General features: G+C 60.0%; 49 protein-coding genes and 1 pseudogene (1 of these 50 only partly in view). 17 read left to right on the top strand and 33 right to left on the bottom strand.

Features of this window, described 5'->3' with window-relative positions; all coding sequences use genetic code 11:
• From ACNA0J_RS13345 to ACNA0J_RS13290, 12 genes are all read left to right on the top strand, one after another.
• A protein-coding gene (locus tag ACNA0J_RS13345) for a PDR/VanB family oxidoreductase (RefSeq protein WP_415819339.1) crosses the window boundary here: on the top strand, positions 1–383 show its end. 607 nt of this gene lie to the left of the window's left edge; the window shows 383 of its 990 coding nt (coding positions 608–990); the start codon falls outside the window, past its left edge; the stop codon is at positions 381–383.
• Positions 384–413: 30 nt separating this feature from the next.
• The gene (locus ACNA0J_RS13340) at positions 414–1,739 is read left to right on the top strand and encodes an aromatic ring-hydroxylating dioxygenase subunit alpha (protein WP_415819338.1); all 1,326 of its coding nucleotides are present in this window, start codon (positions 414–416) and stop codon (positions 1,737–1,739) included.
• Positions 1,736–2,242 carry an aromatic-ring-hydroxylating dioxygenase subunit beta gene (locus ACNA0J_RS13335; RefSeq protein WP_415819337.1) on the top strand — a complete coding sequence of 169 codons (507 nt, stop codon included), beginning with the start codon at positions 1,736–1,738 and terminating at the stop codon, positions 2,240–2,242. The genes ACNA0J_RS13340 and ACNA0J_RS13335 overlap by 4 nt, the downstream gene beginning before the upstream one ends.
• A 9-nt stretch (positions 2,243–2,251) precedes the next feature.
• Positions 2,252–3,886, top strand: a complete 1,635-nt coding sequence (locus tag ACNA0J_RS13330) for an AMP-binding protein (RefSeq protein WP_415819336.1) — start codon at positions 2,252–2,254, stop codon at positions 3,884–3,886.
• Positions 3,883–5,058 carry a thiolase family protein gene (locus ACNA0J_RS13325; RefSeq protein ID WP_415819335.1) on the top strand — a complete coding sequence of 392 codons (1,176 nt, stop codon included), beginning with the start codon at positions 3,883–3,885 and terminating at the stop codon, positions 5,056–5,058. The genes ACNA0J_RS13330 and ACNA0J_RS13325 overlap by 4 nt, the downstream gene beginning before the upstream one ends.
• Positions 5,055–6,296 carry an SDR family NAD(P)-dependent oxidoreductase gene (locus ACNA0J_RS13320; RefSeq protein WP_415819334.1) on the top strand — a complete coding sequence of 414 codons (1,242 nt, stop codon included), beginning with the start codon at positions 5,055–5,057 and terminating at the stop codon, positions 6,294–6,296. Before ACNA0J_RS13325 ends, ACNA0J_RS13320 begins: the two co-directional genes overlap by 4 nt.
• A 57-nt stretch (positions 6,297–6,353) precedes the next feature.
• Positions 6,354–7,169 (top strand): cyclase family protein, encoded by an 816-nt coding sequence (locus ACNA0J_RS13315; RefSeq protein WP_415819333.1) that lies wholly within the window; start codon positions 6,354–6,356, stop codon positions 7,167–7,169.
• A gap of 46 nt (positions 7,170–7,215) precedes the next feature.
• Complete coding sequence (locus ACNA0J_RS13310) at positions 7,216–7,947, top strand: SDR family NAD(P)-dependent oxidoreductase (protein ID WP_415819426.1); 732 nt, start codon at positions 7,216–7,218, stop codon at positions 7,945–7,947.
• Positions 7,948–8,038: 91 nt separating this feature from the next.
• Positions 8,039–9,190 carry an ABC transporter substrate-binding protein gene (locus ACNA0J_RS13305; RefSeq protein WP_415819332.1) on the top strand — a complete coding sequence of 384 codons (1,152 nt, stop codon included), beginning with the start codon at positions 8,039–8,041 and terminating at the stop codon, positions 9,188–9,190.
• A 37-nt stretch (positions 9,191–9,227) separates the two neighbouring features.
• Positions 9,228–10,271: a branched-chain amino acid ABC transporter permease gene (locus ACNA0J_RS13300; RefSeq protein WP_415819331.1), complete on the top strand. Its 1,044-nt coding sequence runs from the start codon at positions 9,228–9,230 to the stop codon at positions 10,269–10,271.
• A complete protein-coding gene (locus tag ACNA0J_RS13295; RefSeq protein ID WP_415819330.1) occupies positions 10,268–12,064 on the top strand; it encodes a branched-chain amino acid ABC transporter ATP-binding protein/permease in 1,797 nt (598 codons plus the stop codon). Before ACNA0J_RS13300 ends, ACNA0J_RS13295 begins: the two co-directional genes overlap by 4 nt.
• Positions 12,065–12,096: 32 nt before the next feature.
• Positions 12,097–12,864 carry an ABC transporter ATP-binding protein gene (locus ACNA0J_RS13290; protein WP_415819329.1) on the top strand — a complete coding sequence of 256 codons (768 nt, stop codon included), beginning with the start codon at positions 12,097–12,099 and terminating at the stop codon, positions 12,862–12,864.
• Between the two features lie 52 nt (positions 12,865–12,916).
• Here ACNA0J_RS13290 and ACNA0J_RS13285 read toward each other — a convergent pair whose 3' ends face one another.
• The 12 genes from ACNA0J_RS13285 to ACNA0J_RS13230 form a co-directional block, all read right to left on the bottom strand.
• Complete coding sequence (locus ACNA0J_RS13285; protein WP_415819328.1) at positions 12,917–13,201, bottom strand: BrnA antitoxin family protein; 285 nt, start codon at positions 13,199–13,201, stop codon at positions 12,917–12,919.
• Positions 13,182–13,460 (bottom strand): BrnT family toxin, encoded by a 279-nt coding sequence (locus ACNA0J_RS13280; RefSeq protein ID WP_415819327.1) that lies wholly within the window; start codon positions 13,458–13,460, stop codon positions 13,182–13,184. Before ACNA0J_RS13280 ends, ACNA0J_RS13285 begins: the two co-directional genes overlap by 20 nt.
• Positions 13,461–13,693: 233 nt before the next feature.
• A complete protein-coding gene (locus tag ACNA0J_RS13275; RefSeq protein WP_415819326.1) occupies positions 13,694–16,534 on the bottom strand; it encodes an autotransporter domain-containing protein in 2,841 nt (946 codons plus the stop codon).
• A gap of 126 nt (positions 16,535–16,660) precedes the next feature.
• Positions 16,661–19,600: an autotransporter domain-containing protein gene (locus ACNA0J_RS13270; protein WP_415819325.1), complete on the bottom strand. Its 2,940-nt coding sequence runs from the start codon at positions 19,598–19,600 to the stop codon at positions 16,661–16,663.
• A 130-nt stretch (positions 19,601–19,730) separates the two neighbouring features.
• The gene (locus tag ACNA0J_RS13265; protein ID WP_415819324.1) at positions 19,731–20,348 is read right to left on the bottom strand and encodes an autotransporter outer membrane beta-barrel domain-containing protein; all 618 of its coding nucleotides are present in this window, start codon (positions 20,346–20,348) and stop codon (positions 19,731–19,733) included.
• Positions 20,263–22,419: a S8 family peptidase gene (locus ACNA0J_RS13260; protein WP_415819323.1), complete on the bottom strand. Its 2,157-nt coding sequence runs from the start codon at positions 22,417–22,419 to the stop codon at positions 20,263–20,265. The genes ACNA0J_RS13265 and ACNA0J_RS13260 overlap by 86 nt, the downstream gene beginning before the upstream one ends.
• 224 nt (positions 22,420–22,643) lie before the next feature.
• Positions 22,644–23,915, bottom strand: a complete 1,272-nt coding sequence (locus tag ACNA0J_RS13255; protein WP_415819322.1) for an amidohydrolase family protein — start codon at positions 23,913–23,915, stop codon at positions 22,644–22,646.
• 34 nt (positions 23,916–23,949) lie between these two features.
• Positions 23,950–24,900 carry an ABC transporter permease gene (locus ACNA0J_RS13250; protein WP_415819321.1) on the bottom strand — a complete coding sequence of 317 codons (951 nt, stop codon included), beginning with the start codon at positions 24,898–24,900 and terminating at the stop codon, positions 23,950–23,952.
• A gap of 10 nt (positions 24,901–24,910) precedes the next feature.
• Complete coding sequence (locus ACNA0J_RS13245) at positions 24,911–25,984, bottom strand: ABC transporter permease (RefSeq protein ID WP_415819320.1); 1,074 nt, start codon at positions 25,982–25,984, stop codon at positions 24,911–24,913.
• An 18-nt stretch (positions 25,985–26,002) separates the two neighbouring features.
• Positions 26,003–27,532, bottom strand: a complete 1,530-nt coding sequence (locus ACNA0J_RS13240; protein ID WP_415819319.1) for an ABC transporter ATP-binding protein — start codon at positions 27,530–27,532, stop codon at positions 26,003–26,005.
• Positions 27,529–28,560 (bottom strand): BMP family protein, encoded by a 1,032-nt coding sequence (locus ACNA0J_RS13235; protein ID WP_415819318.1) that lies wholly within the window; start codon positions 28,558–28,560, stop codon positions 27,529–27,531. The genes ACNA0J_RS13240 and ACNA0J_RS13235 overlap by 4 nt, the downstream gene beginning before the upstream one ends.
• A 415-nt stretch (positions 28,561–28,975) precedes the next feature.
• Positions 28,976–30,217 (bottom strand): MFS transporter, encoded by a 1,242-nt coding sequence (locus ACNA0J_RS13230; RefSeq protein ID WP_415819317.1) that lies wholly within the window; start codon positions 30,215–30,217, stop codon positions 28,976–28,978.
• Positions 30,218–30,331: 114 nt separating this feature from the next.
• Here ACNA0J_RS13230 and ACNA0J_RS13225 point away from each other — a divergent pair, with 114 nt between their 5' ends.
• Complete coding sequence (locus tag ACNA0J_RS13225; RefSeq protein WP_415819316.1) at positions 30,332–31,261, top strand: LysR family transcriptional regulator; 930 nt, start codon at positions 30,332–30,334, stop codon at positions 31,259–31,261.
• A gap of 147 nt (positions 31,262–31,408) precedes the next feature.
• Here ACNA0J_RS13225 and ACNA0J_RS13220 read toward each other — a convergent pair whose 3' ends face one another.
• Positions 31,409–31,795 carry a DoxX family protein gene (locus tag ACNA0J_RS13220; RefSeq protein ID WP_415819315.1) on the bottom strand — a complete coding sequence of 129 codons (387 nt, stop codon included), beginning with the start codon at positions 31,793–31,795 and terminating at the stop codon, positions 31,409–31,411.
• A gap of 114 nt (positions 31,796–31,909) precedes the next feature.
• Here ACNA0J_RS13220 and ACNA0J_RS13215 point away from each other — a divergent pair, with 114 nt between their 5' ends.
• Complete coding sequence (locus tag ACNA0J_RS13215; RefSeq protein WP_415819314.1) at positions 31,910–32,806, top strand: LysR family transcriptional regulator; 897 nt, start codon at positions 31,910–31,912, stop codon at positions 32,804–32,806.
• Between the two features lie 6 nt (positions 32,807–32,812).
• On the opposite strand, the gene ACNA0J_RS13210 is transcribed toward ACNA0J_RS13215, so the two are convergent.
• From ACNA0J_RS13210 to ACNA0J_RS13145, 14 genes and pseudogenes are all read right to left on the bottom strand, one after another.
• Entirely contained in the window at positions 32,813–33,670 is an 858-nt protein-coding gene (locus tag ACNA0J_RS13210; RefSeq protein ID WP_415819313.1) for an isocitrate lyase/PEP mutase family protein, read from the bottom strand.
• Positions 33,671–33,763: 93 nt separating this feature from the next.
• The gene (locus ACNA0J_RS13205; protein ID WP_415819312.1) at positions 33,764–35,236 is read right to left on the bottom strand and encodes an FAD-dependent oxidoreductase; all 1,473 of its coding nucleotides are present in this window, start codon (positions 35,234–35,236) and stop codon (positions 33,764–33,766) included.
• Positions 35,233–35,829 carry a cysteine hydrolase family protein gene (locus tag ACNA0J_RS13200; RefSeq protein ID WP_415819311.1) on the bottom strand — a complete coding sequence of 199 codons (597 nt, stop codon included), beginning with the start codon at positions 35,827–35,829 and terminating at the stop codon, positions 35,233–35,235. The genes ACNA0J_RS13205 and ACNA0J_RS13200 overlap by 4 nt, the downstream gene beginning before the upstream one ends.
• Before the next feature lie 11 nt (positions 35,830–35,840).
• Positions 35,841–37,889, bottom strand: a complete 2,049-nt coding sequence (locus ACNA0J_RS13195) for a hydantoinase/oxoprolinase family protein (RefSeq protein WP_415819310.1) — start codon at positions 37,887–37,889, stop codon at positions 35,841–35,843.
• A pseudogene (locus tag ACNA0J_RS13190) lies at positions 37,886–39,328 on the bottom strand (hydantoinase B/oxoprolinase family protein); the annotation flags it as partial. The pseudogene ACNA0J_RS13190 and the gene ACNA0J_RS13195, both read right to left, overlap by 4 nt.
• A 1-nt stretch (position 39,329) precedes the next feature.
• Positions 39,330–39,556, bottom strand: a 227-nt coding sequence (locus ACNA0J_RS13185; protein ID WP_415819309.1) for a hydantoinase B/oxoprolinase family protein, incomplete at its 3' end; no start/stop codon positions are given.
• 23 nt (positions 39,557–39,579) lie between these two features.
• The gene (locus tag ACNA0J_RS13180; RefSeq protein ID WP_415819308.1) at positions 39,580–40,062 is read right to left on the bottom strand and encodes a LeuD/DmdB family oxidoreductase small subunit; all 483 of its coding nucleotides are present in this window, start codon (positions 40,060–40,062) and stop codon (positions 39,580–39,582) included.
• A gap of 67 nt (positions 40,063–40,129) precedes the next feature.
• Complete coding sequence (locus ACNA0J_RS13175) at positions 40,130–41,395, bottom strand: 3-isopropylmalate dehydratase large subunit (protein WP_415819307.1); 1,266 nt, start codon at positions 41,393–41,395, stop codon at positions 40,130–40,132.
• On the bottom strand, positions 41,395–42,105 hold the full coding sequence (locus ACNA0J_RS13170) for an ABC transporter ATP-binding protein (protein WP_415819306.1): 711 nt from the start codon (positions 42,103–42,105) through the stop codon (positions 41,395–41,397). Before ACNA0J_RS13170 ends, ACNA0J_RS13175 begins: the two co-directional genes overlap by 1 nt.
• Positions 42,102–42,857, bottom strand: a complete 756-nt coding sequence (locus ACNA0J_RS13165) for an ABC transporter ATP-binding protein (protein ID WP_415819305.1) — start codon at positions 42,855–42,857, stop codon at positions 42,102–42,104. Before ACNA0J_RS13165 ends, ACNA0J_RS13170 begins: the two co-directional genes overlap by 4 nt.
• On the bottom strand, positions 42,850–43,818 hold the full coding sequence (locus ACNA0J_RS13160) for a branched-chain amino acid ABC transporter permease (RefSeq protein ID WP_415819304.1): 969 nt from the start codon (positions 43,816–43,818) through the stop codon (positions 42,850–42,852). The genes ACNA0J_RS13165 and ACNA0J_RS13160 overlap by 8 nt, the downstream gene beginning before the upstream one ends.
• A 2-nt stretch (positions 43,819–43,820) precedes the next feature.
• Positions 43,821–44,696, bottom strand: a complete 876-nt coding sequence (locus ACNA0J_RS13155) for a branched-chain amino acid ABC transporter permease (protein WP_415806143.1) — start codon at positions 44,694–44,696, stop codon at positions 43,821–43,823.
• A gap of 3 nt (positions 44,697–44,699) precedes the next feature.
• The gene (locus ACNA0J_RS13150) at positions 44,700–45,905 is read right to left on the bottom strand and encodes an ABC transporter substrate-binding protein (protein WP_415819303.1); all 1,206 of its coding nucleotides are present in this window, start codon (positions 45,903–45,905) and stop codon (positions 44,700–44,702) included.
• A 21-nt stretch (positions 45,906–45,926) separates the two neighbouring features.
• Entirely contained in the window at positions 45,927–46,736 is an 810-nt protein-coding gene (locus tag ACNA0J_RS13145) for a GntR family transcriptional regulator (RefSeq protein ID WP_415819302.1), read from the bottom strand.
• Between the two features lie 247 nt (positions 46,737–46,983).
• On the opposite strand from ACNA0J_RS13145, the gene ACNA0J_RS13140 reads away from it, so the two are divergent.
• From ACNA0J_RS13140 to ACNA0J_RS13130, 3 genes are all read left to right on the top strand, one after another.
• Positions 46,984–47,088 (top strand): entericidin A/B family lipoprotein, encoded by a 105-nt coding sequence (locus ACNA0J_RS13140; RefSeq protein WP_415819425.1) that lies wholly within the window; start codon positions 46,984–46,986, stop codon positions 47,086–47,088.
• 138 nt (positions 47,089–47,226) lie between these two features.
• A complete protein-coding gene (locus ACNA0J_RS13135) occupies positions 47,227–48,114 on the top strand; it encodes a hypothetical protein (protein WP_415819301.1) in 888 nt (295 codons plus the stop codon).
• 89 nt (positions 48,115–48,203) lie between these two features.
• Positions 48,204–48,665, top strand: coding sequence for a hemerythrin domain-containing protein (locus ACNA0J_RS13130; RefSeq protein WP_415819300.1), 462 nt, complete (start codon positions 48,204–48,206; stop codon positions 48,663–48,665).
• Positions 48,666–48,730: 65 nt separating this feature from the next.
• On the opposite strand, the gene pdeM is transcribed toward ACNA0J_RS13130, so the two are convergent.
• The 6 genes from pdeM to ACNA0J_RS13100 form a co-directional block, all read right to left on the bottom strand.
• Entirely contained in the window at positions 48,731–49,384 is a 654-nt protein-coding gene (pdeM, locus tag ACNA0J_RS13125) for a ligase-associated DNA damage response endonuclease PdeM (RefSeq protein ID WP_415819299.1), read from the bottom strand.
• The gene (locus ACNA0J_RS13120) at positions 49,368–51,830 is read right to left on the bottom strand and encodes a ligase-associated DNA damage response DEXH box helicase (RefSeq protein ID WP_415819298.1); all 2,463 of its coding nucleotides are present in this window, start codon (positions 51,828–51,830) and stop codon (positions 49,368–49,370) included. The genes pdeM and ACNA0J_RS13120 overlap by 17 nt, the downstream gene beginning before the upstream one ends.
• Positions 51,827–53,431 carry an ATP-dependent DNA ligase gene (locus ACNA0J_RS13115; RefSeq protein WP_415819297.1) on the bottom strand — a complete coding sequence of 535 codons (1,605 nt, stop codon included), beginning with the start codon at positions 53,429–53,431 and terminating at the stop codon, positions 51,827–51,829. Before ACNA0J_RS13115 ends, ACNA0J_RS13120 begins: the two co-directional genes overlap by 4 nt.
• A gap of 60 nt (positions 53,432–53,491) precedes the next feature.
• Positions 53,492–54,496 (bottom strand): ligase-associated DNA damage response exonuclease, encoded by a 1,005-nt coding sequence (locus ACNA0J_RS13110; RefSeq protein ID WP_415819296.1) that lies wholly within the window; start codon positions 54,494–54,496, stop codon positions 53,492–53,494.
• A gap of 25 nt (positions 54,497–54,521) precedes the next feature.
• Positions 54,522–55,070 (bottom strand): YdeI/OmpD-associated family protein, encoded by a 549-nt coding sequence (locus ACNA0J_RS13105; protein ID WP_415819295.1) that lies wholly within the window; start codon positions 55,068–55,070, stop codon positions 54,522–54,524.
• A 105-nt stretch (positions 55,071–55,175) separates the two neighbouring features.
• Positions 55,176–56,051 carry an autotransporter outer membrane beta-barrel domain-containing protein gene (locus ACNA0J_RS13100; RefSeq protein WP_415819424.1) on the bottom strand — a complete coding sequence of 292 codons (876 nt, stop codon included), beginning with the start codon at positions 56,049–56,051 and terminating at the stop codon, positions 55,176–55,178.
• Positions 56,052–57,671: the final 1,620 nt, after the last annotated feature.

Genomic DNA, 57,671 nt, shown 5'->3' with positions numbered 1-57,671 from the left:
TCTGCGGACCACAGGGCATGATCGACGCGGTCATTGCGGGAGCGCGTCAACGACAATGGCCCGACACACACATACATTTCGAGCTGTTCACAACGGCTGCACCGTTGGCTGGCGATCAGCCCTTTGAGGTCGAACTCAAGCAAAGCGGCCTGGTGCTGACCATTCCCGCTGACAAAACCATCGTCGAAATCATGGAAGCCGCAGGCTGCGATCCCATGTATGACTGCAAGCGCGGTGAATGCGGCGTCTGCCAGGCTACCGTCCTCGAGGGCACGCCCGATCACCGCGACTACTACCTGTCGGACGCAGAAAAAGCCGAAGGCAAACTGATCCAGATCTGCATCTCGCGCGCAAAATCCGCGCGCCTGGTGCTGGATCTGTGACGCAAGAGACATAAAAAAAGGGGAAACATCATGGGCCATTATCGCAACAACCCCGACGCCATCCGTGCCCTGGTGCGCGACACCGAGGTGCACAAAGACCTGTTCGTCGATCAGGAACTGTTCGAACTGGAAATGGAACAGCTGTATGCCCGCACCTGGGTCTATGTGGGCCATGACAGCCAGGTTCCGAACCCCGGTGATTTCATCACCACGACCGTGGGCGACGAACCGGTCGTCATGGTGCGCCATACCGATCGCAGGGTCCGCGTGTTGATCAATCGCTGTCCGCACAAAGGCACCATGGTCGCGGGCGACGCGTGCGGCAATACAGGTAAGTTTTTTCGCTGCCCCTATCACGCCTGGACGTTCAAAACCGATGGCAGCCCGTTGTCCATTCCGCTCAAAAAGGGCTACGAGAACACGGGGCTGGAACACTGCGAAGCCAGCAAGGGCATGGCCGCGGTCGCCAATGTCCGCAATCACCGGGGATTTGTATTCTGCCGCCTGAGCGACGAAGGCGAGGACTTCGAGACCTTTTTTGGCGAGGCCCTGTCTACGCTGGACAATATGGTGGATCGATCGCCCGAGGGCCGGCTCGAGGTCGCTGGCGGCGTATTTCGCTATATGCATCGCTGCAACTGGAAAATGCTGGTCGACAACCAGACCGACACCTGCCACCCCATGGTGGCGCATGAGTCCTCGGCCGGCACGGCCGTACGTGTCTGGGCACAGGCCCCCGAGGGCACGCCCAAGCCCATGGCGGTCGAACTCTATGCGCCGTTTATCTCACCGTACGAATTTTTCGAGGGCATGGGCATCCGTGTCTGGGAAAACGGACACGGGCACACCGGCGTCTCTGACTCGATTCACGCCTCGTATTCGGCGATTCCCGGCTATTGGGATGCGATGGTGGCCGCCTACGGCGAGGATCGCGCCAAGGCCATCCTGGGCGATGTGCGTCATAACACGGTGTATTTCCCCAACATCATGGTAAAGGGTCCCATTCAAACACTGCGTATTTTCAAGCCGCTGGCTGCGGATCGTACGCTGGTCGAGTCATGGACCTTCCGTCTGGTCGGAGCGCCCGATCTGTTGCTGGAGCGCACGCTGATGTATAACCGGCTGATCAATGCCCCTACCTCGGTCGTGGGCCACGACGACCTGGAAATGTACGAACGCGCCCAGGATGGCCTGCGTACACGTGCGCGCAGCTGGGTCAACGTAGGCCGCCTCTATGACCCTGCCGAGCACGGTCAAAAGAATGTCGTCACCAACGGCACCAACGAATGGCAGATGCGTAATCAGTATCGAGCCTGGGCACGCTATATGACCCAGGGCATGGAGGACGCGGCATGAACCCGCTAACGACCGCCGTGAGCGAACAGGATCTGCTCGACTTTGTCTATGCCGAGGCGAGGCTGTTGGATGAGCTGAAGTTCGAGCAATGGTTGGCGCTCTATGCCGACGATGCGTACTACTGGATGCCGCTTGCACATGATCAACAGGATCCTCGCCTGCATGCCTCATTGATGTACGAGGACAAACTGCTGCTGCAAGTGCGCGTCGAGCGTCTGACTGGGCAACGCACGTTCTCACAGCAACCTAAAAGCCGTTGTCACCATTTGCTGCAACAGCCCACGATCGAGCGCGATCATCCTGAGCACGCGCCCGACCAAGGACGCTATGTCGTGCGCGTGGCATTTCACTATGTCGAGACACGGCAGGATGCGCAGCAACTCTATGCGGGCTGGTCCACGCTGCACTTGGTCGAACACGAGGGTGCATTGCGCATCCGGCTGAAACGGGTGGACCTGGTCAATTGTGACGCCGCCTTTGGCAACATCCAGCTATTCATGTAAGGGGGCCACGTGAGCGCCACGGTTTACCAAGCGTTTGTAGACACAACACAGAAATGGCCATCCAACGCAATGCTGTGTGTGCTGGAGGAAACGGCCGGGATTTATGGCATCCCCGCCGGCGAAATCAGCTATCAGGATGCGGCAAACCGTATTGGGGCGCTGCGCGAGGCCTATCAACGGGCGGGTTATGGGCACGGCCACCGTGCGGGGCTGTTGTTGGAGAATCGGCCGGACTTCTTTCTGCACTGGTATGCGTTGAACGGCTTGGGGGTTTCTGTCGTTCCTATCAACGGGGATCTGCGCGCAGCGGAATTGGAATACCTCATCGGCCATAGCGAGATCGCCATCGCCATCGCGCTGCCCTCACGTCACCAAGAACTGCGCGCCGCGGCAGAGCGCGCAAATCATCCGTTGCAAGTCATCGCTGCTGATACCACGCCACCGCCTGCGCCATTCCGCGCCCCTGCGGCCGGGACGGCCCCCGGCATCATGACCGAGTGCGCCCTGCTCTACACGTCCGGCACCACCGGACGTCCCAAAGGCTGCATTCTGCCTAACCGCTATTTCCTGCATGCAGGCAACTGGTACGCCAACATCGGCGGGCTCGCGACGCTGCATGAAGGACGGGATCGCATGCTGACCCCACTGCCTCTGGTGCACATGAACGCCATGGCTTACTCGGCGATGGCGATGTTGTTGACGGGGGGATGCCTGATTACGCTGGACCGTTTTCATCCGCAGACCTGGTGGGAGAACGTTCGCGATTCGGGCGCAACGGTGTTGCATTATCTGGGCGTGATGCCCGCTATCTTGATGAAAGCGGCGCCAGCGCCGCAAGATCGCGATCACCAGATTCGTTTTGGTTTCGGCGCGGGTGTTGACCGGGCATTGCACGATCCTTTTGAAGCGCGCTTTGGTTTTCCATTGCTGGAGGCCTGGGCGATGACGGAGACCGGCGCGGGCGCCGTCATCATTGCGAATCACGAGCCGCGTCACACGGGTACAAATTGTTTTGGGGCAGCGGAGGACGACGTGCGGGTTCGCATTGTCGATGACGCGGGCCTGGACGTAGCCGACGGCAGCCCTGGCGAGTTGCTCGTGTGTCATACCGGCGAGGATCCGCGCTACGGTTTCTTTGCCGGCTATCTCAAGGACGAGGCCGCCACGGCGGCGGCATGGCAGGACGGTTGGTTCCATACCGGCGACCTGGTACGTCGCGAGCCCGATGGCAATATGCATTTCGTCGACCGCAAGAAAAACGTGATCCGCCGCAGTGGCGAGAACATCTCCGCGGTCGAAGTCGAAAGCGTGCTGGCACAACATCCCCTGATTAAAAGCGTCGCCGTGGCTGCTGTCCCGGACGCGGTGCGAGGCGACGAGGTCCTAGCCTGCGTCGTGCCGGTCACCATGCCTGCCGATGCCGGCGCGATGCGGGATGCAGCCAATGACATCGTCCGCTGGTGCCTGACGCAACTGGCCTATTACAAGGCGCCGGGGTTCGTGGCTTTTGTCGAGGCCTTGCCTCTGACCACCACCAACAAGATCCAACGCGGAGAGATGAAGGCCCTCGCGCCGACGCTGCCGGGCACCGCACGCTGCGTCGATACCTGCGCCATGAAAAAGCGCCAAGAGGTGCCCGCATGACCGCCCTGCGCCGCGGATACGAAGGTGTGGTCGCGGTTTGCCCCGTCACGATCCCGTATGCACGCTACAGCACGCATAGCGCTCATTGGTGGCTGGGTCGCGCATTGTATGAGCTGCTGCACGCATCGGGCCTGCAAAAATCCGATGTCGATGGCATGTGCGTCTCGAGCTTTACGCTGGCGCCGGATACTGCCGTCGGCCTGACTCAACATCTAGGCATGGCTCCGCGCTGGCTGGACCATATCCCCATGGGTGGGGCAAGCGGTGTCGTGGCCCTGCGCCGGGCGGCACGTGCCGTGCAAGCCGGCGATGCCGAGGTCGTCGCCTGCCTCGCGGGCGACACCAATCATGTGGACTCGTTTCGCAATACCGTCAGCCAGTTTTCACGCTTTGCCCAAGACGCGGTGTACCCCTATGGCGCCGGCGGGCCCAATGCCAGCTTTGCGCTGTTGACGGCACACTACATGGCGCAAACCGGCGCCACACGTGAGGATTTTGGCAAGCTGTGTGTCGCGCAGCGCGACAATGCACTGCGCTATCCCCATGCGCTGATGAAAAAGCCGCTGAGTCTGCAACAGTACATGGATGCACGTCTGATCACCGACCCAATCCATTTGTTTGATTGCGTCATGCCCTGCGCGGGGGCAGATGCGTTTCTGGTAATGAGTACCGATCGAGCAAAGGCGTTGGGCCTGACCGGTGTAAGGATTCTGTCTACCATCGAGCGCCACAACGCCTGGAGCGAGGACCCTATTCAGCAACGCGGCGGATGGACCATCGATGTGGACGAACTCTACGCACTGGCGGGTCGTGGGCCGCAGGATATGGACTTTATGCAAGCCTACGACGACTATCCCGTCATCAACCTGATGCAGATCGAAGATCTGGGATTTTGTGCCAAAGGCGATGCGCCGCAATTTGTGCGCGACAACACGTTCACGATAGACGGGACCTTTCCCTTTAATACCAACGGCGGCCAGCTCTCCGTCGGCCAGGCTGGCGCGGCAGGCGGTTATCTGGGATTGGTCGAAGCGCTGCGGCAACTGACGGGCACCGCAGGTGGCACGCAGGTCGCGCAGGTACAAACGGGACTGGTAAGTGGTTTCGGCATGATCAACTATGACCGCGGCCTATGCACGGCCGCCGCGGTCCTGGCCAGGAGCGAAGCATGACGCAGCCTCTGAACCCTCCGGCCAAGAAAAACCCTATCGCCAGAACTCGGCAGCCTACGCTGCCGCCGGGCCCCCGCAGCCGTTGCGCGCTCGGACTGACGCGTGCCGCCGCGTTGGGTCGATTCGAACTGCAAGTGTGTTCCGCCTGCGAGACCGTGCAGTATCCCCCTCGTGAAGTCTGCGGGGCATGCTTGTCGCATGAGTTAGCCTGGAAATCCGTCAATCCCGAAGGCGTATTGCTCGCGAGCACCACTTTGCACCACAGCAACGACCTGTATTTCCGCGAGCGCCTGCCGTGGAGAGTCGGCACCGTACGCATGGATGCAGGCCCTTCCGTAGTAGCACATGTGCATCAAGACTGCGCCGATGGCACACGCGTACGCCTGACGTTGCGCCTGGATCGCTCCGGCCAGGCCGTCATGATCGCTTTACCCGAAAAGGACACGCCGCATATGGCTGACGATCCCGTTCTGCGCGAGACCTCGTGCGACCCCAAGTTCCGGCGCGTGTTGATCACCGACGGTAAGTCGGCTGCTGGCCAGGCCCTGGCCACCGCCTTGCTGGATGCGGGAGCATCGACAATATTCCTCGGCGATCCGCAGCCCTGGCGTCCTGTCGACGCCTACACCGACCTGCTGAAGGACGACCGCATCCAGGCCGTCACGCTGGACATCACCGATACCGACTCGGTACAGCGTGCCGCCGCGTCACTGGGAGGCAAGGTCGAGATTCTGATCAATACCGCCGACATGGAGCGCGAAGGCGGTGTCATGACGACCCGCGACGTCAACGTCGCGCGGGATGCGCTGGATATCAATGTGCTGGGCCTGATGCGCTTGGCACAACATTTCGGGCCGGCACTATGCGGGCGCGCTGCCGACGGGACGCGCAATGCCGTGGCCTGGGTCAATATCCTGTCTATTTACGCCCAGATGAATCTGCCCGCACGCGGCATGTGGTCGGCATCCAAAGCTGCGGCATTGTCATTGTCGCAATGCTTGCGCGCCGAGATGCGGCCGTCCGGCATTCGCGTCATCAATGTATTCCCCGGGCCGCTGGATCATGAATGGGAACAACGCACACCGCCGCCTCGCGTCACGCCGCAGGCACTGGCGCAAGCGGTCGTCCGCAGTTTGAGACAAGGAACCGAGGACGTGTACGTGGGGGACGTCGCGCAGGAATTCTGCGAACGCCTGACGGAAAACCCCAAAGCCCTCGAGCGCGAGCTGGGCGCCTGAGGCTGTCATTACGGCACACGCGCTGCATTCCCCTATCGATTGATTGGAGCCTTGGTAATGGATACCCATGTATTGACCCAGTTCATGAGCGAATTGATGAGTGGCCGCATTCGCATCGTGGACCTGACCGAAACCCTGACGCCGGAATTCCCGACCATCGTGCTGCCGCCGGAATTCGGCCAGGCCTGGCCGTTCCGTCTGGAGGAAATCTCCCGCTATGACGAACGAGGTCCGGCTTGGTACTGGAATAATTTTTCCTGCTCCGAGCATACCGGCACGCACTTCGATGCGCCCGCGCATTGGGTGTCCGGCAAGGATCAACCCGATAATACCGTCGACACCATTCCGATCGAGGCGTTCATCGCCTCGGCGTGCGTCATCGATTGCTCGGAGCCTGCTCGCGACAATCCCGATTTTCTGCTGACGATAGATTATGTGCGCGAATGGGAGGCCACTCATGGTCGCATTCCCGCGCGCAGTTGGGTGCTGATGCGCACCGACTGGTCCAAGCGCGCCAAGCCCGTGGACTATCTGAATATGCGTGATGACGGTGCACACTCGCCCGGGCCCGACGCGGAAGTCGTGCCGTGGCTGATACGCGAACGCGACGTGCATGGCTTTGGCACGGAATCCGTTGGCACCGATGCAGGGCAGGCCCAGCATCTGGATCCGCCCTATCCCTGCCATTACTACATGCATGGAAACAACCGCTATGGCCTACAGTGCCTGACGAACCTGGATCAGTTGCCAGCCACCGGCGCAGTCATTTTTTCGGCGCCGCTGAAAATCCGCAAAGGCTCGGGTAGCCCATTGCGGGTATTGGCCCTTACCCCATCCGCGGCCGCACAGGCTACGCGGGATGCCACGCATTGACCTGCGGCAATTCGCACGAGACGATATACAGATCACAGGGAAAATCATGCAAAACACGGACTACGTCGCGTTGGTCACTGGCGGCAGCGCCGGGATAGGCGCCGAAATCTGCCGCAGCATGCTCGATGCCGGCTGGCGCGTCGTGTCGCTGGCGCGGCGCGATCCCGATTTCACGCACGAACGTTTGATCAGCGTGCAGGCGGATTTGCTGGATGCGAAAGCCACCGCCCAGGCTGCCGCGCAAATCGCGCAGGATTATCCCATCAGCCATATTGTGCATAACGCAGGCGTCATCTGGCCCAATCTGCTGCCCGACGTCACGCAAGAGCAATTGCACGGACTGACCCAATTGCATCTGGGCGCTGCCATCAGCCTGGTGCAGGCAGCCCTGCCTGGCATGCAGGAACGCAAGTTCGGCCGTATTGTGCTGATGTCCTCGCGCGGCGCGCTCGGGCTGCCTACGCGCACGGCGTACTCCGCCACCAAGGCCGGCATGATAGGCATGGCGCGCACGTGGTCGTTAGAGCTGGCCCCGCATGGCATCACGGTCAACGTCGTCGCCCCGGGCCCGATCAAAACGGACATGTTCCACGATGTCATTCCCGCCGGCAGCGAGCGCGAACAGCAGCTCGCGCGCGGCATCCCGGTACAACGCGTGGGCCTGCCGGATGATGTGGCCCGCGCGGTGATGTTTTTTGCAGATCCCGCCAATAGTTTCGTGACGGGCCAAACCTTGTATGTCTGCGGCGGCGCCAGTGTGAGTTCCATCACGATCTGACATCGCATTGCGCTCGTACCGCAGAGCAGTTCCGTCGTCGTCTTATTCCCTCATTGCAGCATTTGTTTCTCTCCCTCTCGGAGGATTTGCCATGCATTCAAAGACTGTCTCGCTGGCGGCCGCAGCCGTCCTGGCTACCTTTTGCGCCCTACCCGCCTGGGCACAAATGAAAGTGGGCGTTGTAACGTCCTCGACCGGCCCCACGGCGCTGGTGGGTATCCCGCAGAAGAACTCGGTACCGCTGTTGCCAAAAAAAATCGGCGATATCGACGTGCAGTACATTTCCCTGGATGATGCCAGCGATCCCACGGCGTCCGTCACGGCGTTCAAGAAACTGATTTCCGAGGAAAACGTGGACGCCATCATTGGCCCCTCAGGGTCGCCGAACGCGATGGGCGTGATTCAGTTTGTCGCCGAGGCTGGCGTTCCCATGTTGGCTCCGGTTGGCACCGCAGCGGTCGTGCTGCCGATGACGGACCAGAAAAAATGGGTGTTCAAGACCACGCAGAACGATGACATCATTGCACGCGCGTTGGTCGATCACATGGCCAAGACGGGCATCAAGACAGTCGGCTTCATCGGCCTGAACGATCCGTATGGCGAGAACTGGTACAAGGTTTTTTCCGGGCTGGCGACGGAAAAAGGCATCAAGATCATCGCCAACGAGCGATATATGCGCACCGACAGCTCGGTCACAGGCCAGTCGCTGAAACTGCTGTCGGCACGACCGGATGCCGTGTTGATCGCTGCTCCCGGCGCGGCGAGCGTCCTGCCAGAAGCCACGCTGTTCGATCAGGGTTACAAGGGCAAGTTTTATCAAACCCACGGCGCAGCACTGCCCGATTTCCTGAAATTGGGTGGCAAGAAAGTCGAGGGCACGATCCTGGCGGCAAGCTTGATGCTGGTATTGCCCGAGATCCCCGACAGCAATCCGTCCAAGAAAGTCGCCAGCGACTATATCGCCGCCTATGAAAAGCTGAACGGTTCCAGACCCGCCACTTTTGGAGCGAACGTCTACGACGCGGGGTTGCTGCTGGAGAAGGCCGTGCCGATCGCACAAAAGGCCGGTAAGCCAGGCACCAAGGAATTCCGCAGCGCATTGCGCGACGCCCTGGAGCAAACCAAAGAACTGATTGGTACCCAAGGCGTCTACAACATGAGTGCAGCCGACCATAGCGGGTTCGACGATCGTGGCCGCGAGTTGATCACCGTCAAAAATGGCCAATGGACGCTTGTGAAATGATGACAACGCGAGCAATGCGACAACGGAGAGCCTCTGCATGAATGCGCAGATCGCCTTGATCCTGGGGCAAGATGGCATTACCAACGGCGCGGTCTACGCGCTGTTGGCGCTGTCCATCTTGCTCGTCTTCACGGTCACCCGGGTGCTGTTCATTCCGCAGGGCGAGTTCGTGGCGTTTGGCGCGCTGACCATGGCGGCGCTGCAAGCAGGCACTCCGACCCGTATGGTGTGGCTGCTGGCGGGCTTTGCCGTAGCGGAATTTCTAGCGGACGTGATCGCGGCGCGCCGCCGTACAGGGGGCCTGCGCATAGGCCGCTGGATGATCATCAAGCTGAGTTATCCGTTCGCGCTGGCCGCCCTGCTCTATGCGCTGCCGTTGGCCTCGTTGCCCATGGTGCTGCGCGCGCTGCTCGCATTGGCGATTCTGATCCCCATGGGGCCGCAGCTCTATCGTTTGTTCTTTCAGCCCATCGCGTCGGCATCCACCTTGGTGCTGTTGATCGTGTCCATCGCCGTACACCTGGCCCTGGTGGGGCTGGGTCTGCTGATCTTTGGCCCCGAGGGTGCGCGCACTGATCCGTTCAGCGATGCCAGCTTTCCGCTCGGGCCGATCAACATCAACAGCCAGGCGATCTGGGTCGTCTTGGTGTCGTTGATCCTCATCGTGGTGCTGTATACGTTCTTTGAACGCACCATGTATGGCAAAGCCCTGCGGGCCGCAGCATTCAACCGGCTCGGCGCGAGACTCATGGGGATTTCGCCGACGCTTGCCGGCAAGGCTACTTTTTTTCTGGCAGCCTTGATCGGTACCGTGTCCGGCATCCTGATCGCCCCGATTACCACCATCTATTTCGACTCGGGATTTCTCATCAGCCTGAAAGGCTTTGTGGGTTCGATCATCGGCGGATTGGTGAGCTATCCGATTGCAGCCGCGGGCGCCGTGCTCGTGGGGCTGATCGAGGCTTTCTCCGCATTCTGGGCCAGTGCCTATAAAGACATCATCGTGTTCACACTCATCATCCCCGTGCTCGTCTGGCGTTCACTGAGAAGCCATCATGTCGAAGAGGAGGACGACGAGTGAAGCCGCGCCACATTGTCCTGGTGTTCCTGGCGCTCTTGTTGCTGGCGCCTCAGGTATTGCCGCCGTTCTACGTCACCCTGCTGAACTACATCGGTCTGTATGCGATGGTATCGCTGGGTCTGGTGCTATTGACGGGCGTAGGGGGGCTGACGAGTTTCGGACAGGCGGCGTTCGTGGGGCTGGGCGCCTACACCACCGCGGTGCTGACCACGCAGGCCGACAGCTTGCCTGCATGGCTGGCCTGGATGGGCACATCGCCGTGGATCACGCTGGTTGTCGGCCTGATATTGACCCTGATCGTTGCCTGGCTGCTAGGCGCGATCACGTTGAGTCTGTCCGGCCATTTTCTGCCGTTGGGCACGATCGCGTGGGGGTTGAGCCTGTACCTCGCGTTTGGTTCTGTCCAGGGTCTGGGCGGCCATACTGGTCTGCCCGACATTCCGCCCATCTCGCTCGGCAGCCTGGTGTTGAACACCGGCCCAAGCATCTACTACCTCATCTGGGCTTTCTTGATGCTGGCCGTCTGGTGCACCCGCAATCTGCTGGACTCCCGAGAGGGCCGCGCGATACGCGCCCTGAAAGGCGGACGCATCATGGCTGAATCCATGGGTGTGAACACCACGCGTGCACGTATGGTGATCTTTCTCATCGCCGCGTTACAGGCCTGCGCCTCGGGCTGGTTGTATGCCCATATGCAGCGCTTTGTGAACCCCCATCCGTTCGGTCTGCAAATGGGCATCGAGTATATGTTCATGACAGTGATCGGCGGTGCGGGCCACGTATGGGGTGCGATTGCCGGTGCGGGGATTTTCACTGTGCTGAAGCAATGGCTGCAAGACTGGATGCCGCGTTTGCTGGGACAAACCGGGAACTTCGAAATCATCGTTTTCGGTTTTGGCATGGTCCTGTTGCTGCACCGTGCACGGGGCGGCATTTGGCCTGTTTTGGCGAAACTCGTTCCGGTCAAAAAGGCTCCGCTGCAAGTCAATCGGCAAGCCGACCCCCTGCCCCGCCGCGACATGCCTGCGCCAGGCAGCGTCCTGTTGGAAGCGCGCGACGTCACGCGCAAGTTCGGCGGCCTGGTCGCCAACAACGCGATGAGCCTCACCGTCCACGCCGGCGAGATCCTGGCCCTGATTGGTCCGAACGGCGCGGGGAAAAGCACCATGTTCAACCAGATCAGCGGTGTGGACACGCCGACTTCGGGGCAAGTGCTGCTGCGGGGCAAATCCGTCGCGGGAACCGGTGCCCGGCACATTGCCGGCCTGGGTCTATCGCGCACGTTTCAACACGTCAAACTCTTGAGCCGCATGACGGTCCTGGAAAACGTCGCCATCGGTGCGCATTTGCGCGGCCATTGTGGCGTTATGCCATCCGCCTGGCGGTTGGACCGGACCGAAGAGCAACGTCTTTTGGCCGAGGCAGCCCATCAAATCGAACGCGTCGGACTGGGCAAGCATTTGCACGATGAGGCAGGCTCGCTGGCGCTGGGACAGCAACGCATCCTGGAAATCGCTCGTGCGCTCGCGTCCGATCCTTGCTTGCTGCTCCTGGATGAGCCTGCTGCCGGCCTGCGTTATCAGGAAAAGCAGGAACTGGCCGAGCTGCTGCGACGCCTGCGTGCCGAGGGGATGGGAATACTGCTCGTGGAGCACGATATGGATTTCGTCATGGGTCTGGTGGACCGCGTCGTGGTCATGGACTTTGGCCAGAAGATCGCAGAGGGCCTGCCTGCGGAGATTCAATCGCATCCCGCCGTGCTGGAGGCATATCTCGGAGGCATAGACGATTGATGCTCAACTCAAACATGACCACGGGCACTGCCATGAACAGCACGAGCGCAGACGGGCTCGCGCATCCATCCGCCCCACGCGACCTATTGCGAGTCACGGACCTGCATGTCGCCTATGACAAGATCGAGGCAATCTCGGGCATCAATCTACGTGTAGGCGAAGGCCAGATCGTGACCGTGATCGGCCCCAATGGTGCGGGAAAAACGACGCTATTGGCCGCCATCATGGGCGTATTGCCCTCGCGCGGTGAGATCGTCTTCGACGGCCGGCCTCACGTACATGCCGAGATCGAGGAAATGGTCGCAGCAGGCATGAACCTGGTCCCCGAAAAACGTGAACTATTCGCCGAGATGAGCGTGGAAGACAACCTGATGCTGGGCGCCTTTCACCGCTATCGCACGGGTCAGCGCGACCATCAAGCCAGTCTGCAGGAGGTCTATGAACTGTTTCCCAGATTGCGCGAACGCCGGACACAATTATCCGGCACGCTGTCTGGCGGGGAACGGCAAATGCTGGCCGTTGGGCGTGCGTTGATGGCAAAGCCCAGGCTGCTGATGCTGGACGAACCGAGCCTGGGGCTGGCGCCACGCATCGTGCGCGAGGTATTCCATATCGTCGCTGAGTTGCGCCGGCGTGGGGTATCCATTCTGCTGATCGAGCAAAACGCCCGCGCCGCCCTGCAAGTCGCCGACTATGCCTACGTCCTGGAAACCGGCGCCATCACAATCGAAGGGCCGGCCGCGGATATTGCGCAGGACAAGCGGGTGATTGATGTGTATCTGGGGTTGGGGAAACACTGACGAGCGGCAATTTAGACGCTGTCCGCAGTCGCCGGAGGTGTCTCGTGCTGCATTACCGAAAAGTGGGCCGATGTTCTCTCAGCCACTCGCGTAAAGCATCGTTCATCCGCGACTGCCAACCAGGGCCGTCTGCTTTAAACGCAGCCAAGACATCAGCGTCATATCGAACCGAAGTCTGGATCTTCGTCGGCGCGATCTGTTGCCCGCGACGGCGTATTCCAAGCTTGGCCTGCAAGCCTGGAGGCAATACATCCCGAGCAGGCTTGGCACGGCGGAACATATCCTCCGTCCACTCTGGATTCTGATCGTCAATCATTTCAGGATCTGGTTTTTTCATAACGTGCTACCTCTCTGGCATTGGCTTTACGCAGGCTGATGACACGCAGCATGTCATCCCGCACCATGAAAACCACCATATGCAAACGACCGTCGATCATGCCCAGCGCCTGAAACCGCTGTTCACCATAATCATATCGGTCATCCTCAACAACTAATACGCTATCCCAGTCAAACTGCTGAACCAGCTCAAACGACAATCCCCGATTACGGATGTTGGCGTCATTTTTTTCCGGATCGTAAATGATGCTTATAGTCAAATTGTAGATGCAATTAAATACAAGAACAAGCCACGTCGAACGGTTAAATGCCCCCGCTTCAAGTATGGCCCCCCGGCAATACAAATCAGTGCAGTAACGATCAGAATATCGAGCTAATACTTGATCGCCCCGCCCTGCAGTCTGGCCGGAATATTTAACGCCGTATAGTCGTAGTTACCGAGGTATGGCCGTTCTGTATGGACGCGCAAGCTATAAAAAATCACCCGACCGAATCAAAACCGCCAGACCAGATCGCCCCTGACGGTTTGATTCGTTGAATTCTGTGCCAGTTGGCCGATGTAGGAGAAGCTGATATTCAGCGTGTCCCCTGCGGCAACACTCAGCCCGGCATCCAACACCAACGCATCTCGTGCCAACGGCACGCCCTCGATAGTAAATGGCGACCCACCGGACAATGAGAATGTCGATTTCGGCGACAACGCGCCAAATGCGTGTTGCCAACCCATCATCGCGTGGGCCGTCAGCGCACTTTTCTCTGTCGTGCCCAGCACCGTTTCCGTACGCAATCCCAGCGTGCTGAAGGTCGTATCGTGATTGGCGCTGCGTGCACGCAGGCCCACTGCACCGCCCTCGTCAAAGCCATCAGTATGTAAATGCACATAGGCCAACTGCGCAAAGGGTTCGAGCTGCGCCCCATACAGGTCAAACTGATAAGCTGCCTCGCCGAACAACTGCGCAGTGCGGGCGTGATAGTCGCTATCCGCACGCTCTGACAAGAACGGTACGCTGCGCTTTGCATCAACGTCATGCCAGGTATGCCCCGCCCCAAAGCGCAACGACGTCGCACCGTACTGTGCACCGGTATAAGCCGCCAGCGTGTAGCTGTCCACAGATGCCGACGACTGCCTGTTGTCCACGCGGAACGTACTGGAGCCAAAGCCTCCCATCAAACCGGCTCGCCAGGAGTCGCCGACAGACGTATCCGCACCAACAAAAAAGCCACTGGAAGAACGATCCAGTTGGGCCGTGCTGCCCGAGGACATGTGGCCCCACGCACCATATACCTGCCCCCATGTCGAGGTCTCGGGCATAGCGGTGAAGGCGGTATTGCGGGTATTGAGCTTCACGCTGCCGTTCTGAGCCACTAGGCTGGGCTGCGTCGCTCCTTGTCGAAATGCCGTACGCAATCGGCTCGTAATGGCATCGCGCGTATAGCGGCTGTCGTCGATCAGCGCCGACGCCACGCTGGGATGCAACTCGCCAGACAAGCTGTCAAAGGTGGCACGCGCCGTGGAAGCGTCCATCAGGAGGACACGGTCAAACAAGGTGGTGTTTGAATCACCTACAGCAGCAACACCCTGCATGCTCTCAATCGCCGCGCCGACTGATCGTTGATTGTGGCTCGTGCCCACATCGCCAAATGCCAGGCCGTTACGTGCGACATCCAGATAGACATTTTGCGGATCGTACGACAGCGCCACATTCAAAAACGCAAAACACTGGCACAGCTCATCGTACCGACCCGAAATCGCGTCGCCCGTCGACAGAATGGTGTAACGCTGGTCACCCTGATAATCACCCGGCTTCAATGCGACATCGACTCTGGCACCGTCGATGTGTGCTTGCCCGCTAACGTCCAAACGGCCCGGTGCGGCGACATCTACAAAGAGGCTCCCGCTTTGATGCTGTACATAGTCGCCCTCGACCGATAGCGTGCCTCCCTGTTGAGGCACACCGGGCGCCACCATTCCTTGGCTGTCGAGATCCCCGATGATGGTGCCGTTACCAGAGAGCACCCCGTTTGCGCCGACAAACGTGGGCGACGCGATGCTGCCGGAAACCATCAACTGGCCACCATTGACGTGTGTCTGGCCAGAATACGTGCTGTGGCCGGTCAGCTCCAATGATCCACTGCCCGATTTGATCAATCCGCCAGCACCTGTGATGTCATTGCCCCAGGTGCTGGTGCCTTGATCGAACGTCACACGGAAATCACCCCAATCGAATTTCCCTGGCCCCTTCACAGCCTTGCCGACATCGAGAATCCCATAGCCGAACACCTCGTCTACCCCGGGATCGCCTACGTCCAACGCCGTCCCCAACAGCACTTGGCGCACTTGCTCCATCGTCATATAGGGGAACCGTTGCGCCACCAATGCAGCGGCCCCCGCTACATGTGGGGCCGCGAGCGACGTACCCCATTCTCTGGAATAGCCGCCTCCCGAATTCGCTACGAGAATATCGTCACGATCGTTCACCCAGACCCATGCCCCGACGGCACTATCCCAGGCCCAACCATCACTGCCACCTGGCGCGGCCAGGCACCAGTTCATCGCCACCCCACACTCATTGGACCACTCCGGCATGTAGGCAGGCGCGATCGCCGCCACCGCCAACCACCCGGACTCCAAATCCGGCACGTAATAAGGCAAGCCAGCGGGACTCAGTGGATCCGCAGCGCCGTTATTGCCCGTGCCAAAAATCATCAACGTGTCTGCGCTGACCGCCCGGCGCGCAGCCGCAATCAAATTAGGCTGGAGCGTCAGCCAATACTCCGCCGACTCGTCTGTGATCGAGGTGCCACTCGAACCCCAACTGTTGTTGATAATGCGCACGCCTTGGCTGATGAGGTCGTCCCAGGCTGCGGCCATGTAGGGGCGGTTAAATTGACTAAAGGAATCATCCTCGTCCAGGATACGCGCGGAGTACACGGTGGCGCCCGGCGCTACGCCGTGCATGCCAACACCATCGCGGTTTGCGGCGATGACTGAGGCAACCATCGTGCCATGCCCGTAACTATCTGTCAGCGTAGCCGTATTATCCAGATAGTCATACCCGCCCCCAATGCGGCCGGAGAACTCAGGGTGATTAGGGTCTATACCGGTATCGGCGACTCCGATTTTCACGCCACTGCCGTCCAAGTCCAACGCATAGGCATCGGCTGCGTTAATGGCGTCCAATCCCCATTGCGCGAGATATTCTTTGGTGCGCCACGTGTCTGGACTGCTCAGATCACCGGATGTCTGCGCGTAAACCGGCGCCGGTTGCAGGCCGGTAGTCGCGATGAAATATAGGAATAATTTTCGTAATACACCGCCAGCTGCGTGAGCCATTCGAACAACGCCTTACGGGAGAATCGTTGAAAAAGTGTTCGAATAGTAATTTATTATTGCAATATAAACACCAAAAATTACGTAACACTGAAAGCTCGCTCTCTTTGGCGCCAAGCTGGTGTTGACTCAAAACCGCCAAATCAAATTTACCCTGCCCGTTTGATTCGTCGAGTTCTGTGCCAATTGTCCTATGTACGAAAAGTCGATGTTCAACGCTTTTCCTGCAGCGATACTCAGCCCCGCATCCAGCACCAACGCATCTCGAGCCAACGGCACGCCTTCAATGGTGAATGGCGATCCATCGATAAATGAGAATGTTGATTTAGGCGACAACGTACCGAATGCGTGTTGCCAACCCATCATGGCATGAATCGACAGCGTGCTCGTCTCTGCGTTGCCCAGCACCGTTTCAGCGCGCAAACCCAACGTACTGAACGTCGCATCGTGATTGGCGCTGCGTGCCTTCAAACCGACGGTACCACCCTCCTCAAAACCGTTCGTATGCAGACGCACATAGGCCAGCTGTACAAAAGGTTCGAACTGAGCACCGTCCACATCAAACTGATACCCCGCCTCGCCAAACACCTGCGCGATGCGTGCGTGATAATCGCTGTTTGCGCGCTCGGACAAGAACGATACGCTGCGTTTGGCGTCAATGTCATGCCAGGTATGAGCGGCGCCAAAGCGCAAGGACGTCGCACCGTACTGCGCGCCCGCATAAGCCGCCAGCGTGTAGCTATCGACCGAGGACGAGGACGAGCGTGCACCCATCCGCAGAGAACTGGACCCGAAGCCGCCCATCACACCGGCTCGCCAGGAATCACCCATCGCCGTATCGGCGCCGAGAAAAAACCCACGAGCTGAGCGCTGCAGTTGAGCGGATCTGCCAGGCGATGACATATGTCCCCACGCGCCGTAGAACTGGCCCCATGTCGCGACTGCAGGTTCCAAAACCGAGACCCTATCGCTCAGAGGGTGCGTCGCGCTAGCGTACAGCGACCTCAACGCCGAGGATTCGCCTGCGCCTCCGACTGCCGTGCGCAGGCGATTCGTGATGGCATCGCGCGTATAGCGGCTGTCATCGATCAGGGCGGATGCGATGCTGGGATGCAACTCTCCAGACAAACTATCGAACGCGGCGCGCGCTGCAGGGGTATCAATCAAAAGGATCCGCTGAAACAGGGATAAGTCCGCATTTGTTGTCACCTCAGCAACAGTTGCGGTTGCACTGGGCGTTACTGCACCTGGTGCTACTCTGTCAGGGGTTTCTGCATCTGGTATTGCTCCGCCTGGCATCGCAGCATCTGGCATTGTTGCCTCTGCCGTTGCTGCGCTCGCCTCGGCAGAGGCCATTGCCGTCACGCCCATACGCTCGATCGCCGCGCCCACCGATCGCTGGTTATCACTCTCCCCTACATCGGCAAACGCCACACCATTACGTGCAACATCCAAGTAAACGTGCCGTGCATCGTATGCCAGCGACACATTTAAAAACGCAAAGCATTTGCACAGCTCGTCGTACCGCCCCGAGACCCCCTCTCCCGTTGACAGAATCGTATAACGCCTGTCGCCGCGATAATCGCTGAGCCTCATCATCACCGCGACCTTGCCGCCGTCGATGTGGGCCTGACCACTGACGTACAGAACGCTCGCCTCCTGCCGCTCGTTGATCTGCACCAGTAGGCTGGCTCCTTGGCGCTGAACATAATTCCCACCAATGAACAATGCTCTTCCCTCGCCAGGCAAGCCCGGCGCCACGATGCCTGCGTTATCGAGATTGCCAATGATGATGCCGTTACCGGACAGCAAACCACCCCGGCCCACCGTCGTGTTCGAAGCAATACTGCCTGCGATGGCAAGCTCACCGCCATCGACGCGCGTTTTACCGGTGTACGTGCTGTTGCCGGTCAATTCCAGCGATCCAGCGCCGGATTTGATCAAGCCGCCCTTACCAGTAATGTCATTGCTCCATGTGCTGCGCCCTTGGTCCAACGAAACATGGAAATCCCCCCAATCGAATTTCCCTGGACCGCGAACCGCCTTGCCAACATCGAGGATACCGTAGCCGTATACCTCGTCTACACCTGGCTCACCCATATCTCCGGCAGTGCCCAACAAGACCTGACGTACTTGCGCCATCGTCATATAAGGGAATCGCTGAGCCACCAATGCCGCGGCACCCGCCACATGGGGAACGGCAAGCGACGCTCCCGTCCTGGTTTCATAGCTGCCGCCTGCCGTTGCGGCCATAATGGCCACCCCTGGCGCGTACAGGCACCAACGCTTGGCCACGCCACAACCATTGGCCCAGTAGAATGCCTTTCCGAAAATAGGATAAACCGACGAAACTGCCAGCCACCCTGGTTCCAGCTCGGGCACGTAAAGAGGCAGACCGGCGGGGCTTTCTGGATTCGAACCACCCGTATTGCCGGCAGGGAAAATCATCAACGCGTCCGCGCCCACGGCTCTGCGTGCAGCCGCAACCACATCCGGCATCTGCGTCAACCAGTAATCTGCGGGCTCGTAGGTAATCTGTCGCTCATTGAGGCTCCAGCTATTGTTGATGATGCGTACACCTTGGCCAAGCAAATCATTCCAGGCCGCAGCGACCCGGGAATCATCGCTATCGTCATCAGTGTTCGTAACGGCGCGTGCGGCGTAAATCATCGCACCGGGAGCAACACCGTGCATACCAACACCGTCCCGGTTTGCCGCGATCACCGACGCGACCATCGTGCCATGCCCGATGCTATCGGTCATTACGGCAGTATTGTTCACATAGTCATACCCGCCACCGATGCGATTCAAAAACTCAGGGAGGTGAGGATTAACTCCAGTATCAACAACCCCGACTTTCACGCCGCTGCCGTCCAGGCCTAACGCATAAGCGTCTGCGGCACGAATGAAACCCAACCCCCATTGCTCATAGTATTCTTCTGTGCGCCACGTTTCCGGGTTACTGGGCTCGCCGATTGCTTGCGCAAGCGCTGGCGAGGCCTGTAAGTCAATAAGGGTAATGAAAGAAAAAAGCAGCGCTAATGCAGCGCCGCGATAAGAACAGGCCATTCGAACTATGCCGCTATGGGCAATTATTTAACAGGCTGAATTCTATTTTTCTTGAGCTGCTTATATCGGGAACGCGCCTATTTTCGGACCCTATTACGATTAAATAAAATCAGGCTGACAGACAACGAACTCAAAACCGCCAAATCAGATTGACTTTGGCCGTTTGATTTGCGGAATTCTGTGCCAATTGCCCCGTGTATGCAAAGTCGATGTTTAACGCTTTGCCCGCGGCAATATTCAGCCCGGCATCCAGCACTAAAGCGTCTCGAGCCAAAGGCACGCCTTCGATGGTGAACGGAGATCCACCGGTAAATGAAAACATTGACTTCGGCGATAGCGAACCGAATGCGTGTTGCCAACCCATCATGGCATGAACCGACAGCGTGCTCTTTTCTGTGTTGCCCAATACCGTTTCAGCGCGCAAGCCCAGCGTACTGAACGTTGTATCGTGATTAGCGCTCCGCGCATTCAAACCGACGGTACCACCCTCATCAAAACTATTGGTATGCAGATGCACGTAGGCCAGCTGTGCAAAGGGCTCCAACTGCACACCGTACAGATCAAACTGGTACCCGGCCTCTCCGAACAACTGCGCGGTACGCGCGTAATAGTCGCTGTTCGCACGCTCTGCCAAGAACGCCACGCGACGTTTGGCATCGATGTCATGCCAAGTATGGGCGGCGCCAAAGCGCAGCGCCGTTGCGCCGTATTGTGCCCCCGTATAAGCCGCAAACGGATGTTCTGCCATCAGCAGCGCTCTTGACGCCTGAGTACTGAGCGGATGACACGGGCGGCGCGCTCGCGACACTGAACGCCTTGCGCAGACGGCCGGTAATCGCATCCCGCGTGTAGCGGCTGTCGTCTATCAACGCCGAGGCCACGCTGGGATGGAGCTCCCCTGACAGACTATCGAATGCGGCTCGTGCCGCGGGCGCGCCCATCACAACAATGTGATCAAACAGCGTTGCCGCCACAGTCGATCCTGCCATGACGGAGGTCGCTATAGATCTTGAAGTTATTGCATCTGCCCCATGACCCGACTCGGGCGTATCAGCCGCGTCGCCGTCCATAAGTTCAATCGCTGCCCCGACGGCGCGTTGATTATGGCTGGCTGCCACCTCGGTGAACGCGACGCCGTTGCGCTCGATATCCAGATAGACATTCTGTGGGTCATAAGCTAACGACACATCCAAAAAGGCAAAGCACTTGCACAGTTCGTCATATCGACCCGAAACCGCATCGTCGGCGGACAAAATCGTATGACGCTCATCACCGCGGTAAGCCCCGGGCGCCAGGGCAACAGCGACTTTGCCACCATCGATTTGCGCCTCGCCCGTAACGTCGAGCAAGCCCGTCCCTTGCGACGCATTGACATCCACCAGCAAAGCGGCCCCTCTGCGCTGAACATAATCGCCATCGACGAGCAGTGTTCCGCCGCTTCTGTACAAGCCCGGCGCCACGATGCCTTGATTATCGACATCTCCAATGATTGCGCCGCCACCCGAAAGCATCCCGGCTCGGCCTACAACCGTCTGCGAAGCAATACTGCCGGCGATGGCAAGCTCGCCTCCATTGACGTGTGTCTCGCCGGCGTACGTGCTGTCGCCCGTCAACTCCAGCGATCCCGTGCCTGATTTGATCAGCCCGCCTGCGCCGGTAATGTCGTTACCCCAGGTGCTATAGCCCTGATCAAACGACACATGGAAATCTCCCCAATCGAATTTTCCTGGACCGAGGACGGCCTTGCCTACATCGAGGACACCATACCCGTATACCTCGTCCACACCCGGATCGCCGACATCTGCGGCTGTGCCCAGCAGAACCTGGCGCACTTGTGCCATCGTCAGATAAGGAAAGCGCTGTGCTACCAGCGCGGCGGCACCCGTCACATGGGGGGCAGCAAACGACGTGCCAGCGGCAGTGGTATAACCGCCACCTGCACGCGCCATGAAAATATCATCGCTCTCCCCCACGTAGGTCAAATCCTCAACGCTGGCGTCCCATACCCACCCCTCTCCGCCTCCGGGCGCGGACAGACACCAGTCCATGGCCACGCCACAGCGATTGGACCAGGATGGCATTCCATCGGGTGAGAGCGCTGCGACGGCTAACCACCCCGACTCTAGATCACGAAAATAATAGGGCAGGCCGGCGGGGCTTTCGGGGCTTGAGCCGCTCTCATTGCCCGCTGCAAAAATCATCAACGCGCCTGCACTAACTGCTCGGCGTGCCGCCGCAATCAAATTCGGCTGCGAAGCTCTCCAGTAATCGGCCGGTTCGTCAGTAATCGGTATATCCGGCCACGCCCAGCTGTTATTAACGATGCGCACGCCTTGGTCGAGCATCTCATCCCAAGCCTCAGCAAACAGGCGATCTTCTTCATCGTCACCGCCGGCGATAAGGTTCGGCACGAATATCGTGGCACCTGGCGCCACGCCATGCATGCCAATGCCGTTGCGGTTTGCCGATATCACCGAAGACACCATCGTGCCATGCCCATCGCTATCAGTCAGCATTGCGATGTTGGTCACAGAACCATATCCACCACCGGTGCGATGCAAGAATTCCGGATGATGCGAATCAATGCCCGAATCCACCACGCCGATTTTTACGCCACGACCGTCCAGACCCAGCGCATAAGCATTAGCGGCGTTAATAAAATCCAATCCCCATTGCGCACGGTATTCTTGGGTACGCCAAGTTTCCGGATCGCTGGGATTGCCGGCAGCGTGCGCATGTACCGGCGAGACTTGCAGATCAATAAGGGTAATGAAAGACGACAGCAACACGAGTGCGGTGCTGCGAGAAGAAAATACCATTCGAAACCACGCCGCTAGGCGGCGATCATTTAAAGGGCTCGAATTCTATCTTCCCGTAACTGTTCCTATCGAGAACAGCTAATTTTTCAGACCAAATTACGATTAACTGTGATGGATTCCGCATTAGTCGCTACTGTCCGCATTCAACTCATTCGGCCGTGACCACAGTGCGAATCGCCTATCCAACGCGGCCTAACTCGCATTAGGCCGTGCTCCAAGCCCACCTACACCCGGAAATCCACCGTTTGCGGCCGGCCCGCCAACGACAGCGCAGCCGTCGCGGGCGGCGTGCTGGCTATCTGCTTACCCGCGCGCCAGACATGCAGGCGCGTGGCACGCAGGCGTAGCGCTTCAACCGGATTACGAGCCTGCAACAGCACCATGTCCGCGCGCTTGCCAACCTCGATGCCTGTTTCATCCAAACCGAGAATTTTGGCAGGCGCACCGGTCACCGCCTCGAAACAGGCATGCATCGCATCCTGTCCCGTCATCTGGGCCACATGCAACCCCATGTGCGCGACCTCCAGCATGTCGCCCGAACCCAGGCTGTACCATGGGTCCATCACACAGTCATGGCCAAACGCCACTGTCACGCCGGCTGCCAGCAACTCAGGCACGCGCGTCATCCCGCGACGCTTGGGATAAGTATCGTGGCGTCCCTGAATCGTGATGTTGATCAACGGATTGGAAATAGCCGAGACCCCTGCCTCGCGAATCAACGGAATCAGCTTGGACACGTAGTAGTTGTCCATCGAATGCATGGACGTGAGATGCGATCCCGTGACCCGGCCCTGCAGGCCCAGGCGCTGCGTGTGATACGCCAGTGTCTCGATATGACGCGACAGGGGGTCATCGGTCTCGTCGCAATGCATGTCGACGCGCAGCCCGCGCTCGGCCGCCAGCTCACACAACAAGCGTACCGATTCTGCGCCGTCAGCCATGGTGCGTTCGAAATGGGGAATACCGCCCACCACGTCCAGTCCCATATCCAAGGCACGCTTCAGATTGTCCATCGCCCCTGGCGCGCGCAGCACGCCGTCTTGCGGGAAGGCAACCAATTGCAGGTCCAGATAGGGTTTCACGCGCTCACGTACGTGCAGCAAGGCCTCGGTCGCCAGCAAACGCGGATCACAGACATCCACGTGCGAACGAATCGCCAACAGGCCGTTGGCCACCGCCCAATCGCAATACGCCAACGCGCGCTCGACCAGCGCCTCCTGCGTCAACAGCGGCTTTAATTCCCCCCACAGCGCAATGCCCTCGAGCAAGGTACCGGATTGATTCACGCGCGGCAAACCGTATGACAGCGTCGAATCCATATGGAAATGCGCATCGACGAATGGCGCGCTCAGCAATTGGCCCTGAGCATCGACCACCTGGCCGGCCTCGGCCTGCAAGGCGGGCTGGATAGACACGATGCGGCCATTCTGCACGCCGACATCCACACCCGTCTGGCCATTGGCCAGGTTGCAGTTCTTGATAATGAGATCGAGCATATAAAAACCTTTTGATTGACTGTGCCGTATGGGCTCAACGCTCGCCCTTGCGATAGGGCTTCATCAGCGCTTGGGGATACGCGGCACGACGCGCCATCACGACCAGCGCCAAAATGGACAGCACGTACGGCAACATCAAATAAACCTGATACGGCAACTCGGGCAAGCCCGGCAGGCTCGTGCCACCCTGCTGCAACCGCAATTGCAGCGCATCAAAGAACGCAAAAATCAACGCGCCCAGCAGGGCCTTGCCCGGTCGCCACGACGCGAACACCACCAAGGCCACACAGACCCAACCGCGGCCGTTGACCATATTGAAAAAGAAGGCATTAAACGCAGCCAGCGTGAGGAAACTGCCTGCAATGCCCATCAGTGCCGACCCCGCTACGATAGCGCCCATGCGCAGCTTGGTCACGGACAGGCCCTGCCCCTCGGCGGCGGCGGGATTTTCACCCACCATACGGATTGCCAAGCCCAGCGGTGTGCGGTTCAACACCCATGCGATCAAAGGCACGGCAATCAAGGCGATCAGCGTCATCACCGTCTGGCCCGCCAACACGGGACCGATCACGGGAATGTCCTTGAAGAATGTCATCTCGGCAAACGGCGTGATCGTCGGCGGAGTATTCACACTAGGGAAAGTCACCCGGTAGGCGAAGTAACTCAGGCTCGTCGCCAGCAAGGTCACGCCCAATCCAGACACGTGCTGCGACAGACCTAACGGCACCGTCAACACTGCATGCAGCAGTCCAAAGACCATGCCCGCCAGTGCGGCTGCCAGCACACCGACATAAAGCGGTGCGCCCAGATACACCACCAGCCAACCGGTAAAGGCTCCCGCCGCCATGATGCCTTCGATGCCCAGGTTCAACACCCCGGCACGCTCGCACAAGAGCACGCCCAGCGTGCCCAGGATCAACGGCGTAGCCAGACGCAACACCGCCACCCAGAACGCGCTCGAACTCAACAAATCCATCCATTCCATGCGCGTCTCCTCAGGCCTGCTTGCGGCGCAAGCGATATTGCGCGAACAAGGTGGCCACCAGCATGGACAACAGCGATGCAGCCACAATCACATCGGCAATGTAGTTGGGGACGGCAATCGCGCGGCTCATGCTGTCCGCGCCTACCAACATGCCCGCCACAAAGACGCTAGCCACCACGACACCCAACGGATGCAGCCCCGCCAACATGGCGACCACCACACCGGTATAGCCGTAACCCGGCGACATATCCAGCGTCACATAGCTCGTACGGCCCGCGACTTCGATCGCGCCCGCCAGTCCCGCCAAGGCGCCCGATAACATCGCCGTACCCAACATCACGCGTGTCACCGGCAATCCTAGAAAACGCGAGGCATGCGCATTCGCGCCGACCGCTCGCATCTGCAAACCAAAGACGGTATAGCGGTTGATCAACCACAAGCCGACCGCGAGGCCTATCCCCCACAGCAACCCAGTATGTACGCGCGTTTTCGCGATGAGTTTGCCGAACTCCAGATCGGGGTTCAGTGCCACCGATTGCGGCCATCCCATGGCCATGGGGTCTTTCATGACGCCATCGAGCATCATCGACACGAACAACAGCACAATGAAATTGCCCAGCAGCGTGGTCACCACCTCGTCCACGCCCAGTCGGGTTTTCAGCAAAGCCGGAATCAACAGCAGCAATGCGCCTGCCAACGCCGCGGCGATCATCATGCCGGCAAACAGCACGGGTACCGGCAAATCAAAGCCCACGCCATCATGCATACCGCCCACCGCCACGGCGGCCAGCGCACCGAGGTACAACTGCCCCTCAGCGCCGATGTTGTAAAAACGTGCACGGAATGCCACTGCACAGGCCAAGCCGGTCAGCATCAGCGGCGTCGCACGCATCAGTGTTTCTGACAAGGCAAAACGCGATCCAAATGCGCCGTCGAACAATAATGCATAGGTGCGCCCCACTGGCGCGCCCGCCCATGCCACCAACAGCGCACAGATCAACAAGGTAAAGATAATCGCCGCCAAAGGCGCCAACAGCAACGCTGTGCGGCTGGCTTCGGTGCGACGTTCCAGGTACAAGTTCATGATTTCATTATTTAATCGTCAGGCGGGCACACTACCCGTCATGGCCAGGCCCACGGATGCCGGCGTCCATTGCGCAACGGGCTTTACGGCAATGATCTTGCCGCCGCACATGACTGCGATGCGATCGGCCAATGCGAAGATTTCTTCGAGGTCTTCGGACACCAGCAAAACACCCGCACCGCGCTCGCGCGCGGCCAGCAGTTGTTCACGGACGTAGGCGACTGCGCCAATATCCAGCCCCCAGGTTGGCTGATCGGCCACGATGAAACGCGGCTGCCGAGCCAATGTGCGGCCCAGGATCAGCTTTTGCATATTCCCGCCCGACAGGCTGCGCGTACGTACATCCTGCGAAGCCGCTCGCACATCGAACTGTTTGCTGAGATCACGCGCATAGGCACGGCCGGCTTGCGCGCGCACCACGCCGAAACGCGCAAAGCGTTTGTCGTTCAGATCTTCGATGATGGCGTTTTCCCACAGGGGACTATCGCCGATCACGCCCTCGTGGTGACGGTCCTCCGGGATGCGTCCCACGCCTGCGGCCGTCCAACCCGCGGGGGTGCGCGGCGCCACCGAGTGTTCCGCCCCCAAGCGTATCGTGCCGTCATCGGGATGGCGTAATCCATTCAACACCGACACGAGCGCCTGTTGTCCGTTGCCTGCTACGCCCGCGATAGCCACGATCTCGTGCGTGTGTATCGTCAGATCCGCACTATCGAGCAACGGCGCGCCGCCGTGGCTATTGCGCACGGTCACCTGCGAGAGTGTGACCACAGGCGTCGCCTGCGCGCGCGGCTCGGCGTTCTGCACACGCGGCATGACAACCTTGCGTCCGACCATCAACTCGGCCAGCTCCGCTGCGTTGGTCGATGCCGTGTCGCGTTCGGCCACAAGTTTGCCTTGACGCAGTACCGCCACGCGTTGCGAGACCGCCATGACCTCATCGAGCTTGTGCGAAATGAAAATGACCGCGAGTCCTTCGGCGACAAAACCGCGCAGCGTAGCGAACAGCCCATCGACCTCTTGAGGCGTCAGCACGGCTGTCGGCTCGTCCAGGATCAGAATGCGTGCACCGCGGTAGAGCGCTTTGAGAATTTCAACGCGCTGCTTTTCACCGACGGATAACGTCCCTACGCGCGCATCGGGGTCCACGCCCAGGCCAAAGCGCTGGCCCAGTTCGACCAATCGTTGCCGAGCCTGCTTGCGCCCGGATGCGAGCCGCCACAACGACTGGGTACCCACCATCACGTTGTCCAGCACACTCATGTTGTCTGCCAACGTGAAATGTTGATGGACCATACCCACACCTGCGGCCAGCGCGGCGTCTGGACGGCCGGGCGGCAACGCCTGGCCATAGACGGTGATACGGCCGGCATCGGCCACGTAGTGCCCGAACAGAATGGACACCAACGTGGACTTGCCCGCGCCGTTTTCCCCCAACAGGGCCAGCACCTCGCCCTGCTTCACACTCAGCGAGACCGCGTCATTCGCCGTCAGGCTGCCAAAACGCTTGGTAATGCCCTCGAGTTGCAGGGCCAGGGTATCCGTCATTTCGCGCTGGACTTGGGTTCGCTGTTGTTCACGTTGACTTCAAAGCTGCCATCCAGGATCGCCTTTTGCTTGGTCTCGACCTTGGCCTTGAGCTCCGCGGGGATCTTCGATTCAAACGTGCCCAACGGCGCGAGTTCCGATCCTTTGAATTTCATCAACGAATATTGACCGTAGTCTTCCGCGGCAAACTTGCCTGCCTTGACCTGCGCCAATGCGTGCTCGATCGTGGGCTCCATGTTCCACAATGCCGACGCCACGACCGTCTCCGGATATTGCGGCTGGGTGTCGACCACGTTGCCGATTGCGAGCTTGCCACGCTCTTTGGCCGCGTCGGACACGCCAAAACGCTCGGCGTACAACACGTCTGCACCCTGATCAATCATCGCGAAGGCGGCTTCTTTAGCCTTTGGGGGATCAAACCACGATCCGATGAACGAAACGGTGAAGCTGACCTTTGGATTGATTTCCTGGGCACCCGCCATGAATGCCTGCATCAGGCGATTGACTTCGGGGATGGGATATCCGCCCACCAAGCCGATCTTGCCCGACTGGCTCATGCCGCCGGCAATCATGCCGGTCAGGTACGCCGGCTCTTGAATATAGTTGTCAAACACCGAAAAATTCGGCTTTTGCGGTTTGGCCGACGAGCCCATCAGGAATGCGGTCTCGGGATAGTCTTTAGCGACTTTGCGCGCGGCGGACTCGACGGCAAAGGCCTCGCCCACGATCAGCTGGTTGCCCTGCTCGGCATACTGGCGCACTACACGCTCGTAGTCGGCGTTGCTGACGTTCTCGGAAAACACGTATTCGATCTCGCCTTTTTCCTTGGCGGCGTTCAGCGCCTTGTGAATGCGCGATACCCATTGTTGCTCGACCGGCACGGTATAGACGGCCGCCACTTTGATCTTGGCGGCGTCCTGTGCCTGGGCCCAGCCCGACATCACGAACACGCCCGCGGCCGCCACGCCGAGTTTCAGCACGCTGCGACGGGCAAGTCCGGATACGGACGGGAGGTTTTCAAACATCATGGTTTCGGCTCCTAGGCGATTTAAAAGCCCTCAACCCGAGCGTGGCACAGGCGCCTCGGCACAAGTCGAAGCGCATCTGAACAACGAGGGAAAACGGCAGGCATCAGGCGACGTAGCGGGGCTACTGGCGTTAGTGACCCGAGGGTCAGAGTGAAAGTCGCCCGGAATCAAGCAAAATGCATGCCGCATGCTCGTGCCGCACGACCTGTCACACAAAGCCCCCCCTTGCTGCGCCCCCGGCTTGCTGCCCCCCAAGGGGCGTTTTTGTCTTGGGGCGGCCCGGCAACAAAACCAGGCCGGACAGGATTGTAGTCAATCTATCGGGGCCTGAATGCGCTGTTTGGGTGCATTTTGCAAAAACCGCCTCTCTCAATGCACCACTACGGTGCATTTTCACCTGCGCCCGGGCGCAATGCTATGGAGCTGGGCACTCACGAACTTGCCCAACCGTGGCTTGGCCACCTGGCATCCTGGCGAGTAGGCGCCTTGACACAATCAGTGCGCCAAGCGCCAGCGCCGTCAATGCCGCCGAGGCCGGGGCCAACCACTGTAAACCAACGGAATCGGCAACGCGTCCCCCCACGCCCGACCCTAATGCAATCCCCAAAAAGATGCCCGATGAATTCAGTGCGATCACCATCCCGCGATAATCGGGCTCCAGGGCAACGACACGGCGCAATTGAGACGGATAGAACACGTCCTGCATCACCGCCCAGATGACAAGCAACAGGAACAAGAATCCCAGCCTGAGCACATCGCCCCAGAAAGGCACTCCCAACACTGCAATCACGATAAAGACGAGCATCATGGTCATCATCACGATACGCAGCAGCCTATCGGCAGCATGATGCAGCGACACTCGCTGCGCGATCAGGTTTCCCGCGATGCCCGTCAATCCAAACAACAGCAAGGCAACGCCGCCCTCTGCCGCACTCGCTCCGAAATGTTTAGTGATCAAGGGCAAGATCAACGTATAAGTCGCAAAAAAGGCCGCAGTCTGCAACACAACCACAGCGAGCCCAGCCGCTGTAGCCGGCCGCAATAGCAACTGCAGCAATCCTCTCAGCCGCATCGGCTCACCATATGACGTATCGCGTACCGTAGCGATAATCCAGCCGAGGCTTCCCAAGGCAATCATCGCGAGCCCGATGAATACGGCACGCCAGCCAAAGGCTTCTGCCAATGCTGCAGCAACCGGCGCCGCGACGACGCTGGATAAGGTGACCCCAACAAACACTACGGCCAACGCTTTACCCCGCCGTTCGGCCGGAGCCAACCCTGCCCCGATCGCATTAGCGACCGGACTGACAAGCGCCGCGCCCAAGCCCGCCACGATCCGCGTCATCAACAACCAAGCAAAACTAGCCGTAAACGCCCCGGCCAGTGTCGCAAGCAGCATCACCACCAAACCGCTCAACAACAACGTCCGCCGACGCGAGTGGCCCACCAGCACCTGCAGCACCGGCGCCCCGACAGCAAACGCGATCGAGAATGCCGTCATCAATAGTGCCGCGTCCCCAGGAGAAATCTGCCAGGCGCCCACTAAAGCAGGCAAGGCGCCAACCACGCCATACGACATCCCGCCCACTGCAAAATTTGCGCTGGCCAAGGCACGCAGGGCATGCCGCTCAGGTTCATCCGCTTTGCTCGTCCGCACTGTTGACTCCGAATCATGCCGAGCGGGACTCTTTGCCCAGCCCTCGTTTCAAGCCGTAGTGTGAGCAAGAACTTGGTATATTTGAAATCGATTATTAATATCGGAGCTATCCAAATGGCTGATATGCCATCGCCTTTGCGGGGAGCGGATTTGGCGTTACTGGGCTCTCTGGACGTTTTGCTGGAGGAAGCCAATGTCACCCGCGCTGCGGAGCGGCTGCATCTCAGCCAACCCGCGCTATCGGCGCAGCTCGCCCGGCTGCGCGAGTTGACCAATGACGCTCTGCTGGTTCCGGCGAAACACGGCCGTGGCATGACGCCCACCGCCCGTGCACTGGCCATCCGCGAACCCCTGCGGGCAGCATTGCACGAGCTGCATGCCGCGCTCGCGCGCGGCATGGATTTTGATCCCGCGCGTGATTCGCGCCGCTTTCAAATCCTGGCCAGCGATAACGGCTTTGTCATGGTCGGCCTGGATCTGGTCCGCCGCATTGCCAGCCGCGCGCCCCATGTACAACTCGCATTTCATACCGTCCCTGCCGACACGGCGGGCGCCTGGCTCGCCAACGGCAAGGCGGATTTACTCATCGCTGCGGATTTTTCAACGCCAGCGGATGCGCGTCGCCAGCAGTTATTGAGCGAACGTTATGTCATGGCACAACGCAAAGCGCACCCGAGAGGGCTGGCGCCTCCTGATCTCGATGCTTATTGCGCCTTGGGCCACGTGATTGTGTCGGGCGATGGCGGCAATTTTCACGGTTTCATGGACGATGTCATTGCCCGCCACGGACGTACCCGCAACGTCGCCGTTTCCGTTCAGCAGTATCACTTGGCGCCGCTTGTGATCGAGGCCACGGACTATGTGTGCGCCCTGCCCGAACGCTTCCTGCAACGGTTCTCGGACCGGCTGGATTTACTGCCGTTGCCGGTGGAGGTAGGCGGATTTGGACTCACGGCTGCATGGCACCCGCGCCATGACGCCGATGCCGCGCATTCCTGGTTGCGTAATGAGCTATTTGCGGCGGCGGCGAGCCGCGCCCTCTGAGCCCCCCTCGTGTACATCGGTCCAAGTGCGCCTGATCAAACCCCAAAAATAATGTGCTATTTGCGCCACGTGCTCGGCAAGTCCGTGCACGTGGCGCAAAACGACAATGGGCGGCGTTCCGCCCATTACTCATTGAGAGTGTGCCGCTCAAGCCTTGCGCGAACCTCTCAATGCATCAAGGCTCCACGCTCCCGCTCCCTGCGCAGCCAGACTCAAGAAACCGCCTGCGATGGCGATGTTCTTCCAGAAATTAATGGCTTGCATGGCATCGCCGAAATTCGCATGAAATACAACAGCGGTAGCTACGGAAAAAAGCGCGAACGCGATTGCAATCCAGCGCGTGAATAGGCCCGCAGCAATCGCCAAGCCACCGCCAAACTCCAACAAGATCACCAACGGCAGCAAGGCAGGTGATACACCCATAGCGCTCATATATTGCTCGGCGCCTGCGTAGCCAGTGATTTTGCCCCAGCCGGAAATTATGAAAATAAGAGCCAGGCCGATTCGGCCCAACAAAGAGAACGTTGCATTCATGACGACTTCCTTATTCGTTTGCCCGCGTTTCGGGATAGCGACACTTTATTGACAATACGAGAGGCGATAAATAGGGAATAAAATGACAGTTTGTCCCAAAAATAGAGACAATCCATGCTTGACCTCCAGCAGATCAACAGTTTTCTCGCCGTCGTCCGCCATGGGAGTTTTGTCAGCGCTGCCGAGGCGACCAACCTGTCAAAGGCCGCCATTTCCCGGCATGTGGCTGACCTCGAAGCGCACCTGGGACTGCGCCTGCTGCACCGGACCACGCGCCGTCTATCGTTGACCGAGGACGGGCAGCGCTTTCACGCCAGGGCGATCGAGCTCGCGGCGGCACTCGATGAACTGGAAACCGAAACCGTCTCGCACGGCGGCCATGCCGTCGGCATGCTGCGCATCAATGCACCGCTCTCATTTGGCCTGTTGCATCTGGCACCGTTATGGCCGCGGTTTCTCGCAGAAAACCCCAATGTGTCACTGGACATCGATCTGAATGACCGCATTGTCGATCTGGTGGACGAGGGATACGACCTCGCAATACGCATCACCAATCTGCCAGACTCACGCCTGATCAGCCGCCAGTTGGCGTGCACCCGAATGGCGTTGTGCGCCTCACCGCAATACGTCAAAAAACACGGCCGTCCGAAAACGCCCGAGGACCTGGCCAATCATCACATCGTTTCTTATAGTTATCTGACCAGCAAGGATGACTGGCGGTTCGCTGGTCCTCAGGGTGAAGTGCGCGTCAAAGTCAATCCGCGGATTCGCACCAACAGCGGCGACACCTGCCGTCTGGCTGCATTAGCCCATCAGGGCATCATTCTGCAGCCCGACTTTCTCATTGGCGAGGATCTCAAACAAGGCACGCTCGTCGAACTGATGCCCGGCTACGATGCCTTTACCCTCGGCATACATGTGGTCTACGCCAGCCGTAAGCACATGTCGTTGAAGATGCGCAGGATGCTCGATTTCTTGGTCAATGCGTTCCAACATCCTTCGTGGCAGTGATCGCAGTCAACCCTCGTACCGTTTTCCCGCAGCCAGCAGTTCCGGCGTTCCAATCACCGCATTGAGCCCATCAAAATCCAGCATCTGTTCGCGCCACGGCGCGGTGCTGCCGTTTTGCTTCAGGCTGCCGTAATAGCCAGCCAAAGTGTGTGCCACCGCGCGTGCGGTTCCTCCGGGAAAGATCACGATGCGGAAACCCACATCGGCCAGTTCCGAGGCGGCTTTGACTGGGGTCTTGCCCCCCTCGACCATGTTGGCAAGCAGCGGCACGCGTCCTGCAAAGCGCGAGCAGGCTGCCTGCATTTGCTCTGGAGTCCGCAGCGCCTCGATAAACAATGCGTCGGCGCCGTCTTCCAGGTACTGTTCGGCTCGATCCAAGGCAGCCTCCAGGCCCTCGACGGCGATGGCATCTGTGCGTGCGAGGATCAGCGTGTCGGCAGAGTGCCTCGCATCGACAGCAGCGCGTAGTTTGCCGCGCATTTCGTGGACCGGCACCACGGTCTTGCCATCCAAATGACCACAACGTTTTGGAAACGTCTGATCCTCGAGTTGGATCATCGCCGCGCCGGCGCGCTCGAAACCGCGCACCGTGCGCTGCACGTTCAGCGCATTTCCGAAGCCCGTATCGCCGTCCACGATCACCGGCACCGAGACACGCTCAGCGATGCGGGCCAAGGTATCCTCGACCTCGGTATAGGTGGTCAGCCCCACATCGGAACGCCCCAATCGGGTATAGGCGATCGAGGCACCCGACAGATAGAGTGCATCAAAACCGGCCTGCTCCGCGATCAACGCGGACAAGGCATCGTAAACACCAGGGGCCAGAACGCAGCCCTCGGCCAGCTGTTGTGCAAGTTTTTTCATCCATTGCTCCGAGAAACTTCAGTAGTCATGCCAGGGATATAAGCGTTATTGCCCATGCGACTGCAAATTTGGGAAGGCTTTTTTTGAAATCCGTTACAGCGGCCGGCCCAGCAATTCCGCGGCTGTCGCTGCGGCGATATGCCCTCCTGCCACGGCGCTCAGCAGGCCATTGCCCGAGAGATAGCCCGATACCTCATTCCCGGACACGCCGCGAGCAGCGCCGCCGGCAGCGAGCAAATTGGCAAAAGCATGGCCGTTCGTATTCAACACTCGGCATTGCGCATCGATGTCCAGTCCGCCCTGCGTATGGAATAACGCGCCAGTAACCTTGATCGCGTAGTACGGCGCCGCGAGATGGCGCGTAAAACGCCGGCCCAATACGTCATCCAGATCGGGGGAAATAGATGCCAGAGTGGCCGCCAACGTTGCTTTGTCGCAGCCGATGAGATCCGCCAATGCCGCAGCATCTGCAGCACAGCGCAATGCACCACCCGCCTCGGCATCCTGGAAATCGGGAAACTCGCGCAGCAGCGCCAATGTGTGCGCGTCAAACACGTTCCATGCCACGCCCTCCGGTTGAGCCAATACGTGTACCGCAGCCTCGGAATACCCCTGTGTTTCGTCGTGAAAACGCTTTCCGGCACGATTGATCTGCACGCCGCCATCCATGATGACCGCCCATGAGATCAATGCGCCTTGCGGAATCGCCCACGAGCCATGACCCTGATAGCCGCCCATATCGGCCAATCGCGCACCCAGTTGCAGGCCCCATTGCACGGCACTGCCATCGTTGCCCACGTGCCCGCCGTACACGGCGTCGGCCATTGCCGGCAGATATTCCCGGCGCATAGAGACATTGCCGCCAAAACCATTGCAAGCGAGTAACAGCACATCGCAGCCTATCACCTCCGTGCCGCCATCAGGCCGCTCGCACCCCACGGCCGTGATACGGCCATCGGCGTCGCACCATAACTCTCGCGCAGTGGTATCCGTCAACAGATAGGCACCCGCCTCGCTGGCCGTGTTGGCCAGCGCGCCCACCAAAGCAGCCCCCGTACGTTCTGGCAGGCTGTGCATACGGCGGGCGTGATGGCCGGGATACAGAAAACCGTCCAGCACCTCAAACGTCAGTCCTGCCTCTTGCAACGCATCGATAGCCAGAGGAATCGCCTCGGTATAGGCCGTCACCAGATGAGGCGCTGCCTGGCCATGCGCCTTGGCATGAATGTCGGCCGCAAAATCAGCCGGGCTGTCCGTCACCCCCGCAGCCTGTTGAGCGCGCGTGCCCGCCGCCGGAATAAAACCCGAGGACAGCGCGGTCGAGCCACTGGGCACCGCGTCCCGCTCGATCAACACGCATTCAATCCCCGCGCGCGCCAGCCGCCAGGCCGCCGTCAACCCGCAGGCGCCCGCGCCGATGATCACAACGGGCACGCGCCCACCGGCGGGGGCTGGTCCTCGGGTAACGCGAGGGCCATGATCATCGATAAGCGCCGGATCTTGCGCAATGCGAGACAAATCATCGCCAGCGGGCTGTGGCGCCTGCGAAACGTGGCCTACACTCATTTCGACAGACTCGCGATAAATTCCGCACACGTTGCGATCTCTGCGACCGTACGCAGATCGGCCAACGCGGCATCGTGCATCTCGGGGCTGGGCGCCGCACATCCATCGGCCAATACCGTCACGTGATAATCACGCATATGCGCATCGCGGGCCGTGCTGGCCACGCCGCCATTGGTGACAATGCCACAAATGACGACATGATCGATGCCCGTGCGGCGCAATACCCAATCCAGCTGAGTATTGAAAAACGCGGAATAGGCGACTTTCCAGACCGACACGTCGACCAGGCCATCCAACTCGGCGACACAACCATGGCCAGGACTGCCCGCCACGAAATCTCCCCGCTTTAAAAACGGGCGCAGGCGGCGCAAGTGCGGCGAGATCATTGGCTCGCCCTGAGCATCCGGCCACAACGTGAATTGACTGGCGGCCACATATCCCCCGGCTGCCTTGACGGCCTGCGCGACGGGTGCAACACGTGGCGGCAATGCGCGAGCCTCGGGACTGACAGCGCCGCCCCGATCATACGCGCCACCTGGCGTCAAAAAGTCGTTTTGCAGGTCGACAATGATGAGTGCAGTTGAACGTGACACGAGCGTGCTCCTTATTCCTGGCGCGCGATCAAGAGGTTGCCCAGGGCGTCTACCTGCCCACGGAATCCGGGTTCGAGCCAGATGGTGGTGTCGGGTTGCTCCAGGATCGCTGGCCCGTCCACGTGCGCGCCAATTGGCAAGGCGAGCCGTTCATAACGCACCGCGTCCCACCATTGACCACTGTGATAAACACGCTGCGTGCCCAATGACGCGGGCATGTCAGTCGCAGTCGGAGCCAACAAGGCCAGATCGAATTTGGGCCGCTGGCCGATCCGCGCATAGCGCAGGTTAAGGACACGGATCGCGATGCCGGGCAAGCTGCGGCCATACGCGCGGCGATATGCGGCCTCAAAGGCTGCGCCGATAGCCGCACGGTCCAGCGCCTCGCGCGAGACCTCCACCGTCACTGTATGGCTCTGGCCTGCATACAGCATATCCAGCTCAATACTCTCGCGCACGCCTTCGAACGCCACGCCCGCGGAATCCAGGCGTGCCTGGCAGGCTTCGGCCAAGGCGTCGATCCGTGCGACCAGCTCGTCGATGTTCAAGCCGTCCAGCGTCACGTTCAACGTCTGCACACCGTCATGACGCATATCCGCCATCACGCAGCCCAATGCCGAGGTCACGCCGGGAAAGCGCGGTATCAGGCCGCGCGTGCAGCCCACCTCGCGCATCATCGCGCAGACATGCAATGCGCCGCCTCCACCAAAAGGCATATAGGCGAACTTGCGCGGATCATGGCCGCGCTCAATCGAGACCAAACGAATCGCACCGGCCATTTTGGCATTCGCCACTGTCAGGATGGCTTCGGCCGCGGCATACGCGTCCAAGCCCAGCGGCTGCCCCACGTGCGTGTCGATCGCCGTGTGCGCCAACTCTGCATTCATCTGCGCCAGCAGACCACCGCCTAACGGACGATCCGCAGCAATGCGGCCCAACAAGACATTGGCGTCTGTCACCGTCGGACGCGTATTCCCGCGCCCATAACATGCCGGCCCCGGAATGCTGCCTGCCGACTCCGGCCCGACTTGCAACAAACCTCCTGCATCAACGCTGGCGATCGAACCGCCGCCAGCGCCAATCGTCTCGATTTGAATCATCGGCGCACGAACCACCATACCGAATTCAATCGACGTCTGTGCAGCCAGCGATGCCTCTCCGCCCGCGACCAACGAGACGTCGAACGACGTGCCGCCCATGTCGCCGGTCACCACATCCGGCAAACCTGCCGCACGTGCAATGGCTGCGCACGCAATCACGCCTGCTGCGGGTCCGGATAGTGCCGTACGCACCGGTACGTCGCATGCCGTTTGGCGCGACATCACACCGCCGTTGCTTTGCACCACCAACAGTTCACCCTCGAACCCGTGACCTTTCAAATCGGTCTCCAGGCGCGAGAGATAGCTGCCTACGACGGGCTGCAACGACGCGTTCAACGTCGCGGTCGAGCAACGTTCAAATTCGCGGATCTCCGGCAGCACTTCGGTCGCAGCCGTGACATTGGCATTCGGCCAGATTTGGCGCACACGGGCGACTGCGGCTGCCTCGTTGTCGGGATTGGCGTAGGCATTCACAAAGAACACGCACACGGCCTCGCAGCCCAGGGCCAGCAGTTCGCGTGCCGCGGTCTCTACTTGGTCCAGATCGACCGGCGTGTGAATCGTCCCATCGGCCAAGACCCGTTCGCTGACCTCGAAACGTAAATCGCGCGACACCACAGGCTCGTAATTGCCGCGCAAGCCCCAGGTTTGCGGACGGTCACGGCGGCGCATCTCCAGCACATCGCGGAATCCCTCGGTCGTGATGATGCCCGTGCGAGCGACTTTGCGCTCCAGCAAGGCGTTGGTGCCCACCGTCGTACCATGCACGATGGTCGCAATCGCATCGGCGCCATCGGCGACACGCTCGATGCCGTTCATGAAGCCGCGAGCCTCTTCGCCACGCGTCGAGGGCACTTTCACCACACGGGCGCTGCCGGCCTTTTCATCCAGTACAAAAAGATCGGTGAACGTGCCACCGACGTCTACCCCAACCACCAACGATTGCTGCGCGGCGCTCATGCTGCCTGCTCCTGTTCTGCTTGACTGACATACCCCATTTTCTGGTCGCGCTCGCGAGCCTCTTCCGAACGGGCCTGCGGCGATCCGTAGCCGCCGCCGCCCGGCGTCTCCAGGCGCACGCGCTCACCGCGTTTCAGGCGTATGCCCAGCATTTTTGAGGTCATGGGCGGGGTATGCCACTGCCCGTCGTTTTCATACTTGAAGACATTGGGAACGGCCGATGCCCCCCCTGCGATACCCTTCGGTGCACTGCGTCCGCGTTCGCCGAAAATAAAAGCCTCGGCACTGTCTTCCAGCAGCTCAATTTCATAGATGGCGCCCAAACCGCCGCGATGCTGACCGTCGCCTGCCGAATCGGGACGCAACGCCCATTGCGTAAACCGCACGGGATAGGCAGCCTCCAGGATCTCTAGCGGTGGAATGGTGGCCGTAGAAATCGGTGCATTGCCATGCGACAAGCCATCGCCATCACTGTGGCCGCCATGTCCGCCGCCGAAGAAGCTGAACATCACCCAGCGCTGCCCCTTGCGCGCCTCGTCGCTGCGGTAACCCGCGATCGACAACGCATTGATGGTGCCGTAAGCCTGGGCCGGTGCGCGCTCTGGTGCAGCCTGGGCCACCGCGCAGAAAATCACGTCGATCATGCGCAGAATGGTTTCGGTGTAACCGCCCACGGGCCGCGGACGCGCGGCCGAGATCAGCAAACCGTCGGGCAGCACCACGTCCACCGCGTCCAACACCCCTGCATTCGCCGGCACATCGGGGAATACGTGTTTCAACGCCACATAGCAGGCCGCAATGGCCGTGGCGCGCGAAATGTTCACCGGCCCCGCACATGAGGGCGAGGTCTCGGAGAAATCCAGAGTCAGTTTGTCGCCCGCGACACGCAGTTTCAGCGCAATGGTCAGTGTTTCATCGCGGACCCCATCATTGTCCAACGTATCGGCAAAGGCATACTCGCCATCCGGCAGACGTTCTATGTGGTCACGCATCAGACGCAACGCTCGCAGGCGCAGGGTATCCAATGCCTCTTTGACCGTGCTGTCGCCATACTCGTCCAGCAAACCATCCAGCCGGCCTGCCCCAAGCTCCAACGCAGCCAACTGACCATTCAGATCGCCCCAGAGACTATCGGGCAAGCGCGTATTCGCCTTCAAGATCGCCAATACGTCTGCGTCCAGCGTGCCTGCACGCACGATACGTACCGGCGGAATCTGTACGGCTTCTTGCCAGCACTCCGTCGCCGATGGGTTGTAGTTGCCAGGCACGGCACCGCCGATGTCATGCCAGTGCGCGGCCGATGCCAGAAAACAAAACAGCTTGCCATTCCGGAACACGGGGCGCACCAACTTGAAATCGTTGGCATGCGTGCCGCCGTCATAGGGATCGTTGAACAGCCACACATCGCCATCGACCATTCCGCCACGCTCGGCGGCGGCNCGCGCGGCCGCCTGCACGGCAAAGGACATCGCGCCGACAAATACCGGCAATCCGGATTTTCCTTGTACCAGGGTCGCGCCCGACTCGGCGTCGTACAGACCATGACATGCATCATGGGCCTCGGCGATGATGGGATTGAACGCGCTGCGATACAGCGTCGCATCCATCTCATCGGCGATTTGTTCCAGCCGTCCCTTCAGGACGGCCAAGGTCACGGGGTCAAGCATGATTCGATTCCAGTTTGTCGTGATCAAGACGGCCGGCTGCGCGTCTTCAGTAGATTCAAAAGACCGCCCGCGCGCACCATATCCAGCAGAAAATCGGGCACGGGTTCACATGCCAGCGCCTGGCCTTTCTCGTTGCAGACGATGCCCTGATCGAGGTCCAAGGTGACCTGCTCGCCCTCGGCCAATTGCTCGGCCTGCGCGCACGTCAACAGCAATAACCCCACATTGAAGGCATTGCGGAAAAACAAGCCGCTGAATGACGGTGCGATCACCGCCGCTACACCTAAATGCACCAGGGCTGCTGCCGCCTGCTCGCGCGACGATCCAATACCAAAATTAGGTCCGGCGACCAAGACGTCTCCGCGCTGTACCGCCGATGCGAAATCGGGCCGCACCCGTTGCAGACAGTGACGCGCGATCTCGTCGATGCCAAATTTCATATAGGCGCCGGGCGCCAGGGCGTCAGTGTCGATATCCTCACCGACACGCCATACGCGCGCGCTCATTGGATTCTCCTGCTTTGAGCCAGCGCGGGCTGGCACAAGCGCTTATACACATCACGGTATTGCGTCGTCACTGCATCACCTCGCGTGGGTCGATAATGCGGCCGGCCACGGCGGCAGCCGCCACGCTGTACGGCGAGCCTAAATACACCTGCGCGGACTCCGAGCCCATACGGCCTTTGAAATTGCGGGCCGTGCTGGAAATCACCGTGGCCCCATCCGGGATCGAACCGCCATAGCCGGCACACGCGCCGCATGTGGTAGGCAATATTTGCGCCCCGGCGTCTGTCAGTACCTGCATCACGCCCTCTTGTGCCGCAGCGGCTTGGTCCTTCATGCTGGCTGGCGCGACGATCAGGCGCATGCCGTCTGCCAGACGCTTGCCGCGCAACACGCGGGCGGCGGCCCGCAGGTCCTCCAGTTTGGCGCCGGTGCATGCACCGATATACGCCGCCTGCACCGCGATATCGCGATAGCTGCCCGCATCGCGCGCATTGGCGGGGCTATGCGGGGCAGCCACCTGAGGCGCCAATGCACTGGCATCAAAGTCATACCATTCGGCATCGCAGCCCTCATCGCTGTGCCAGCGCTGCACGTCCAGCGGCTCGGTCACACCGACCTCGCGCAGCCAGGCTGCAGTTGTCTCGTCCGGAGCCACCAGACCGACTTGCGATCCGAGTTCCGCGCTCATATTGGACAGGGTCATGCGCTCCGGCATGGACAAGGCCCGCACCGCCTCACCGCAGAACTCCACCGCCTGATACTGTCCGCCATTCATGCCATAGCGGCCAATCAGGTGCAGCATCATGTCCTTGGCCGTCACACCATCGGCGAGGCGGCCGTTCCAACGCATCATCAGGGTCCGTGGCACCTTGACCCAGATCTGCCCCGTGACGACCACGCCCAGCATCTCGGTACTGCCCACGCCAAACATATACGCGCCAAACGCCCCACCAGTCGGTGAATGCGAATCCCCGCCGACACAGAACATGCCTGGACGCAGATGACCGCCCTGCGGCACTACGACATGGCAGATGCCCTGGTTGTCATAGACATGCGGCAAGCGCTCGCTGCGCGCCCAATCCCGGGCAATACGCACGATGCGGCGCGATTCCTCGTCTGATTCCGGCACATAGTGATCGATCACCAGCACCACTTTGTCGCGATCCCAGATCGTCGCGCCCAATTCGCGCAACATGGGCTCCAGCCGGCGAGGGCCGCTGGAATCATGGAACATCGCCAGATCCACGGAGCAAGTCACAATCTCGCCTTCGGCGACAGTATCTCGACCGCTCGCAGCGGCGATCAGTTTTTGTGCCAGGGTCTGTTTCATCATTACATCCCCAAATATGCTCGACGCACATCATCGCTGGCCATCAACTCAGCACAGCCGCCACTATGGCGAATGGCGCCGTCTTCCAGTACGTACGCACGCTGCCCGACCTCGAGCGACTGGCCCACGTTCTGCTCGACCAACAGGATCGATAAACCGTCTTCGTGCAAACGGCTGATCAAACCGAACATTTCTTCCACCATCAACGGCGACAGGCCCAACGAAGGTTCGTCCAAAATCAACAGGCGCGGCTCTGCCATCAAGCCGCGTCCGATCGCCAGCATCTGCTGTTCGCCGCCAGACATCGTCCCCGCGAACTGCGTCAGACGCTCGCCCAGGCGGGGGAAAATCGTCAACACCCGATCCAGATTTGCGCCACGGCGTTCACGCGCTCGTGTGAAAGAGCCTAATTCCAGGTTCTCCCGCACACTCAGATTAGGAAATACCCGGCGCCCCTCCGGCACCTGGATCAAGCCTGCCTTGACGACCTCGCGGTAATGTTTTCCCGTCAAGTTCTGGCCATCGAAGCGCACCTGTCCTTCCCAAGGGCGATAGAGGCCGCATAACGTATTGTTCAACGTGGACTTGCCCGCGCCATTGCTGCCGAGCAATACGACAATCTCGCCCTGTTCGACATGCAGATCGACGCCGCGCAGGACCTCCATACGGCCATAGCCCGCTCGCAAGCCATTGACTTCCAGTAACGCGCTCATGCTCGCATCTCCATAGCGGCGATGCGCGCGGCAGCGCCGTGACCGAGATAGGCCTCGACCACCGCCGCGTCACGAGTCACCACCGACGGCGCGCCGTCGGCGATCAATCGCCCCTGCGCCAATACCCAGACATGTTCTGCCAGGCTCATCACGGCACGCATCACGTGTTCGATCATCAAGACAGTGATGCCATCTGCCGTCAACTGACGCACCACCGGAATCATCTCGTCAATCTCAGCTGGATTCAGTCCCGCCAGCACCTCGTCCAGCAATAACACACGAGGTTGCGTAGCCAGGGCCCGAGCCAATTCCAACCGTTTGCGGCCCGCCACTGTCAGATCGGCGGCGGGTTTGTCCAGCTGGCGATGCAGATTCACGCGTCTCGCAATCGTCTCGGCAGCCTCCAGCGCCTGGGCGCGATTGGCGACTCGCAAATGCGCTCCTACGGCAATGTTCTGGCGCACCGTCTGCGCGCCAAAGGGCTGCACCACCTGAAAGGTGCGCGTCAGCCCCAACTGTGCCGAGCGTTGCGGGGCCATCCCGGTAATGTCTGCTCCGTCAAAAAGGACACGCCCTTGTTGCGCACGCAAAAAGCCTGACAACAGACCAAATAGCGTCGTTTTGCCGGCACCGTTGGGCCCGACCAATGCGGTCAAACTGCCGCGCGGCACGGCCAGGCTCACATCCTGTACCGCTTTTACCCCACCGAACGTAATCGAGAGATTCTCTGCCTGAAGCAAGATATCAGCCATGGCTACGCCCCTTTTGGCTAAACAGGCGCATCACTGGCTGGCCATAGCCCGATAATCCTCGCGGCGCAAACATCACGATGGCAATCAAGACAAGGCCGTAAATCACCATGCTGATACCGGGTAACTCGCCAAACAGATTGCGCGTAAAGTCCGCCAACACGTGCAGCGCCACTGCGCCTGCAATCGGGCCCCACAAGGTACCGATGCCGCCGACAATCGCCCCGACCAACGCCTCGACCGATACTGCCGGTCCAAAAGCAATCGATGGATCGATGTACTGAAACACCTGCACGTAGAACGCGCCTGCCGCGCTCATGAACGCTGCCGAGATCGCAATACCCTTGAGCTTGATATTCAACGGGTCTACGCCGATGGCGCGCGCCGCATCCTCGTTATCACGCACGGCTTGCAAATACGCGCCGAAACGCGAATGCCGCAGCCACGCCGTGACACCCAGCGCCAACAGCACAAACACCAGGATCAAATAGATATAGCCGTGACGCGAGGCAAACTGCATATTGGCCACGCCCTCTTTCAGCGGCACCATCAAACCCACACCGCCACCCGTGAACGGCACCGATCCGGCGATGATGCGAAACACCTCGGCAAAGGCCAAGGTCACCAATGCGAAATATGAGCCGCGCAAGCCGTAGCGAAAGGTCAATCCCCCCACGATCAGCCCTACCAGCGCGCCACAGACGATCGCTACCGGCAACACCGCCCATGGATTAATGCCCAAGTTCAGTTGCCCTAACGCCTGGGCATAGGCCCCGACACCAAAAAACAGGGCGTGGCCAAACGATAACTGCCCGCCATAACCGCCCAGAATATTCCACGCCTGCGCCAGCAACGCCGCATACAGCGACATCATGATGAATGTCAGCCATACGCCGGATTGCACGAACATCGTCGCCACAGCCACCGCCAGGCCAAAAATCAGGATCCCGTATAAATCCTTCATGGTCACGCCCTCGCCCCAAACAGCCCCTGCGGGCGAAACAGCAACACGAGAATAAAGATGGCAAAGATGCCCATCTGGCCCAGCGAGTCGCCCAGGAACAAGCCGCCCAACGACTCCACTACCCCGATCAACAAACCGCCGACCAAGGCTCCGGCAAAACTGCCCATGCCGCCCAGCACCACGATCGTGAAAGCGATCAGCACAAAGCCACTGCCCACTTGCGGATTGACGTAATACGCGGGCAACAGGAAACACGCTGCAGCGCCCAGACAGGCCATACCGATCGCAAACGACAAGGCGTATACGCGTTCGACATCTATGCCCATCAGTTTGGCACCCTGCTTTTCCTTTGCCACGGCACGTATGGCGCGGCCCAGGTCAGTGCGGCGGATCACCCACAGCAACACGGCCGCTACAACCATCGCCCCTGCAAAGGCGATGACTTTCGGCAAGGCGATCAATGCCGGCCCGATTTCGACCGTGGACAAGGTATAGGCGGTATCGATACTGCGCGTATCCGATTTGAACCACACCAGCGCCAGATTCTCGAGCACGATCGACAGCCCCAAGGTCACCAAGAGAATGTTCTCGTCCTTGCCGTGGCTGGCGCGGCTGATGATGACGCGCTGCAGGAAATACCCCAGCACAAACATGCCCGCCATCACGAACGGCAGCGCCATATAGGGATCCAGCCCCAAACGCTCTTTCAGCAGATAGACGGCGTACAGCGCCACCATCAGGGCAGCGCCGTGCGCGAAATTGATGATGTGCAAAACACCGTAAATCAGCGTCAAGCCCAACGCCACCAGCGCGTACACCGCGCCCGTGGTCAGGCCGTTGAGCACGGCAGACAACAGAATGGCAGGATCCCACAACATCGCTCAGGCCTTTACCGGAAACTGGGCGTTGGCCTGACGGTATGCCTCAGGGATGATCACCTTGATATCGCCGCCGATCACCTGTGTCAGCAGAGGCTGCGCACCGGTATTCTGGCCATTCACGAATTTCGTGGGCCCATACGGCATCAAATGATCCGAGAACGTGCTGCTGGCCAATGCCTCGGTGATCGCCGCCCGATCCGTGGATTTGGCGCGCTCGATCGCGTCGGCCAACAGGTAGACGCTGACATAGGTCATGAAGACCTCGTAGCTGAAGTACGCGCCCTTTTCCTCGACACGTGCTTTCAGCGGCGCGACGCGGGCATCCTTGGGATTGAACCAGTGATTGCAATCGATGATCCCGTTAGCCACGTCAGGGAATTCTTTCAGGAATTTATAGCTCGATGCTGCGCCGCCCAATACGGAATAAATTGCCTTCGGGCTCACCTTTTGCTGCTTCATCGCACGCAATAGCAAGGCGTACTCGTTGTAGTAGTTTGCCGGAATCACGATGTCCGGATTCACCGAACGCATGCGCAGCACAATATTGTTGAAGTCGCGGGTCGGGTTCGGGTGTTTGACGACTTCTTTCACCTCGAAACCATGCTCTGGCAGAGCCTTGGACAACAACGCTGCCGTCCCCGTACCGAACAACGAATCCTCGTGCACGATCATTACGGTCTTTGCCGGCTTGCCTGCCGCGTCATTCAACGCCACCAGATCGGTAATCGCGCGCTCAGTACACGTACGATAGCCCGGCCCAAAACGGAAGGTATTTTTCAAGCCTCGCTCAACGATCTGATCCGCCACACCGACATCCACCACATGAGGCAGTCCATATTTGGCCGCCGTCTGCGTCGTCGCCAGACAGATGGCGGATGCGTACGCACCCACAATCGCCGACACGCCCGCGGCGTTCATTTTTTCCACCTCGGCGGAGCCGGCCTCGGGACGCGATTGTGCGTCCCCCAGCAAAGCCTCCAGCTTGGCGCCGCCCAGCGCCTTGATACCGCCGGCCTTGTTGATGTCCTCGATGGCCAGCAGAGCCCCCAAGCGGCATTGCTGGCCCGAATATGCCAACGCGCCCGTCACCGGATGCAGAATTCCGACTTTCACCGGCGTAGCGGACTGGGCACGCACCATCCAGGGTGCAGATAACACAGCAGCCGCGGCGGCGGACTGCGTCAAAAAAGTACGGCGCGTCGTCATGGCAAAAACTCCGAAAGAGACTTAATGAAATTGGGCCGAGAGCTCTTCGCTGACCCAGACCTTGGCGTCGATGTCCCCGACGCGCGACAGCTGCAATTGATATTGATAGCGATCCGGGCGATACAAACCATGCAACAGCTGCACCGGACGATCATTCACATCACGTACCAAACGAACCACCGACAGCAACGCCGACCCCACCGCCACATCCAAATGGCGGCCGATCTGCGCATCCGCCAAGCGGGCTCCGATGGTTTGTGTCGCGCCGCCGAATTCGACCCCTGCAGCCTCCAGCAACATCAACAACGGTTGACGCTCCAGATCCGCACGGCTGAAATTCGCCACGGCCTGCGGCACATAGGTAGTGATGTGGGATAAGGGCCCCGCCTCGGTGCTGCGCACGCGCAAGCTCTTGTGCACGGGGGTACCCACAGGAATTTCCAACGACTCGGCCACGGCAGGCGAGGCATTGACCAGCTCGCTATCCAACACATGCACCGACGTGCGCAAACCCATATTGACGATGTTTTCCATCAGGCCCACCAGATGGGCCTTTTGGCGCGGGCTCTTTGTCGCACTGTTCGTGTCTCGGGTGCTCGCCGCGGGCGCGTGCCGTGTCGGCCACGTGCCCAATCCCGGGCGGCGCGATACGAGCCCATCCGCCACCAGCATTTCCATCGCCTTGCGGATGGTGATGCGCGCCACCTCGAACTGCGTGGCCAACGCGAGTTCGCCTGGCACGCCATCCTGATCGAAACGCCCTTCTTGCAACTGCTCGCGCAAGATGAGGTAGATCTGGTGATATTTCGGTAGCGGTAAGGAGGTTCCCATAGACAAAGATTCTGTCCATGTCCCAATGTATCGTCAATAGAACAAATGGTGATATAGCTGTTCTATCGGGTAATTACCAATATCAGTTGCGCGCCGGTCTCGTCGAAGCACATCGGCCTGCCCGAACAGAAACGCAGCTCTACCTCCTGTCCCAACCAATGCAGGTCAGGCACGAGACTTGCTGACGCACGGCACGTCAACACTCTGCCAAGGACGCACCATGAAAAGCCAGCAATTCATTCTGATCATGGCCCTGATCGCCGCGAGCCTCACTGCCGGTTGCAACACCATGCACGGAGCCGGACAGGATATTGAACGCGGTGGGGAAAAGATTCAGGAAAAGTCGCAATAACTGCCGTCAACAAGGAGACCATATGCGATCCATACTTTTGTGGCTGCTGGGCGTACCCATCCCCATCATCATTTTGCTAGCCCTATTCTGGCACTGACTATTCAGTGCGGGTGACCTCAACCAAAACAAGGAAATGTCATGCAGAATGATCAGTCCGTGACTTCTTATGCTCATGATTTGAGCGGCGTAGAGTCGCCGCACTCCGCCGTATCGTGGGGCGCCGTCATCGCCGGCGCCGTTATCGCCTCAGCGGTATCCGCGATGTTGGTCATCGGTGGTACAGGACTCGGGCTCGTCTCGATGTCTCCGTGGCGGGATGAGGGCGCCTCCGGGCCGGCTCTCGCGGTGGGATCCATCATCTGGCTCTTTTTCACACACATCGTCGCCTACGGGATCGCGGGTTATGTCGCGGGGCGGCTGCGTACGAAATGGACCGATGTCCACGACGACGAGATCTATTTTCGGGATACTGCCCATGGCTTTCTCGTCTGGGCCTTGAGCGCTGTCGTTGGACTGATTTTGCTGGGCACCACCGTGGCGTCTGTGGTCTCGGGCACGGCCAAAGCGGGCGCCACTATTGCGGGCGCCGGTGCAGGCGCCGTCACGGCAACAGCCGGGCAAGACGGCTCAGACAGTTTTTCCCTGGACTATTTCACCGATGCCCTGTTGCGCCCCAATGATCCCTTGGTCGCGACGGCCCAGGGGGATATTCGGCAAGAGGCATCGCGCATTCTCGGCCGCAGCCTCGCTACCGGTGCACTGTCTGACACAGACCAGGACTACCTCGTCAAGCTGATCGCTCAACGCGCAGGCGTAGATGAATCGACAGCGCAGCAACGCCTGACGGAGATCCAGGACCAAGCCGAACAAACCGCGCGCGAAGCAGAGCAAAAAGTCCGCGAAACTGCCGATGCCACGCGCAAGGCCGCCGCAGGATTCTCGTTGTGGGCGTTCGCGTCGCTACTGGTGGGCGCTTTTGTCGCAAGCTTCTGCGCGACGATCGGCGGACGCTCCCGCGATCGCTAAGGCGCGGTTGCTCCTCGATAGTGGATGTAAAGTTCCAGTGTCGAGGACACCGGTGGAATCGGCTTTTCTTCGTTAAAAAAGGAGGCACTATGGCTGCTGCCACTATCTATGACGCCCTGCGCGAAAGTCATGAGATTCAGCGTTCACTATGCAGAAAGCTGCTACGCGCAGCGCCTCATAGCGAGCGCCGTCTCGAAATCTACCGGGAGCTGAAGATCGAGCTCGCCGCTCACGCAGCGGCAGAAGAACGGTTTCTGTATGCGCCTATTCTGATGGACGACATGGGTCTGGATCCTTCGCGTCATGCCTTGGCCGAGCATCATGAGATCGACGAGTATGTCGAGGACCTCGGCAAAGCCGAAACGCGCGGCGGCAGCTGGCTGTCCAAAGCGAAAAAACTATCAGATGAGGTCCGTCATCATCTACGCGAAGAGGAAAAGAAGTTCTTTCAGATCTCTGGAAAGATTCTTAACGATAGGCAAAAAATCCGATTGGGGCGGCAGTATCTACAGGACTATGCTCGTATGAAAGAGGTACTGGCCAATCAATAAGGAAGATCGTCCATCTGTGCTATACGGGCTAATCAACGACCGTTCTCAGGACACAGATGTCCTAATCACGGGATCGGAATAGCCGTCCCATCGACGCAGGCGATCAAGGTATCGCCGCGCTCGATATCGGGCCGTTGTCCTCCGGTAAATGCTGAAAAAGCAGGCAGAATCGTCATGCCGGGCCTTAACCAGAATACTGGCCAGTTACGCGGCACACCGGACAGACGAGCCTGTGGATGCACATGTCCAGCGATAACATGGCGGCCATCCGCATCGCGCTGAGGTAAATGACGAAATACGAATGGACCATCGGCCTGAAACTCTCCTAGTTGGCGGATATCCAAGGCCTCGCCATCCAGCGCGCGATCATGATTGCCGGTCAATGCCGCGACTTGCAATGCCGCGTGCGCCTGTCTCCAGCGGCTCCAACTGTCGCGCCATTGGGCCTGTGTAGCCGGACCGTGCAGCACGTCGCCGACAATCCATAATTCCCGGGCATCCGTCATCACCGCCAGGCCTGCCAGGCGTCGCAGGTCATCCTCAGTAGCGCCACGGGGAACGGCGATACCTGCTCGCCGGAAAACATGTCCTTTGCCCAAATGCAGGTCAGCAATAATCAAACGTCGACGCGCCGGCCAGAACATCGCGCGTTCGCCCAACAGCAACATAGGCTCTCCCGCCAGCTGCACACTCAGCGCGCCCTCAGGCAATGCGGGCATAGCGTTTCTCCAATTGCGCAGCGGCGCGTTTCACGCGATCCTGCCAGGTCTGTGTGCTGAGTTGCCCGCGCAGGCTCTCCGTCCATAACGGGAACGACAGCGGTGTCAACGCATGCGGCTCGCACAGGACCAACGTACGTGCCGCGCATTCCTCCAATACTGCCATGAGCCGCGGCATGTCCAATTGCTGTTCAAAGACCTCGCGTTCGGCCTGCGCCAACAACAGGTGCCCTGGGTCATAGCGCCTCAGCACGTCGTACAGCAGACCGCTGGATGCCTGCACCTGACGCAACGAACGCATTTCGCGCCCAGGCATAGAGGGCGTCAACAGTCCCGCGACTCGCGCAATCTCACGGAACTGCCGACGTGCCAGCTCGCCCAGATTGATGCCCTCGCTCAAGTCATTGCTCACCCCCTCTGCGCTGAGCAGTCGCCGCAGCAATGCGTCGTCCACCGCTGCGGGCTCGGCCAAGGTCAACATCAAACCATAATCGTTCACGGTATAAGAAAACGTATTACCCTGCAGCCGCCCCCACCGCAATGCCATCATGGCCGCCATCCCCTCGTGCACGGCTCGTCCCGCAAACGGGAACAGAAAAAGATGCATACCGCGCCGTGTAGTAATGCACTCGGCGACTAAACGGTCCTGATCAGGCAGAGCACTAGCGCGAGCCTGAATACGCAAGAGCGACTGCGCCACCCGCATTTCCGGGTGAGTACCAGGGTGCGCAAAAACACGTTCGACTTCGCGGCCCAGTTGAGTAGACAGCGGCATACGCCCGCCTTGCCAGGTGGCAACCGGACCGATTCCCGTCTTCGTTCGCCGCACATAGGCTGTCATGCCCTCCAACCTCACCAGTTGCAACGTACGGCCCGCGAACTGAAATTGATCCCCGGGGCGCAGTCGCGCGAGAAACGCTTCCTCGACTGAGCCCAGACTGCCACCGCGCAGATACTTGACCGAGATCGCCCCGTCGGCCGTGATCGTGCCGATCGAAAGACGATGACGCAATGCGATGCGCCGGTCATGTACGCGATACCAGCCGTCTTCGTCGCGCTGCACTCGCCGAAACTCGGGATAGTTGGCCAACGCATTACCGCCCTGCTCTATGAAATCCAGCACTGATTGCCAGGCGGCAGGACTCAGCGAGGCGTATGCATGTGTCTGCCGGACTTCGTCATAAAGCGCCCTGGCATCGAAACCGCCGCCCAGCGCCAAGGTAACCGCATGCTGCGCCAGCACATCCCAACAATCGCTCAATGGCCGGCGCGATTCGATATCCCCACGGGCGATGGCCTGCCGGGCAGCGGCAAACTCGATGAGTTCCAAGGCCTGCGTCGGCACGCAGATAACGTGGCCAGACGTACCAGGGCGATGCTTGGCGCGGCCAGCACGCTGCAACAATCTGGCCACCCCCTTGGCGCTGCCGATTTGCAGGACTTGGTCTACTGCTGGAAAATCGACACCCAGATCCAGACTGGAGGTGGCCACTACACAACGCAGCGTACCCTCGCGCAATCCCTGTTCGACGTTGGCACGCAGCTTCGGGTCCAGTGAACCATGGTGCAGCGCGAGTGTGGCGGGATCATCCAACCATATCGATTCCAGTGCGCGATGCCATAGTTCGGCCTGTGCTCGGGTGTTGGTAAACAGCAAGCTGGTGCCTGCCTTGAACAAGCGTTTATAGACGTTGGCGAGCTGCGATAACCCGAGATGACCAGCCCACGGCAGCCTTCGATCAGGTGCAGGCAACATCGTCGACAACGTCACCTTGCGCGGCCTCGCACCCGCCACCAATATGCTATCGGGCGCGTGAGGCAGCAGTACGGCGCGCGCTTCGTCCAGATTGCACAGCGTCGCCGACAGCCCCCAGGTACGCTGGCTCGGCGCCAAATGCCGCAAGCGCGCCAGGCACAATTGCAGCAGCACGCCACGCTTATTCCCTAATAATTCATGCCATTCATCCACGATCACACATCGCAGCGCGTGAAAACGGGTCGATGAATCCGCATAGGACAATAGCAACGCCAAGGATTCTGGCGTGATCACCAACACATCGGCTTTTCCCTGCCGCGCCAGGCGTTTGTCACGTGCACTGGCGTCGCCCGTACGCATGGCGACAGTCCAATTCAGCTGCAGATCTGTCACGACCTGGGTCAGTGCCTGCGTGGTATCAGCAGCAAGCGCGCGCAACGGCGTGACCCACAAGACACGCGGACCCTGTGCCGCTGCAGGCCGCGTCGCATCAGGCTCGGCCAACGCCTCCAGCACCGGCCCGCCAAATGCGGCCAGCGTCTTGCCGCTGCCGGTCGGCGTATGCAATACGCCCGATTGGCCCGCCAGATAGCGCTGCCAGACCTCGCACTGAAACGCGGCGGCCTTCCAGCCACGTGCTTGAAACCACGCGGCTAGCGGCGCGTCCCAATGACGCGGCATCCTTTTCATCGTGCCAGCGCCTTTAGCGTGTCCAGCTGATCAGCCTCGGCAGCCGGCTTGTCGTGCCGCCAGCGCAGGATACGCGGAAAACGCACCGCGACCCCTGATTTATGGCGTTTGGAGATATTGACGCCTTCGAAACCCAATTCGAAAACCTGAACGGGATTGACGGATCTGACCGGACCAAAACGCTCGAGCGTGTGCGCACGCACCCACCGGTCCAACGCCAAGATTTCCTTGTCGTTCAGACCGGAATACGCCTTGGCAATCGGCACCAAGGTATCACCGTCCCACAGGCCAAATGTGTAATCGGTGTAGAGCGTGCTGCGCCGTCCATGGCCCGCCTGCGCATACAACAACACCGCATCGATCGTCAGAGGGTCGACTTTCCATTTCCACCAATCGCCGCGCCGCCTGCCGCTCTGATATGGCGCACTGGCGCGCTTTAGCATAAAGCCCTCTACGCCACGCTCACGTGATTCCTCTCGCAACCTTGTCGCTGCGTTCCAGTTGGACAAAGGTATCAATGGCGACAGACATAACCGAGGATCCGGGTACTGCTGCAACAGCGATTCGAGTTGACGGCGCCGCTCTAGCTGGGGCAGCTCGCGCAGGTCCTTGCCGTTGAGCTCCAACAGGTCATACGCCAACATCCGCACTGGCGCCTCGGCCAGCCATTTGGGCCCGGGCTTCAATCGCTGAATGCGCGTCTGCAGCGCAGAGAATGGCATGGGCCCTAGCGCTTCGTCCTGCCAAGCCAGCAACTCGCCATCCAACACACAATCTGCGTCCAACGCAGCGGCAGCGTCCTCGACTTCCGGGAAACGCCCATCCAGACGCTCCTCGCCACGCGACCACAGCGCCACCTCGCGATGACGCCGGATCAACTGAGCGCGAATGCCGTCCCATTTCCACTCCAGCATCCATTCGTCGATAGATCCCAGGGTCTCCGGCTCGCTCTCTAACGGAGACGCCAGAAAAAATGGATACGGTTGCTGACGATCGCCCGGCAACGCTTCGGTACTGAGGAGTGCCAGCAAAAACGCCGGGCTGGGCGCCCATTCGCCCATCATGCGTTGAGCGATACGCGCGATCGGGACGCCCGACATTTCTGCCAGCGCCTGCTGCACCAAGCGCTGCGATACGCCGACGCGCAACGCGCCCGTCAATAGTTTGTTAAAAACGAGACGCTCGTCAAACGGCAGGCCCCGCCATGCTGACACGATGACATCACGACGTTCGGCTTCGTCCCGATTGGCCACTGGCACCAGGACCTCTTCGATCCACTCTGCCAGGCTGCGTTCGGCAATTGCTTGTTCCGGGTCCGGCACCAACAGTGCCAGCGTCTCTGCCAGATCGCCTACCTGCTCATAGCTGGCCTCGACTAACCACGGAGCTGTATTCGAGGCCTCGGCCACCCATGCGCGCAACTCGCCTACCGCTGCGATCTTGCGGCGCGCGCTGGTGATTTTGCCCCCTGCCAACAGAAATAGCGCCCAGGCAGCATCGCGTGATGGCGCGTCACGGAAATACGCGACCAGCGAGGCCCGCTTATCCAAGATGGCTGTAGATCGGTCGAGGTCCTGATAGAGTGCCGCGAATCGTTTCATACACGCCCTATTTGTCTTCACTCGAAGGTCTAAACAAGACGAATCGCGACATCAGCGTCCCTATTCCTCGTCCTCGAACTGCGTCATCAGCGTTTCAGCCGCCACACCAGCTTCATTCAACGTGCGTACCAACGCGCGCGTATCCCCGTGAGTCGCAATCACGCGCGATGCCCCCGTCTCACGAATCGTACGCAACAGACCCGGCCAGTCGGCATGATCAGAAAGCACAAACCCCCGGTCCATATTGCGCCGCCGCCGATTGCCTCGCAATCGCATCCAGCCAGAGACGTAACCCTGCTGCGCCTTGCGAAACCGCCGCAGCCACGGACTGCCTGCCGCCGAGGGAGGCGCCATGATCAGCTCACCAGCAAAATTCGTGCCGCCCGTTCTCGTCGCACGATCGGTTTCCATTACCAATTCCGTGTTTGCCATGGCGATCCCTGCCTGCCGATATACATCTACCCCGGCAGCGATGGCGCCGTGCAGATAGACTGGCCGGTCGATGTGCGGCGCGAGTTCCGCGAGCACCCGCTGTGCCTTTCCCAGGGCATAACAATAGAGGATGGCGGCCTCGCCACGGGCGGCGCACTGGTCACGCCACTGCACGATCTCACGGGCTACATCGGCGGTGGCCGGCCAGCGATAGATGGGCAAACCGAACGTCGCCTCGGTGATGAACGTATCGCAAGGGACGACTTCAAAGGGACGGCAAGTCGGATCCGGTTGACGTTTGTAGTCCCCAGAGACTACCCATACCTGCCCCTCGGCCTCGATACGTACCTGAGCCGATCCCAGCACATGGCCTGCGGGATGCAAGGACACGCGAGCATCGCCCAGCGTGAAGGCCTCGCCATAGTTATAGGCTCGATAGTCCTGCTCGCCCAGTCTCCACTGCAAAATAGGCAGCCCCTCGCGGCTGGTGTAATAGCTGCCCATCCCCGAGCGGGCATGGTCGCCGTGGCCATGCGTCACTACCGCCGTCGACACCGGCTGCCACGGATCCACGTAAAACTGGCCTGCCGGGCAGTACAGGCCTTCGGGGCGAAGTTGCACAATATCTGGCATAGAAGACGCCTCCTAAGCGCAGCGTTCACCCTTTGGCTTTCGGTGCGCTCAAGCTTTTGCTATAGAAGCCCGACTGATCGAAACAGCAGACACGCCGCTCGCCCTCGGCGAGCATCTCGCAGGCATTTTGCACCCGGCGCGCACGGGTCTTGGCCTGCTTGGCAGATTCGATCCAATGGATCCAGTCAACACGTGCGAGCGTCGTGGTGTCTTTCCAGGTGGCGGTCGCAGCGGTGGACGCAGCCAATGCTTGCTGCAGGTCGTCGGGCATCGCAGGCTCTGGCTCGGGATCAGCCGGAACGACTTGAACGGTGACCGTATCGCCGAACGACGCGGCGGCTGCCTCTTGAAGCGCATGGGGGACGTTGAGCCAATGACTCAATTGACCATCCGGCTCAAGCGTCGCCTGAAAAGGCTGCCCATTGAGCGTCCCCTCCACCGACGTCCTGCCTCGCCTGGGCAGTGTGTCGCTAGCGGCTTTGGGCAACACCAGAAACGCCCATGAATCATCCGCGCCCGGATTCGCCGGACGCAGCAGTTGTGCCTGGAAAGTAGAAGCGTCGGTGTTTGCCATGTCGGGATGCTGTGGGAAACCAACTCAATTTATACCACCCACCGTCGCGGCGACCAATCAAGCAACTACCACGGGCGGCGCAGGCAGGTCGGCCTGCGCCGCGCCTCAGAACGGCACAGCGACCTTCAACGTCCCCGAGTGGCTGTTTCCACGCGACGCAAACTCACCGTCGTACTGCAGGCGGAAATCTATTCCAGCAGCCTTCGACACCAGCAGACCCGCGCCTATACGGCCGATGACGCTGTCGGTAGGCATCCTGGTGCTGAAACTGCCGCCCCCATCGGGCGAGCCATCCAGCCGCGACTTGGTTTTCCATCCGTTTTCCGACAGGAACGACACACCGGCGTAGGCAAACGGCCGCAACACGGCCCCTCTGGGCAGTTCGACACGTCCGCCGATCTCGACTGCGGGCGCGAGGCCAAGCACGAATTGATCGCTGCTATCCACCTTCAAACGCAAGGCATCGCCCGATTCCGTATAAGCGGGCATGCGCGAGTAGGTAGCTGTCAAATCCATGTAGGGTTTGAGGTAGAAATCGCCCTGTACAAAGGTGCGTGCCGCACGCAGCCGTGCGCTGAAGCTATACACATCGGGTTTACCTTTCGCCTGGCTGTCGTAGCCCGCGATGCTCAGATTGCGGTCCAGATCGAAAGACCCGTAGCCGCCACCCAGCGCCCCAGAAAACGTCCAAGGGCCCATTTCACGTTTGAGCACGATGCCGGCGTATCCGGAATCGCCCGACCCGCCGACCCGGCGGTCATCACCGCGCAAATGGGAATTCTGATAGGCCATCGAACCGCCGAAGAACCAGTGAGGCGCAATCTCACGCTGTCCGCCGAATTGATAGGTCACACTGTCCAGAGAGAAACCTGCCGTCCCGTCACCGCCATTCTGATTCGTATGCCGCGAACTCACCTCTGCCCAGAAGCAGCTCTGCTCTGTCGTGAGCGCCCCCGCATCGTCAAAAGCCGGGCACGACATCATTGAATTGGTAAAGCGCGCCATGCCCAGCTGCATCTGTGCAGCAGGCGCGAGCGTGACGCCCGGCGACAGGTCTGAAACACGCTGCTGATACTCGTCGGCCCCCGCGCGGGACGCCGTGTCCAGCTGCGCATACAAAGACGCCAGCGCGGATGACCCTCCATCGTCCCACCCGTACTGCAAATGACTCGCGACGTTACGCTGGTTGGCGCTCAATTGCATCTCGCTGGCGTTAAAGTCTGCCTTAGCGACACGCACATGTGTCGTGTTACCGGACTGCCGTGTCGCGTAGTCAAAAATGGGAGAGTCATCAGCAGCCAAGCTACCCGATTGCGCGCCGTTGACGGTCAATACCGCCAACTCGCGTTCGGGCAGCAAGGCCCGGGGCGCAACCAGCAATGCGCCATCGAGATTGGCAGGGCCGTTAATAATCAACGCGTCAGATTCCATGGCATTGAAATCCGCCCCCACTTGCAATGTACCGGCCGACGTCTGCGTAAACGAACCCGTGAGCGTCGTGGTGGCGTAACGTGTGCGATCCAATCCCGACAAAAACCCCTCTGATCCACCAAGCATGAACTGCCCGCTATTGAGCAGATCGCCCTCGAATACGGCGCCTGCTGCATATTGACCATCGTTGGTCATCTTGCCGCCATTCAATGTCGCAGAGCCCTGAATCGAGCCACTATTCGTGACATTCAGTGGCCCGCCCGTGCCGAGTATCGCGGTTCCTTCGTAGCTTTGCACGATGCCCGTCTCGCCCACGGTGAGCGTGCTGCTGTGATCACTGTCCATCCAGATGGCCGTGCCGACATTGCCCGTCGCGCCCAGCGTGACCGAGCCGTTAACCGTAATAGTTGCCCCATTGGTCGAGCCGGCATTCTGCGCAAAGATGCCTACGCCATTCGTCCCGTTGACAGAAATGACCGAACTCGCATTAACCGTGACGTCGACCGTACCAGAGCCCATATTGCTGGCCGAACCGCCGGTCACTGCCTTACCGGCATATACCGTCTGGCCATCATCCGAAAGCAGCAATCCTCCGGCGCCGCTGGCACTTTGCGCCAGAATACCGATCGCCCCATTTCCGTCGGTATAGATACCGCCACTGGCCGTGATGGACACATTCCCACCCGCGCCAGTACCTCCATAAGAAGTCGGCGCTTTGCTCCCATCCACCGTCAATGTTGCCCCGGTACCTGGCAACCCCACAACGCCACCACCGCCGCCGACCGATTGTGCAACGATCCCATGCGCGCCCGTCCCGGAGGTACGGATACCCGAGGCTGCGGCAAGATTCAGCGTGACGTTTCCGCCGTCGGTTTCGCCGAGCTGACCGACGCTCATGCCGGAGCCTTGTACACCCACCTCGATGCCGGCCGCAGCCTGATGGCTTTGAGAATTGATGATCGTCCCGCCGCCGCCGCCAACGCTTTGCGCAAGGACGCCATATGCGTTGTTGCCCGAGGTCACGACATTCACCGTGCCGCCGCCCGTCAGCTCGACCGTGCCTCCGTTGGAGCCAATCTGGTTATTGGCGCTAGAGGTGTTCAAACTGATCTTCGCGATCTCGAAATCCCCCACCCCAGCAGAGACGCTGGAACCGACCCCGGCAAAGCC

Source organism: Bordetella tumbae (assembly GCF_965139195.1).
GTDB classification, from domain to species: domain Bacteria; phylum Pseudomonadota; class Gammaproteobacteria; order Burkholderiales; family Burkholderiaceae_B; genus Bordetella_A; species Bordetella_A tumbae.
This window is presented reverse-complemented; position numbering and strand designations above follow the sequence as displayed.

Excerpts from the sequence above, each read along its gene's own strand:
- ACNA0J_RS13135 (WP_415819301.1), top strand. The coding sequence starts at position 47,227 with ATGCAGAATGATCAGTCCGTGACTTCTTATGCTCATGATTTGAGCGGC.
- ACNA0J_RS13290 (WP_415819329.1), top strand. The coding sequence starts at position 12,097 with ATGAACAGCACGAGCGCAGACGGGCTCGCGCATCCATCCGCCCCACGC.
- ACNA0J_RS13110 (WP_415819296.1), bottom strand. The coding sequence starts at position 54,496 with ATGCCAGATATTGTGCAACTTCGCCCCGAAGGCCTGTACTGCCCGGCA.
- ACNA0J_RS13325 (WP_415819335.1), top strand. The coding sequence starts at position 3,883 with ATGACCGCCCTGCGCCGCGGATACGAAGGTGTGGTCGCGGTTTGCCCC.
- ACNA0J_RS13160 (WP_415819304.1), bottom strand. The coding sequence starts at position 43,818 with ATGAAGGATTTATACGGGATCCTGATTTTTGGCCTGGCGGTGGCTGTG.
- ACNA0J_RS13300 (WP_415819331.1), top strand. The coding sequence starts at position 9,228 with ATGAATGCGCAGATCGCCTTGATCCTGGGGCAAGATGGCATTACCAAC.
- ACNA0J_RS13105 (WP_415819295.1), bottom strand. The coding sequence starts at position 55,070 with ATGGCAAACACCGACGCTTCTACTTTCCAGGCACAACTGCTGCGTCCG.
- ACNA0J_RS13255 (WP_415819322.1), bottom strand. The coding sequence starts at position 23,915 with ATGCTCGATCTCATTATCAAGAACTGCAACCTGGCCAATGGCCAGACG.
- ACNA0J_RS13340 (WP_415819338.1), top strand. The coding sequence starts at position 414 with ATGGGCCATTATCGCAACAACCCCGACGCCATCCGTGCCCTGGTGCGC.
- ACNA0J_RS13250 (WP_415819321.1), bottom strand. The coding sequence starts at position 24,900 with ATGGAATGGATGGATTTGTTGAGTTCGAGCGCGTTCTGGGTGGCGGTG.
- ACNA0J_RS13140 (WP_415819425.1), top strand. The coding sequence starts at position 46,984 with ATGGCCCTGATCGCCGCGAGCCTCACTGCCGGTTGCAACACCATGCAC.
- ACNA0J_RS13130 (WP_415819300.1), top strand. The coding sequence starts at position 48,204 with ATGGCTGCTGCCACTATCTATGACGCCCTGCGCGAAAGTCATGAGATT.
- ACNA0J_RS13155 (WP_415806143.1), bottom strand. The coding sequence starts at position 44,696 with ATGTTGTGGGATCCTGCCATTCTGTTGTCTGCCGTGCTCAACGGCCTG.
- ACNA0J_RS13170 (WP_415819306.1), bottom strand. The coding sequence starts at position 42,105 with ATGAGCGCGTTACTGGAAGTCAATGGCTTGCGAGCGGGCTATGGCCGT.
- ACNA0J_RS13145 (WP_415819302.1), bottom strand. The coding sequence starts at position 46,736 with ATGGGAACCTCCTTACCGCTACCGAAATATCACCAGATCTACCTCATC.
- ACNA0J_RS13245 (WP_415819320.1), bottom strand. The coding sequence starts at position 25,984 with ATGAACTTGTACCTGGAACGTCGCACCGAAGCCAGCCGCACAGCGTTG.
- ACNA0J_RS13240 (WP_415819319.1), bottom strand. The coding sequence starts at position 27,532 with ATGACGGATACCCTGGCCCTGCAACTCGAGGGCATTACCAAGCGTTTT.
- ACNA0J_RS13150 (WP_415819303.1), bottom strand. The coding sequence starts at position 45,905 with ATGACGACGCGCCGTACTTTTTTGACGCAGTCCGCCGCCGCGGCTGCT.
- ACNA0J_RS13285 (WP_415819328.1), bottom strand. The coding sequence starts at position 13,201 with ATGAAAAAACCAGATCCTGAAATGATTGACGATCAGAATCCAGAGTGG.
- ACNA0J_RS13215 (WP_415819314.1), top strand. The coding sequence starts at position 31,910 with ATGCTTGACCTCCAGCAGATCAACAGTTTTCTCGCCGTCGTCCGCCAT.
- ACNA0J_RS13120 (WP_415819298.1), bottom strand. The coding sequence starts at position 51,830 with ATGAAAAGGATGCCGCGTCATTGGGACGCGCCGCTAGCCGCGTGGTTT.
- ACNA0J_RS13265 (WP_415819324.1), bottom strand. The coding sequence starts at position 20,348 with ATGGCAGAACATCCGTTTGCGGCTTATACGGGGGCACAATACGGCGCA.
- ACNA0J_RS13310 (WP_415819426.1), top strand. The coding sequence starts at position 7,216 with ATGCAAAACACGGACTACGTCGCGTTGGTCACTGGCGGCAGCGCCGGG.
- ACNA0J_RS13205 (WP_415819312.1), bottom strand. The coding sequence starts at position 35,236 with ATGAGTGTAGGCCACGTTTCGCAGGCGCCACAGCCCGCTGGCGATGAT.
- pdeM (WP_415819299.1), bottom strand. The coding sequence starts at position 49,384 with ATGCCCGCATTGCCTGAGGGCGCGCTGAGTGTGCAGCTGGCGGGAGAG.
- ACNA0J_RS13260 (WP_415819323.1), bottom strand. The coding sequence starts at position 22,419 with ATGGTATTTTCTTCTCGCAGCACCGCACTCGTGTTGCTGTCGTCTTTC.
- ACNA0J_RS13165 (WP_415819305.1), bottom strand. The coding sequence starts at position 42,857 with ATGGCTGATATCTTGCTTCAGGCAGAGAATCTCTCGATTACGTTCGGT.
- ACNA0J_RS13195 (WP_415819310.1), bottom strand. The coding sequence starts at position 37,889 with ATGAGCGCCGCGCAGCAATCGTTGGTGGTTGGGGTAGACGTCGGTGGC.
- ACNA0J_RS13335 (WP_415819337.1), top strand. The coding sequence starts at position 1,736 with ATGAACCCGCTAACGACCGCCGTGAGCGAACAGGATCTGCTCGACTTT.
- ACNA0J_RS13235 (WP_415819318.1), bottom strand. The coding sequence starts at position 28,560 with ATGATGTTTGAAAACCTCCCGTCCGTATCCGGACTTGCCCGTCGCAGC.
- ACNA0J_RS13220 (WP_415819315.1), bottom strand. The coding sequence starts at position 31,795 with ATGAATGCAACGTTCTCTTTGTTGGGCCGAATCGGCCTGGCTCTTATT.
- ACNA0J_RS13115 (WP_415819297.1), bottom strand. The coding sequence starts at position 53,431 with ATGAAACGATTCGCGGCACTCTATCAGGACCTCGACCGATCTACAGCC.
- ACNA0J_RS13270 (WP_415819325.1), bottom strand. The coding sequence starts at position 19,600 with ATGGCCTGTTCTTATCGCGGCGCTGCATTAGCGCTGCTTTTTTCTTTC.
- ACNA0J_RS13315 (WP_415819333.1), top strand. The coding sequence starts at position 6,354 with ATGGATACCCATGTATTGACCCAGTTCATGAGCGAATTGATGAGTGGC.
- ACNA0J_RS13305 (WP_415819332.1), top strand. The coding sequence starts at position 8,039 with ATGCATTCAAAGACTGTCTCGCTGGCGGCCGCAGCCGTCCTGGCTACC.
- ACNA0J_RS13275 (WP_415819326.1), bottom strand. The coding sequence starts at position 16,534 with ATGGCTCACGCAGCTGGCGGTGTATTACGAAAATTATTCCTATATTTC.
- ACNA0J_RS13320 (WP_415819334.1), top strand. The coding sequence starts at position 5,055 with ATGACGCAGCCTCTGAACCCTCCGGCCAAGAAAAACCCTATCGCCAGA.
- ACNA0J_RS13225 (WP_415819316.1), top strand. The coding sequence starts at position 30,332 with ATGGCTGATATGCCATCGCCTTTGCGGGGAGCGGATTTGGCGTTACTG.
- ACNA0J_RS13100 (WP_415819424.1), bottom strand. The coding sequence starts at position 56,051 with ATGTCGTGCCCGGCTTTTGACGATGCGGGGGCGCTCACGACAGAGCAG.
- ACNA0J_RS13175 (WP_415819307.1), bottom strand. The coding sequence starts at position 41,395 with ATGATGAAACAGACCCTGGCACAAAAACTGATCGCCGCTGCGAGCGGT.
- ACNA0J_RS13180 (WP_415819308.1), bottom strand. The coding sequence starts at position 40,062 with ATGAGCGCGCGCGTATGGCGTGTCGGTGAGGATATCGACACTGACGCC.
- ACNA0J_RS13210 (WP_415819313.1), bottom strand. The coding sequence starts at position 33,670 with ATGAAAAAACTTGCACAACAGCTGGCCGAGGGCTGCGTTCTGGCCCCT.